Source organism: Caulobacter segnis, assembly GCF_031454995.1.
GTDB classification, from domain to species: domain Bacteria; phylum Pseudomonadota; class Alphaproteobacteria; order Caulobacterales; family Caulobacteraceae; genus Caulobacter; species Caulobacter segnis_E.
Map to the genome: position 1 here is coordinate 1 of NZ_JAVDRV010000007.1, position 55093 is coordinate 55093.

Below are 55093 nucleotides of genomic sequence, written 5' to 3' on the forward strand. Positions count from 1 at the left end.
TCTCCGCCAGCTCCAGCCGTCTGCGCCTGCTCCTGCAAAAACCCGCCAACCTCGACGAACCCGCCCTCGCCAACGCCGGCGCCAGAGGATGTGTCACCCTCCACGGCGGCGTCACGCACCTGATCATCGGAACAGACGCGGAGCGCGTGGCCAAGGTTCTTCGCCGCGCTATCGGCGCGCCGGGCGCCTAGACCCCTAGACGGGCCACGGCCGAACTGGCGTCGAGACGATCACGCCCGAACGTTCGGTCGCGCTGGGCGCTGTCAGTTTTGAAGGGGAGTGGCGGAGAGGGTGGGATTCGAACCCACGGTGCCCTTCCAGGCACGCCGCATTTCGAGTGCGGTACATTCGACCACTCTGCCACCTCTCCACAGGTGTAATTTCGGGAGCTTTTGGGGGTCCCGAGGTCGAGGGCGCGATAACTAGCGGCGTCGTCGTCGGGAAGCAACCCCCTCTCTCCGGCTTTTTTCGCCTCAGACTTTTGGTCGCAAAACCATCTGGGTGCAGCGGAAAAGGGCGATGGTCTTGCCGGTCGTTTCATGGCTCACGACGGCGTCCCAGACCTGGGTGTTGCGGCCGCCATGGACCAGCTTGGCCTCCACCGACACGCCGCCTTCGCGGGCCGTACCGAGGAAGTTCGACTTCAGCTCGATGGTCGTGAAGCTGGTTCCGCCTTCCGGCAGGGAGGTCATGCAACCATAGCCACAGGCCGAGTCCGCCAGGGCGATGACGCTGGCGGCGTGCAGGAAGCCATTGGGCGCCATGTGGCGCTTGTCGACGTCGAACCGGCCCTTCACATGGCCGTGCGTCGCCTCCAGCCATTGAAGGCCCAGAAGGTCGGGCAGGCTGCCCGCCTGGGCGGCGGTCAGGGCGGCGCTGAAATCCTCGGCCATGGGCGAACTCCGCGAAGGTCTCGAAAACCTATGCGGCCGCGGCTGGATTCAAGTCAATTGCGAAAGAAAACTTATGGCTAGAGCTTGGCCAGGTCGACCGGGGCGAAGCGGCCCCCCGAGCCAAGATCTGGTGGAAGGCGCCCCGCCCGGACGGCCACCCGCAAGGCCGGACCCGCCACCGCGGACTCCGGCAGCAGGGCGTCCGCGGTGGTGCGCATGGCGATGAAGTTCAGCCGGTCGACGGTGTCGTTCAGCTGGATGTTCGAGGCCTTTTCCTGGGCCACCGTCGACTCGCAAGGCAGGGCGGCGCAGACGCCCGGCATCACGCGGGTCTGGGGCGGAAGGCTGAGAATCTTGCGGGCGTCGTCGAAGGTCTTGCCGGCGTCGGCGCCGGGCGCGTCGCAACGGCCGGAACCTTCCGAGGGGGCCAGCAGCACATCGCCCGTGAAGATCGCGTCCGCGACGCGGTAGGCGACCGCGCCCGGCAGACGGCTTTCGAGCGCCAGGGCGGTGATCTTGAGGCCGCCCATGGGCAGGGACTCGCCATGCTTGGCCAGCTTGTCGAAGTCCCAGCCCTCGAGGTCGACGCCCTCCTCGCCGAGCGCCGGCGCCAGGCGTTTGAGGCTCTCGACGACGCGCGCGCCGATGCAGATCGAGGCCCCAGTCTCATATTTCACGTGGCCCGCGGCCGACAGGTGGCCGGTATGCACGCTGGTCTCGAGAATCCAGGTCGGGCCGAGGTCGCGCGCCCGGATGTCGGCGATGATCTTGTCGACGAATCCGGTGTCGACCGCTTCGGTTTCGGGATCGAAATCCAGCACGGGATCGACAATGGCGCAGAGGAATGTCGCGGGGTCGATGATGAGGTAGGTCACCGTCCCTGTCGCGGGATGGCGATAAGCGATGATTTCCGGCTGCATTCCGTAAGCCCTAGCCCCGAGGCGGTCACTTTGACCGCCAAGCCGTTAAACATCAGCGAACGGCAACCCTTGAAAAAACGTATCCGAGACGACGGAAGCGCTTCCGAGAACCGATAAATACTGTTCATCGAGATAATAGAACCCAAATTGGGTCTTAGCGCGACGACGCGTCGCAGGGGCGGGCGCCGTCCCGCATGCTCTCGACCCAGAGCGGTTCGACATAGCGGCCGCCGGCGCGGAAACCCGGGGCGCAGCCTTCGGGCGTGTCGTCGGCCTTGCCCGAGCGTCCGGTCATCACCGACAGGGCGATCGACTGTTGCGAGCCGCCATGCAGGCGGCCGTAGCCGTATCCGCCATAGCCGTATCCGCCGTAGCCATAGCCGCCGCCATAATAGGGATCGGCGTAGAAGCCGCCGTGCTTGCCAAAGTCGGTCTTGGAGACGGCGACGCCGACCGTCGTGCTCTCGCCGACCGGGAACAGCCCGGAAGCATAGACGCTGCGATAGCCGCCGGTGCCGACCGAGACGCCCATGGACCCGTGGACCTTGCGCTTGCCGTCCTCGTCGCGGTCGGCGGGCAGCAGACCGCGCGGGCCGTCGTCATAGCGAGGGGCGGGGGTCTCGGCGAGGAAGGCGGCGATCTGTTCCTGGGTCGTCAGCGGGCGCGCGGGCGCGGGCGTGGGGACGGCCGCCGGCGCGGCCTGGGCGGCCGCCTTCAGCGCCTCGGGCGTGGGCTTGGCTTGAGCCGTGGCGATCACCTCGTCGTCGCCGATCGGCGCGGCGAAGGCGGGCGCGGCGGCGGAAAGGCTGACGGCGAGGGCCGCGATAAGACGCCGCATGACGAAGCTCCGGAATGACGCGCTACCACGTTAGAGCGCCAAGCCAGCGCAATTAGGGCGCTTTTGTTGCGGCGACGCAAGCTCGGCCCGGTCCGGGCCTGGAGCGTCAGAGCGCTTCGAGGGCTTTCTGGAGCGCCGCCATTTCCGAGGGGAGCGGTGTTTCGAAGCGCAGGGTCTCTCCGGTGATCGGATGAACGAACCCCAGGACCGCCGCATGTAGCGCCTGGCGCTTCAAGCCCGCCGCTTGGATCGCCTCGCGCACGGCGGTCGCCGGTTGTCCCGCGCCATAGACGGGATCGCCCAGGCACGGGCTGCCCTTGCTGGCCATATGGACGCGGATTTGATGCGTGCGGCCAGTCTCGAGCCGGCAAGCGACGCGGGCGGCCAAGGGCTTGTCCCGAGGTCCGAAGGCGGCTTCGACGCGATAGTGGGTGATCGCTTCTCGCCCCCCCGAGCGCAGCACCGCCATTTTCTTGCGATCGCCGGGCGAGCGGCCCAGCCGCGTGGTGATCGTCCCGGAGGGCGGCGAGGGCGCCCCGCGGGTGAGCGCTATATAGAGCCGGTCGATGTCGTGGGTGGAGAACAGGGCTGACAGTCCCTTGTGCGCCGCGTCGCTCTTGGCGGCGACCATGACGCCGGACGTGTCCTTGTCGAGGCGATGGACGATACCGGGCCGGGCGACGCCGCCGACGCCCGACAGGCTGTCGCCGCAGTGGTGCAGCAGGGCGTTGACCAGGGTGCCCGTCAGGCTTCCAGGCGCGGGGTGGGCCGCCATGCCGGCCGCCTTGTCGACCACGATCAGGTGCTCGTCCTCGTAAAGGACGACGAGCGGGATGGCCTCGGGTTCCGGATCGGCGGGGATCGGGGGCGGCACGAGCAGGGCATAGGTCCCGGCCCTGGCCTTGCGCGACGCGTCGGCGACGGGCTGGCCGTCCATCGACAGGCGCCCTCCGGCGATCAGCGCCTGAAGCCGCGCGCGCGACAGGTCCGGAAGCAGCGCCGCCAGCGCCTTGTCCAATCGCTGGCCGACAAGATCCGGCGGCAGCACGGCCGTGAGGACCTCGCCGCCCTCGTCGGATGCGTCGTCGTCGAGAACGTCGTCGTCCACCCTGTCTTCCGCGCGCGTCACCTGGGTTTCATCGCTCCTTCATATGTCCGTCGCACCAACGACACGCGCCATGCCTACGGGCCAGATCGAGTTTCGCATTCAGGGGGATAGTCGATGAGCGCCTTCCGCACCACCACGCTGTTGACCGCCAGCCTTTTGGCGCTGGTCGCCGCCGCGCCGGCCTTCGCCGCCGACGCGCCCGCGGCCTCGGCGGCCGATGATCAGGACACCCGCCTGGGCGAGGTCGTCATCACCGCTCAGAAGCGCGCCCAGGACCCGGTCGAGGTGCCGGTCGCGGTGACCGCCTATTCCGGCAAGTTCCTCGAGGCCATCGGCGTCAAGGCGTTCGACGAGCTGTCGGCCTTCACCCCGGGCTTCCTGGTTCAGAACCAGTCGAACAACAACTCCGGCTTCGTGATGCGCGGCATCACCTCCGACTCCGGTTCGGCCACCGACGAGACGCGGGTGTCGATCTATCAGGACGGCGTGCCGATCTCGCGCTCGCGAGGCTCGTACGTCGAGCTGTTCGACATGGAGCGGGTCGAGGTCGCCAAGGGCCCGCAATCGACCCTGTTCGGGCGCGGCGCTCTGATCGGCGCGGTGAACCTGGTGCAGAATAAAGCCAACCCCGCCAAGAACGACTGGCTGCTGAGGGCCGAGGGCGGCACCGGCGGCTATTTCGTCGGCGAGGGCATGGTCAACTTCGCGTTCGGTGACGGCAGCGCGCTGCGGATCGCCGCCCGCGCCCGCCAGAACGACGGATATGTCGACGACGCGGCCGGCGGCGACGCCTACAACTCGACAAACACCAAGGCCGTGCGCATGGCCTACCACCTGGAGCCGGGTCCGCTGACGCTGGACCTGATCGGCAACTACCAGGAAGACTCCACGAGCGGGACCTCGTTCAAGAGCCACACCTTCAACCCGACCAATCCGGTTACGGGCCAAGCCTTGGGCGATACCGGCGTCTCGTCGGCCGCCACCCTGGCCCCGGGCGCGGGTTTCGAGGGCGGCGCGCCGCTGGGCTTGGAGCGCAAGGTCTACGGCGTCACGGCGCTGGCCGAGTACAAGATCAGCGACAGCCTGACGCTTTCGTCGATCACCGCCAGCCGCGCCTTCCACTCGGTCGAGGTGTTCGATCCGGACGGTTCGTCCTTGCCCATCCTGACCTTCGCCGAGGACGCGCAAGGCCGTCAGCAGAGCCAGGAGCTGCGCCTGCGCTATGACGCCGGCGGCCGGTTCTCGGGCTTCGTCGGCGCCAACTACTTCCACGAGACCGGCTCGTGGCGGATTCCTGGACAGTATGACGAACGTCTCGTGCTGGCCCTGCTGGCCGGCAACACGCCGCTGGGCATCAGCCGGCCGAACCCGCAGCCGCAGGCCGTGCTGACCAACCCCGCCTATCTGGCGCAGGTGCTGCAGCTGGGGTTTGGCATCCCGTCGTCGATCGCGCCGGGCATCGTCTCGAACCTGAAGCCGATCCATCGCGAGGAATTCGCCAACTACGGCGAGAACACCGCCTATGACGTCTATGCCGACGGCACGTTCAAGCTGACCGACAAGCTCGAGATCACCGCCGGCATTCGCTACACCAGCGAAGACCGTTGGGCGGCCTATCGCTCGAACGTCCAGAACGGCCGCTCGATCCTGGGCATCCTGTTGGCCGCGCCGACGGCGACCAATCTGTTCCTGGCCGCCCAGCCCAACGCGGTGAACAATCCGCTTCTGCCGACCGTGGGGCTGATCGCCCAGCCAACGGCGAACAACGGCGACACCTTCTCCAAGTCGATCGACGACAACGGCCTTACCTGGCGTCTGGTCGGCCGTTACGCCCCGGCCGACAACCTCAGCCTCTACGCGTCCTACGCCCGGGGCCGTCGTCCCGACGTGATCTCGTCGAGCGCGCCGTCGACGCCGCTGGGCGCGGCCCGTTTCAACGTGGTCGACTCCGAGGTGGTCGACAGCTACGAGGCCGGCGCCAAGGGCAAGATCCTGGACGGGCGCCTGTACCTGTCGGGCGCGGTCTTCCGCTACGACTACGACAACTTCGCCACCAGCTTCCGCCAGGGCGCGCAGGTCGTGACCCTGAACGCCGGCAAGGCCAAGGCCTACGGCTTCGAGGGCGAGGCCCGCCTGCAGGCCGGCGACTACTGGACGCTGTTCGGGACCTACGCCTACAACCACGCCCGCCTGGAGAGCGGCCTGCGCGAGGGCAATCGCTTCCGCCTGTCGCCCGACCAGACCTTCTCGGTCGGCGCCGCGTTCAGCCGCGAGGCCCTGGGCGGCAAGGTCACCTTCACCCCGACCTACACCTGGCGTTCGAAGATGTTCTTCGACGACGACAACGACCGTAGCGACCTGCAGTCGTCGGGCCTGTTCCCCGACACCAAGGTTGACGAGTTCCAGAAGGCCTATGGCCTGCTGAACGTCCGCGTGGGCTTCGGCGCGGTCGACGACCGCTGGAAGGTCGAGGCCTTCGTCGAGAACCTGGGCGATGTCAGCTACCTGAAGGACGCGGGCAACACGGGCGACAGCTTCGGCATCCCGACCTTCATCGCCGGCAAGCCGCGCTTCATGGGCGTGGGCGTCACGTTCCGTCACTAGAAAGCGCTATCGCCCCTCTCCGCGGAAGCGGGGAGGGGCGATAGCGGCTGCTCGACAGCATCCTCTTTCCGTTGTCTCGTTCCGTATCTGGGGGAGAGCGCATCATGACCATCGACCGCCGCAAGGTGTTGGGCCTTCTTGGCCTCTCCGGCGCCGCCGCCGGCGAGGCCGCCGCCGCCACCGTCAAGGGCCTGCACGAGGGGCCTGTCCGCTTCGAGCACGGCGTCGCCTCGGGCGATCCGCTCCAGGACCGCGTGATCTTGTGGACGCGGGTGACCGCGCCGGACGCCAAGCTGCCGGTGGGCGTGCGTTGGGACGTGGCGACCGATCCGGATTTCAAGACGATCGTCCGCCAGGGTCACGCCACCACTGACGCCGCCCGCGACCACACGGTCAAGATCGACGTCACGGGGCTGAAGCCGGGGACGGCGTACCACTACCGGTTCCGCGCCAGCCGCGCGGGCGAGGCGGTGGGCGAGGCGGTGGTCGGGCGCACGCGCACCCTGCCGACCGGGGCGGTCAAGGACGTCGTCCTGGCGGTGACCTCGTGCAGCCTCTATCCGAACGGATATTTCAACGCCTACGACGCGATCGCCAAGCTGGCCCGCGTCGACGCGGTCCTGCACCTGGGCGACTACATCTACGAGTACGGCGCCGCTCCGGGCGACTACGGCATGAACTCGCCGACGGCCAAGGGGCGCAGCCCGCTGCCGCCGCACGAGATCGTCACCCTGGCCGACTACCGCCAGCGCCACGCCCAGTACAAGACCGACCCGATGCTACAGGCGGCCCACGCCCGCGCGCCGTGGATCGTCGTCTGGGACGACCACGAGACCGCCAACGACAGCTGGATCGGCGGGGCCGAGAACCATCAGCCCAACGAGGGGGACTGGGCCACGCGCAAGGCCGCGGCGCTCAAGGCCTATTACGAGTGGATGCCGATCCGCGAGGTCGCCTCCGGGGCCCTGCCCGAGGCCGCTTGGCGCGGCTTCCAGTTCGGCGACGTGGCCACGCTGTTGATGACCGAGACCCGACTGACGGGGCGCACGGCGGCGCTGGACTACGGGACCGACATGCCGATCGTCGACGGCAAGCCCGATGTCGCGGCCTTCGTGGCCAAGTGGAAGGATCCGTCGCGCCGGATGATGGGCGTGGATCAGGAGCGGTGGTTGGCCGGTCAGGTCCAGGCCTCGGTCAAGGCGGGCACGGCCTGGCAGGTGCTGGGCAATCAGGTCGTCATGGCCCGCGTCGCCACGCCCAACCTGAAGACCACGATGGGAGACGAGAAGTTCGCCGCCCTGTTCGCCCAGCTGCCCGACTACGCCAAGGAGCCCGTGGCCCGGGCGGTGGCGATGTCGGCCTATGACATCCCGTCGAACCTGGACGCCTGGGACGGCTATCCGGCCGATCGCCAGCGGGTCTACGACATCTTCACCGCCGCCAAGGCCCGGCCGATCGTGCTGGCTGGCGACAGTCACATGTTCTGGGTCAACGAGCTGTGGAACGACGCGGGCGACAAGCGCGTGGCGGCCGAGTTCGGCGCGACCTCGATCACCTCGCCGGGCTATGGCGACATCCTGCCCGGCGCCCCGATCGGCGAGGCCTTCGTCCAGCGCAACAAGGAAGTCCGCTACAGCCACGGCAGCGCCAAGGGTTTCGTTCTGCTGACCCTGGAGCACGGCAAGGCGACCGGCGAGCTGATGACGGTCTCGACGATCCTGGATCCGAAGTACGAGACCAGCGTGCTGAAACGCTTCGTCGTGACCCCGGCGACGGACGGCGGGGTCGAGGCGCTGAAGGAGGGGTAGGGCTTCTTGTTCTTCCTCCCCCATTGGGGGAGGGGGACCGGCGAACGCCGGTGGAGGGGCCCTGTGCGATGGTGACCTCACCACCGCTTCGCGGACCCCCTCCGTCTCGCCGCGTATTCGCGGCGATCCACCTCCCCCTAATGGGGAGGAGAGATGTTCCTCACCGCCGCTCCAGCGCCAGCCTCAGGCCGAACGCCACGAAGACGCAGCCGGTCACCCGGTCGAGCCACCGCACCACGACCGGGACGCGCAGCAGGCCGGCGATCGGCACGGTCGCGGCGATCAGGGCGGCGAACCACAGCAGGCCCTCGGCGACGTGGATCGACGTCAGCAGCAGGCCAAAGCGCGCCGGGTCGACGCCCGGCGGCATGAACTGGGGCAGGAACGAGACGTAGAAGACCCCGACCTTCGGATTGAGCAGGTTGGTCAGCAGGCCCCGGCGCAAGGCGGTGAGCGGGCCGGCGTCGACGGGCCTCATCTCGCCGGGCTCGAACCGGTCGCGGGGTTTCAGGATCATGCGGATCCCGGTCCAGGCCAGATAGGCCGCGCCGATCCATTTCAGCGCGGTGTAGGCCATCTCCGAAGCGGTGAGCAGCGCGCCGACGCCGAAGGACGCCGCCGCGCCCCAGATCAGGCAGCCGAGACCGATCCCGATCGCCGCGCCGGCCGCGCGACGGGGCCCCTCGGCGGCCGCCGTGCGGATGACGAGCGCGGTGTCCAATCCCGGCGTCAGGGTCAGAAGGCCCGCCGCCAGGGCGAAGGCGACGAGGGCCTCAGTCGTGGTCATGCAAGGGCGCGTCCCGCTCGACCAGCTTGCCGTCCTCCAGAACGCGGTAGAAACACGAGCGGAAGCCGACGTGGCAGGCGCCGCCGTCGCCGCGCGGACGCACCTTCAGCAGCACCGCGTCCTGGTCGCAGTCGACCCGAAGCTCGACGACGTCCTGCAGTTGGCCGCTGGTCTCGCCCTTCTTCCAGAGTTCGTTGCGCGACCGGCTGAAATAGTGGGCGATGCGGGTTTCGACCGTCAGCTTCAGCGCCTCGTCGTTCATCCAGGCCAGCATCAGGATCTCGCCGGTGTCGGCATGCTGCGCCACCGCCACGACCAGGCCGTCGGCGTTGAAGCGCGGCGAAAGCTCGGCTCCGCGCTCCAGGGCGTGCTTGTCGGGGGCGGTCGGGAAGAGGGGCGTGCTCATGGGCCGACATATGGCGCAGGAGCCGGGTGCGCGCTAGCGTCCCGGCGCTCGCGGGGAGTCGGATGAACCTGAAGGATCGCATCAAGGGCGGGGTGGCGGCGCTGGACGTCTGGGCCAGGCCCTGGGCGCGGCGTTCGCGCTGGCGCGGCTACGCCTACGAGTTCCTGCTGTTCGGGCTGAAGCAGGCCTGGGCGTGCCTGTTCGGCGGCCTGATGCTGGCCCTGCTGGTCGGGACCAAGCTCTTCTGGCCCGAACACGCGCCACTGGCTCGCTACGACTTTCTGGTCGTCGCCTCGGTCGCCATCCAGGCCCTGCTGCTGGCGCTGAAGCTGGAGCGCTGGGACGAGGCGCTGGTCATCTTCATCTTCCACGTCGTCGGCACGGTCATGGAGCTGTTCAAGACCGCCCATGGCTCGTGGATCTATCCCGAGCCCAGTCTGCTGCGTATCGGCGGCGTGCCGCTGTTCACCGGCTTCATGTACGCCTGCGTGGGCAGCTACATCGCCCGCATCTGGCGGCTTTTCGACGTGACCTTCGTGCGCTACCCGCCGCTTTGGACCACCCACGTCCTGGCGGTGCTGATCTATGCGAACTTCTTCACCCACCACTACGTGACCGACATCCGCCTGGGCCTGTTCGCCCTGTCGGCGCTGCTGTTCGGCAGGACCTGGTTCCTGTTCACGCCCGACGAGACGCCGCGGCGTATGCCGATGCTGATGGGCGCGCTCCTGGTGTCGCTGTTCATCTGGTTCGCCGAGAACCTCGGCACCTTCGCCGGAGCCTGGATCTATCCCAGCCAGGCGGCGGGCTGGCGCATGGTGCCGATCGAGAAGATGGGCGCCTGGTACCTACTGATGCTGATCAGCTTTGTCTTGGTGACCCTGGTCCACCGCCCGGTGGAGGCCCGCGTCGCGGGTATCCGCGAGGGGGCTCGGGCGGCGGCTTAGGGGCTTCAAATCCTCTCCCCGTGGGAGAGGTGTCGGCAAAGCCGACGGAGAGGGAAGCGGCAAGCTCGGCAGAGCTTCCCCCTCCGGTCGCTTCGCGACCACCTCCCCCGCTAGGGGGAGGATTTCCGACGCCTCTACTTCCGCGTCACCAGATCCATGAACCGCTGCTGCAGGACCTTGTCGGTCTTGAACACGCCGCGGAACTGGGTGGTGATGGTCGAGACGTCGTGGTGGTGGACGCCGCGGGTGCTCATGCACTGGTGCTCGGCGTCGATCAGCACGGCCACGCCGGCGGCCGAGAGGTGATCCTCGATGGCGTCGGCGATCTGCATGGTCATGGTCTCCTGGGTCTGGAGACGCTTGGCGAAGATCTCGACCAGGCGCGCCAGCTTGGACAGGCCCACGACCTTGCCGGTCGGCATGTAGGCGACCCAGGCCTTGCCCAGGAACGGCGCCATGTGGTGCTCGCAGTGGCTCTGCACGTCGATGCCGCGCAGCATGACCATGTCGTCATAGCCCTGCACGTCCTCGAAGGTGCGCGACAGCTCCTTGGCCGGATCGCCCTGGTAGCCGGCGAACCATTCCTCGAATGCGTCGACCACGCGCTTGGGCGTATCGATCAGGCCCTCGCGTTCCGGATTGTCGCCGGCCCAGGCCAGGAGGGTCCGGACGGCGGCCATGGCTTCCTCGCGGGAGGGGCGCTCGGCGGGTTCAAGATCAAGATCGCTGCCGATCAGGGTTCGCTCGCGGGCTAGGGCGTCCATGTCAGGAGGGTTCTTTCCACGGGCTGAGTTGCGCCAGGACGCCGGTCGTCCTGGAATGACGCGTGCCACCCGTTTCACAGCTACGGTCGAAGCGTCACGACGGACGTATCGTTGGGCGTGGCCCAATCCGTATCCGAAGGATATATGGAGCCGGCTCCGTCCCGGAGCAACCTCTCCTTACGTCACAGCACTGCGACCCGATGACCCTGAAGATCCACGACACCCTGGCGCGCGAGAAGCGCGACTTCGTCCCCGCCGATCCCAAGCGGGTGACGATGTATGTCTGCGGACCCACGGTCTACAACCACGCCCACATCGGCAACTTCCGGCCGGTGGTGGTGTTCGACGTGCTGTATCGCGTGCTGCGCCACCTCTATGGCGAGGACGCGGTGGTCTACGCCCGCAACGTCACGGACGTGGACGACAAGATCAACAAGAAGGCCGCCGACGAGGGCGTGCCGATCAGCGTGATCACCGAGCGGTACCTCGCGGCCTATCACCAGGACGCCGACGCCTTGGGCGCCCTGCGGCCGGACCTCGAGCCCAAGGCGACCGAACACATCGACGCCATCCTTGAGATGATCGGCCAGCTGGTCGACAACGGCAGCGCCTACGCCGCCGAGGGCCACGTGCTGTTCGACACCCAGAGCTTCGCCGACTACGGCCAGCTGTCGGGCCGGCCGCTGGACGAGATGATCGCCGGCGCCCGCGTCGAGGTCGCCCCCTACAAGCGCCACCCGGCCGACTTCGTGCTGTGGAAGCCTTCCAAGGAAAACGAGCCCGAGTGGGAAAGCCCCTGGGGCGCGGGCCGTCCGGGCTGGCACATCGAATGCTCGGCCATGATCGACAAGGCGCTGGGCAAGACGATCGACATCCACGCCGGCGGTATCGACCTGACCTTTCCGCACCACGAGAACGAGGTCGCCCAGAGCCGCTGCGCCCACAAGACGTCGGTGCTGGCCAACTACTGGATGCACAACGGCTTCCTCGACATGGGCGGGGAGAAGATGTCCAAGAGCCTGGGCAACGTGATCATCCCGCACGAGCTCTTGAAGACGGTTCCGGGCGAGGTGATCCGCTGGGCGCTGCTGTCGGCCCACTACCGCCAGCCGCTGGATTGGACGCCGGAGCTGCTGGAGCAGAGCAAGAAGTCGCTGGACCGCCTGTACGGCGCCCTGCGCCGCGCCAAGGACGTGCCGATGGACCAGGCCATGGAGGCCCCGGCCGAAGTGATCGCAGCCCTGATGGACGACCTGAACACGCCGCTGGCGACCTCGGCCTTCTTCGAGGTGTCGAGCCTGATCGAGAAGGCCGTGACGGCCGGCGACACCGTCGCCATCGCCGCCAACAAGGCCCGTCTGCTGGAGGCCGGCGCGCTGCTGGGCTTCCTCCAGGCCGATCCGGACAGCTGGTTCGAGGGCGACGCCTCCGACGAGCTGAAGGCCAAGGTCGAGGACCTGTTGGCGCAACGCGTCGCCGCGCGGGCCGCCAAGGACTGGACCGCCGCCGACGCGATCCGCGCCGAGCTGGACGCCCTGGGCGTCGTGGTCATGGACGGCCCGTCGGGCGCGACCTGGCGGATGAAGGACTAGGGCTTAGGTATCGGGTCATGCAGCGCGCCGTCGAACACCGCATCGGGGTCCAGGCCCCCGCCGAGATCGTCTGGGAAGTCGTCTCCGAGTTCGAGACCTGGGCCCACTGGAACCCCCTCTATCGCCGCGCCGAGGGGCAGATGAAGATCGGCACCGCCTTGGTGCTGGAGCAGCATCTGCCCGGCGAGGCGCCGCGCGTCATCCAGCCGATCGTCCAGGACTGGGTGCCCTACGAGCAGCTGCACTGGCGCTCGACCCGCGTGGGCGGGCTCGTCACGGCGATTCGCTATCTTGAGATCGAGAACATGGGTCCGGCCAACGCGACCTTCTCGAACGGCGAGCTGTTCATGGGCATGCTGGTGCGCCTGGTCAGCCGCGAGGAGCGCCGCAAGCTGAAAGCCGCCTTCACGACGATGGGCGAAGCCGTCCGCGACCGCGCCGAGGCCCTCTGGTCCGAGCGCGGCGGCGCCCCCATCTAAGCCGTGCGATGATCGACGACCTTTACAGCGCCAAGATCCTGACGCTCGTGGCCAATATGCCGCGCGCCGGGCGCTTGCCCGCGCCCGACGCCAGCAGCGAGAAGATCGCCAAGCTGTGCGGCAGCAAGATCACGGTCGACGTGAAGGTCGAGGACGGCAAGGTCGTCGACTTCGCTCAAGACGTGAGCGCCTGCGCGCTGGGTCAAGCGGCCGCCGCGATCCTGGGCCAGAACGTCATCGGGGCCGATCTTTCGGACATCGAGTTGGCGCGCGACTCGCTTGCGGCTATGCTGAAGGCGAACGGTTCGCCTCCCGCGGGCCGATTTGCGGAGCTCGCCGTGCTAGAGCCGGTCAAGGACTATCCCGCTCGTCACGCCTCGACGCTTTTGGCGTTCGAGGCGACGGTCGAGGCTGTCCGACAGGCCACATCGGGCGCCGAAACGCGAACTAGCACCGCCGGCGCGGCTTGATCGCCCCGACGAGGGGGTTAGTACTCTCTTGGACTAACAGTCGCGCGCCGGCATGACCCTCTACGAACGCACCGTTGATTTGGGCCTTCGGGCTTACAAGTTGACGCTGTCGCCACTCATCGGACGGCAGTGCCGCTTTACGCCGAGTTGTTCGGAGTACACGGCCGCCGCCCTCAAGGATCATGGCCCGCTGAAGGGCTCGTGGTTGGGCTTGCGACGGATTTGCCGATGCAATCCGTTTGGTGGATCGGGCTATGACCCGCCTCCGCCGCGACACCAGCCACGTAAGTGGAAATGTGAAGTATGATCGATCTGGTTTTCCCTGACGGCTCGTCTCGACAGTATCCGGACGGCTCGACGGGGCGCGACGTGGCCGCCGCCATCTCCAAATCGCTGGAAAAGAAGGCCCTGCTGATCAAGCTGGACGGCCAGCTGCTGGACCTCGACCGACCGCTAACGCCCGACCTGCTGGCCGGCGAGCGCAGGTTCGAGATCCTGACGCGCGAGGCGCCCGAGGCGCTCGACACCATCCGCCACGACACGGCCCACGTGCTGGCCGAGGCGGTGCAGGAGCTGTTTCCCGGCACCCAGGTGACGATCGGCCCGAACGTCGAGGACGGCTTCTATTACGACTTCGCCCGCGACGAGCCGTTCAGCCTGGACGATCTGGAAAAGATCGAAAAGCGCATGAAGGAGATCGTCGATCGCGACGAGAAGATCACGCGCGAGGAAGTCGATCGCGAGGCGGCGATCGCCGACTTCGAGGCCATGGGCGAGCAGTACAAGGCCCAGATCATCCGCGACCTGCCGGCCAGCGACACGATCACGGTCTATCACCAAGGCAAGTGGAAGGACCTGTGCCGCGGGCCGCACCTGCCTTCGACCAAGCACGTCGGCAAGGCGTTCAAGCTGACCAAGCTGGCCGGCGCCTACTGGCGCGGCGATCAGAACAACGCTCAGCTGCAGCGCATCTATGGCACGGCCTGGGCCTCGGAGGCCGATCTCGAGGCCTATCTGAAGCGCGTCGAGGAAGCCGAGAAGCGTGATCACCGTAAGCTCGGCAAGACCATGGACCTCTTCCATATCCAGGAAGAGGGCAAGGGCATGGTGTTCTGGCATCCGAAGGGTTGGGCCCTTTATCGCGTGCTGGAAGACTACATGCGCCGTCGCCTCGACGCGGCCGGCTACAAGGAAGTGAAGACGCCGCAGATCCTCGACAAGAGCCTGTGGGAGAAGTCGGGCCACGCCGAGAAGTTCGGCCACGCCATGTTCATGTGCGAGAGCGCGGAGGGCGAGGTCCTGGCGGTCAAGCCGATGAACTGCCCCGGCCACATCCAGATCTTCAACGTCGGCCAGAAATCGTATCGCGAGCTGCCGTTGCGCATGGCCGAGTTCGGCGCCTGCCACCGCTACGAGCCCTCGGGCGCGATGCACGGCATCATGCGGGTGCGCGCCTTCACCCAGGACGACGCCCACATCTTCTGCCGCGAGGAGCAGGTCACCGAGGAGAGCGCCAGGTTCATCGAGCTGTTGCGCTCGGTCTACAACGACCTGGGAATGACGCTGGCGGACACCAAGTTCTCGACGCGTCCCGATCTGCGCGCGGGTTCCGACGATGTCTGGGACAAGGCCGAGTCGGCCCTGGCGGCGGCGGCCGAGGCGGCGGGCGAGACCCTGACGCTGCAGCCCGGCGAGGGCGCGTTCTACGGTCCGAAGCTGGAATTCTCGCTGAAGGACGCCATCGGCCGCGTCTGGCAGTGCGGCACCCTGCAACTTGATTTCGTTTTGCCGGAACGATTGGACGCCGAATACGTTTCGGAAGATGGTTCGAAGAAGCGTCCTGTTATGCTTCACCGTGCGATTCTGGGGTCATTCGAACGTTTCATTGGCATCCTGTTGGAGAACTTCGCGGGCGCTCTGCCTGTGTGGCTGGCGCCGACTCAGGTCGTCGTGGCTACAATCACCTCCGACGCCGACGGCTATGCTCGCGAGGTCGTGGAAAGTTTGACAAAACTAGGTATGCGCGCGGAGCTGGACCTGCGGAATGAAAAGATCAACTATAAGATTCGCGAGCATAGCCTCGCCAAGGTGCCAGTGATCGCGGTGGTCGGACGTAAGGAAGCGGAGACGAGACAGCTGGCCCTGCGCCGCCTGGGCGGCGAGGGGCAGAGCGTGCTCTCGCTTGAAGAGGCCATCGCCGTGCTGACCGCCGACGCCACCCCGCCCGACGTGGCGCGAGCCCGCGCCGCCCGAGCCGTTCCGGAGGCGGTGAACGCCTGATGAATAGCATTCTCCCGTCCGTCTCGACCCTGACCGCCGGCGCCCGTCCGGCTCGCCCGAACGTGTCGGTGATCATGGTCGTGTACCGGACGGGGGAGGCGCTGGCCGAGAGCATCAAGCACGTTCTGGCCGAGCCTCTGGTCGACGAGTTCGTGATCGTGGACAACGGCTCCTCCTCGCCCGAACGCGACCTGCTTCGGTCGTTGGCCCTGACCGAACCCCGCGTGGTCCTCAAGCAGGGCCACGGCAACATCGGCTTCGCCCGCGGCGCGAACCTGGGCGCCCAGAGCTCGGGCGGCGAGCATATCGTTTTCCTCAATCCCGACGCCAATCTGCAGCCCGGCTGCGTGGGCGCTCTGGTCACGGCGTTCAAAGGCCAACCGACCCCGACCATCGTCGGCGCGCGGGTGCTGAACACCGACGGCTCGGAGCAGAGAGGCGGCCGCCGCGGCGATGTCACGCCGATCAGCACCGTGCTCAGCTTTGGCCAGCTGACCCGTCGCTATCCGCGGTTGGCGGCCTTCGAGATACATCGCGAACACGAGCCGCTGCCGTCCGGTCCAGCGCCGATGCCGACCATCTCCGGCGCTTGCTTCGCCATGCGCCGCCGCGACTTCGAGGCCCTGAACGGCTTCGACGAGGCCTATTTCCTGCACGTCGAGGACATCGACCTGTGCTGGCGCGCCCGTCGCGCCGGCGGCCAGGTGCTGTTCCAGCCCAAGGCGCAGGTCGTGCACCTTGGCCACACCAGCCTTGAGCACCCGGTGAAGGTCGAGTTCCACAAAGGCGTGGGTCTGACGCGCTACTTCATCAAGCGCGCCGACAGCCTGCAGCTCTTCGCGGCCGCCGTGCTGCTGGCCCCGGCCATCATGTTGATGTCGGTTTTCCGCCCGCTGCTGTGGAAAATGACCGGCCGACCGATCTAGGCGCGCCGCGCCAGGGCGGAACGTTGTCTCGCGACGCCACCTTGGGTATAGGGAGGCATGGTTCGCATACCGCCGTTCTTCGCGCTTCGCGCCCTAGAGGCGGCCGCCCGACATCGTAGCTACACCCGCGCTGGCGAAGAGCTTTCCGTCACGCATGGGGCGATCAGCCAACAGATCCGCCGGCTTGAAAGCGAACTGGGCGCGCGCCTGTTCGAGCGCCGCGGCGGACAGATGTCGCCCACGCCCGAGGCGCTGCGCCTTGCCCAGGAAATCGGCCGTCATGTCGATGGCTTGACGTCGGCGGTCACCGCCTTCGCGGCCGCCGCCGAGCGCGACCCGCTCGTTGTCAGCATCCATAACCATTTCGCCAGCCGCTGGCTGCCGTCACGTCTGCCGGCGTTGCTCGCCCACCCCGCTGGACTCAATCTGGCCATGCGCGTCGAAAACCGCGTGGCCGATTTCGTGACGGACGGCGTGGACGTCGCCATACGGTACGGCAAAGGCGATTGGCCCGGCCTTGAGCAACGGCTGCTGTTCATGGAGACCTTGGCCCCGGTCTGCAGCCCCACGTTTCTATCGCGGCATCGCATCGACGTCGCGGCGGACCTGCTGAGTGTCCCTCTGATCCACCACACCCATCGACCGTGGTCGTTGTGGTTTCCTCGTCTTGGCCTGTCGGCGCCGCCTCAGACCGGCATGGTGTTCGAAGACTCGATGATGCTGCTCGACGCGGCGGCGCGGGGCCTGGGCGTCGCTTTGGCCCGCGACACGGTCGCGGCCCCTGACCTGATCTCCGGGCGTCTGGTTCGCCCGCTAAACGACCTGGCGCCGTCCGAGCGCGGCTTTTGGGTCGTGTGGCGGCGCGAGACGCGCAAGGCGCGCCGGATCGAAGCCCTCGCCGATTGGCTGGCGCTCCAGGCGGGTCAGAGCGCGCGCGCCTTCGACGGGCCCCGGACGACCCGCCTGGACGCCGCGCCGTCCACTGTTAGGACGGCTCACAGTCGCTGAGAAAATCTATCGTTCGAACTCGACCCTGAGATCGCTTATCAAATCGCTGTCGTTCGCAGGAATTGTGCAGCGTTTACAGATGCTTGAATATATTTTTCGTCCCGCTTCAAGGGTTCGGGGCGACCGATCCCCTACGCTGATCGGGCGCCCTCCGTACGCGCCCGCCGACCCCGCGATCAAACCCCGGCGCGGCTGAAGAGCCGCCCACGGCGGGGAGGACCGCCGCGGTCTCGTCAGGCCGCGCGCCGTTCGCCTTACGCTTTTTCAAAACCAACCCAGCCGTCGCGTCGACGGCGATACAAGCCAATCTGGAGGGCTTCAGGTGCGTCGATATTTGGTCAAATCCGAGAAACCGAACCTGTCCCTGTCGTGGAGGGACATCGGTACGATCATCGCCATCGCGACGATCGCCGGTTTTTTTCTCTTGGCGCTTTTGGGCGGCATAAGCCCCCAAGCGATGGCGGCGACATCGATGAAGCCATCAGGCAACTCCCTCGCTGCGGCGGTTCGCGAAACCAACGCGCGATTTAAAGACGTCTCGGCGGCCGTCGCGGAGGGCTATTCGCCCATCCCCTGCACCAGCGGCGTCGATGGCGGCGCGATGGGGGTCCACTATGTCAACGCCAAGTACCTGGAGGACGAAACGCCCGACATCGCCCGCCCCCAAGCGGTGATGTACGAGCCGACCGCGAACGGGAAGATGGAGCTGGTGGCGGTCGAATACATCAGCTTCAAGGGCCCAGCGTCGCTGAAGGGGCAACTGTTCAGCTTCACCGGGGCGCCGAACCGCTATGGCCTGAAGCCATTCTACGAGCTGCATGTCTGGGCGTGGCGGCCTAATCCGAAAGGGGTCTTCGCCGACATGAACCCCAACGTGACGTGCGAACACGCGCACATGCGTTAGCGGTTCCTGGCCCGGGTGTTTGCTGATCGGCGAGCACCCCGGGTCAGCCGAACCGATTTCAATTGGATCCCGGCCCAGGTCCGGGATGCCGCCCACGGCGTCACATGGGTCCGATGGTCTCGAACCGCATTCCGTCTGGTCCCTCGATCAAGGTCGGGGCCTTCAGGGTCTTGGGCGGCAGCATCGCCCGATAGCGCTCGTAGATCGCCCTCGCGTCGCGGCCGGGCCGGGCGGTCAGGCAGAGATCGTACTCGCCCTCCTTGCCCCAGGGCTTGCGTTCGGCGCGGGCCACGTCGCGATCGGTCTTCACGCTCGCGGCGACCCGGTCCGACAGGTCCCGGTCGATCCCCGCGCCATAGCTGGCGAACTTGATCGTCACGTCGCAGCGCGCCGCGCCCCCGGGGGAGGCTTCGGGCGTCGCGGCCGCCGCGCAAGCGCTCAAGGAGAGGGCGAGCAGGGCGGCTAGGCGTGTCATGCGGGGAACCCTCCGGCGCGGGCGAGGGACGAGGCGGGAGCCTTGCCCAGGCGGTCGCTGATCTCGCGGCCGATGGCGATCAGGGCCGCCAGGTCATAACCGGTCTCGAACCCGGCGCGTTCCAGCATGTAGACGAGGTCCTCGGTCCCGATATTGCCGGTCGCCGCTGGCGCGAACGGACAGCCGCCCAGGCCGCCGACCGAGGCGTCCAGCACGTCGACGCCGGCCTCGACGCTGGCGTAGGCGTTGGCCAGGCCGGTGTTGCGGGTGTCGTGGAAATGCATGCGCAGGCGCGCGTCCGGCGCGGCGGCGCGGACCGCCTCGATCCGCTTGCGCACGGTCCAGGGATCGGCGACGCCGATCGTGTCGGCGATGGCGATCTCGGCCACGCCCAGGGCGGCCGCCTCGCGCGCGATGGCCACGACCTGGTCCTGGCTGACTTCGCCGTCGAACGGGCAGCCGAAGGCGACCGAGATCGTGGCCGTGATCGGAGGCCCGCCATCGGCGGCGCGGCGCTCGACGATGGTCGCCAGGGTGTCGATCTGCTGGGCCACCGTGGCGCCCTGGTTGCGAACCCCGAAGCCGTCCGAGGCGCAGACCACGACATTGGCCTCGTCGCAGCCGGTCGAGACGCAGCGCTCCCAGCCCCGAAGGTTCAGGACAAGGCCGATGCGCGAACGGTTCGGATCCGTGGGCAGCGCGGCCATGATGTCCTCGGCGCCCGCCATCTGCGGCACGCGGGCGGGGTTCACGAACGAGACAACCTCGGTCCGCCGCGCGCCGGCGGCCTCCAGCTTGCCGATCAGGTCCAGCTTCTCGGCGACCGACAGCGAGACCTTCTCGTTCTGCAGGCCGTCGCGCGGCCCGACCTCGACGATTTCGATGAAGCGGCTCATCGCGGAGACTCTCCGGCGGGGGCGGTGGGTTCGACGGCGTCGTCGGCGGGCGCCAGGGGCTCGCCGCGATAGATGGCGAGGCGTTCGCGGTCGCCGTCGGAATAGTTCAGGCCCTCCACCGTCGTGACCGGGCGCGGGGCGAGGCCCAGTTCGGCCATGGCGGCGCGGAAGGGCTTTTCCTCGCGCCCCTCGACGATGGCGGGGCGGCCTTCGGCGATGGCGTTCGCCGCGCCTTCGCCGTCGGTCAGCTGGGTGGTCGTGCCCAGCTGGAAGATCAGGCTGGGCTCGGCGTATCCGGTCACCGCCACCGGGCCGGGCGCGCCGGAGCGCGGCGAGAGCCGGGCCTGGTTCAGGGCCTGGGCGAGGTCGCGCGACAGGAACAGGGGCTCGAGACGCGGGATCAGACCAGCGGTCAGGGCGATGTGGGCGGCGATCCCCAGCGCGCCGGCGACGAACAGCGCTCGCGCCGCGTGCCGACGCGCCACGAACACCGCGCCGGCGGTCCCGGCGGCGATGGCGAACCCCGCCGCCACGAGGGTCCAGCCCAGGTCATGGACGGTTCCGAACTCCTTCTGGCCGTAGACGGCGACCGCGGCGAGCAAGGCGCCCATCAGCACCGACAAGCCCCCGCCAAGCCAGCGGACGATCCGGCCCAGCGGCTCGCGCACCGCCGCGGCCATCAGCATGGCCAGCGCGCCATAGGCGGGGAGAGCGTAATGGACCAGCTTGGTCGGCAGAAGCTCGAACATCAGCCAGGTGGGGACCAGCCAGCAGACCGCGAAACGCACGCCGGGGTCCTTGCGGCGCGTCCAGGCGATGGCGAGGGCGGCGGGCAACAGGACGGTCGCCGGGAACGACAGCAGCGGCGAGAGCAGGGCGTGGTAGCCGAACGGCCCCGCGTGTCCCTCCTGCCCGCCGGCCATCTTGGGCGCCAGGTCGCCGCCGATCGCGGTGCCCCAGAAGGCCCCGTCGGTGGCCACGGTGATCATCATCGCCCACGGCAGGACGATGGCGGCGAACAGGATCGCGCCCCATGTCCAGCCCAGGTCCTTCATCCAGCGCGCCTTGCGGTCCCAGATCGCGAGCGCCGCCAGCGCCAGGAACACCGTCAGCGGCCCGATCGGCCCCTTGATCAGCGCGGCGACGGACAGACCGATCCAGAAGGCGAACTTGGCCAGTTTGCCCGCCGACTCTCCCTTCAGCTGGGCCGCGTAGATGCGGGCCAGCGCGCCCATGGCCAGGGTCGTGGTCCCGCACAGGGCCGCGTCGGTCTTGGCGATGAACGCTTCCGACGAGAGCAGGAAGGTCGCGCCGAGGATCGAGCCGGCGATCAGGCCTGAGCGCGGGTCGAGCAGCGCCGCGGCGCCCCAGGCGCAGGCCGCGGCCGCCAGCATGGCGCCGAGCAGTGACGGGATCCGATAGGCCCAGATCTGGCGGTCCTCGCCGTCGGAGAAGGTCTTGACGGCGACCGCCTGCAGCCAGTGGATGCCGACCGGTTTCTTGAAGCGCGGCTGGTCTTGGAACTTGATGACGACATAGTCGCCGCTTTCCAGCATCTGCGAGGTGGCCTGGGCGAAGCGCGACTCGTCGCGGTCCAGCGGCGGCATGGCGAAGAGGCCGGGCAGGCCCGCGATCAGGGCGACCAATGCGGCGAACAGAGGGCCGCGCCACCCTCGGCTCCAGTCATCCAGGCGAGATTCAAGCGTCATGGGATGTCGTTTAGCACGATCTTTTCCGAAACAACTTTTGCTGTATGAGGAGGCGATGAACGCCACCGTCTCGCCGACGCCCGATTTCTCCGTCGTCGTCCCCGTCTTCGACGAGGGCGAGGCCGCCCCGAAACTGGCGCGCGAGATCGCGGCCGCCTTCGCGGGCGAAAGCTACGAGATGATCTTCGTCGACGACGCCAGCCGCGACGACACCAAGGCGCGGCTGATCGCGCTGAAGGCCGAGATCCCGCAGCTGCGCGTACTGGGCCATCGCCAGAACTCGGGGCAGAGCCGCGCCGTGCGCAGCGGCGTCCTGGCCGCGCGCGGTCCGATCGTCATCACCCTGGACGGCGACGGACAGAATGATCCGGCCGACGCGCCGCGCCTGGCCAAGGCGCTGGCGGCGGGCCCCCAGACGCTGGCCCTGGTTGGCGGCGAGCGGGTGAAGCGCCAGGACAGCAACGCCAAGCGCTTCGCCTCCAAGTTCGGCAATGGCGTGCGCAAGCGGCTCTTGAAGGACACGGCCAACGACACCGGCTGCGGCCTGAAGGCCTTCCGCCGCGAGGCCTTCCTGCGCCTGCCTTACTTCGATCACATCCACCGCTACATCCCGGCGCTGATGCTGCGCGAGGGCTATGAGGTCGCGTTCCAGCCGGTCAATCACCGGCATCGCGAGAGCGGTGTGTCGAAGTACACGAACCTTGGCCGCCTCAAGGCCTCGATCTCGGACCTGTTGGGCGTGATGTGGCTGCAGTCGCGGGCCCGCAATCCCAAGGGCGTCGACGAGGCCTGAAGGTCGAGACCTGAGTCGAAAGGTCGCGCCGGCTTCACCGCGCGGCCAAATCTCGCTAGGCCTTAACCACGGCGACGGTGTTCTGGACCCGCCGAAGGGGGAAGTTCGATGTTCGCCGCGGTTCCGCTGCTGGCCCTGCCGGTCCTGGTCTACAACCTGATCGTCCTGACCCTGCCCGGCGGCTTCAAGGCCGCCGACGCTAGCCTGCGCTTGACGCAGCCGCTGTTCAGCATCCGCATGACCTCCGGCGCGGGCTGGGCCGTCAGCATGGCCGACCTCTTGCTGGCCGCCTCGCTGGTCGTGCTGTTCGTGGAGCTGCTGAAATCGGCCAACAGCAAGCGACTGGCCATCGTCAACCACTCGCTGTCGATGGTGCTGTTCATCGTCTGCCTGGTCGAGTTCCTGCTGCTGCCCGCCTTCGCGACCTCGACCTTCTTCCTGCTGGCGCTGATGGTCCTGCTGGATGTGCTGGCCGGCTTCATCGTCACCATCGTCGCCGCCCGCCGGGACGTCGATTTCGGCGAGTAGGTCCAGGCCTCAGGCGATCCGCAGGCCCATCACCGACAGCCGCCGCTCGACGGGCGAGCCCAGGACGTTGGGCGATCCGTGGTCGCCATGCCACCAGGCGTCGTAGCCCAGGGACTTCAGCAGCGCCAAGGACGCCTCTCCGACGGCGTCGCGCTGGCACTCCATGTAGATCAGCGGCCGGTGAGCCTTGATCGTCTCGGTCGCCCCCCGCAGCACGTCGATCTCCATGCCCTCGACATCGATCTTGATCAGATGGCACGCGGGCAGCTTCAGGCTGTCGAGCGTGATCATCTCGACCTCCTCGCCGGGCTCGTCATCCAGGTAGGTCAGGGTCTTGGCGCGCTGACGGTCCGGCGCCAGGCTCAGCATGCCGAAATTGCTGGGCGCCTCGTAGCTGACGCTCGGCACGCGCATGCTGCCCTTCTCGGCGCCCACCAGCTTCATGTGGCTGTGGACGTTGGTCCAACTGTTCATCGCGACGCTCGCGACCATGGCTTGGTACATGATCCGCTGCGGCTCGAAGGCGTGCACCCGGCCCGTGGGGCCCACGAAGTTGCAGAAGGCCAGGGTGTGCGATCCCATGTTGGCGCCGACGTCCAGAACGGTCTGGCCCGGCGCGACCAACCGCGCCAGCAGATCGGTCTCCTCGGGCGACCAGGCCCCGGTCTCGCGAATGCCGGCGGAAATATAGATGTCGTTGGTGTTCAGCAGCATGGGGCCGAACCGCGAGGGGATGGTTTCGTTGAACGTGGGCCTGGGCGGCGGCCCGTCCGGCGCCGGCGGCTCGGCCTCGAGTGGCGCGATGGCGAGGTCGGCCGCGCCTAGGGCCCGGGCGCCGGGACGCCTGGCCCACGCCCGCCACAAGGCCACGCCGGCGGCCATCGGCGCCGCGGGCCACGGCGAAGGCCCCGCCGCCAGCCGGATGTCGGCCAGGAAACCCTCCGCCCCCTCGCACCGCCGCGCGACGATCAACTCCTGGCCGATCTGGTTCCACAGCAAGCCGTCCTGGACGATCAGCGACACGCCTTGCTCCGGCGTGGGCAGAAGAGGGGCCGGGTCGGCTCGGAACACGGTGCGCGGGTGCGCCAGGATCACGTCGCCGCCCGCCGCCTCGGCGAAGGCCGCCAGGGTGCGAAGACGGATCACGCCGAAGCGCTCGGGCAGGCTGGAAATCCGATCGCTCAGCAGCGTCTCGGTCGACACGCTGACGGACGCGGGACGGGCGCTGGCCATGGCCCGGGCGGTCTCGACCACCGGTGACGAAGCGTTGCACAGGTGTAGGTGGACGTTCCAATCAGGTCCGGAGACCTCCAGCGATGCGGCCAGTCTCAGAGCCGCCTCGGCCTCGCGGTCGCCCAGGGCGACGCTCAGCACGGTCCGAGCGGCCTCTAGCGGGGCGATGTCGAAGGCCTCCGGCGTGGCCAGGCTCGGGTCGGGCGCGGGCTCCGGCCATTCGACGGGGCGGCCCAGCCGTTCCAGCGCGGCCGCCAGGCAAAGCTCGGCCTCGCCATCCGGCGAGGCCTCCAGCCTGATCGCCTCCCGGCAGGCGTGGACGCAGCCTTCGTGGTCGCCGCTTTCCAGGCGGAGGATGGCGATGGCCAGCCAAGAGGGCGCGTGCGTGGGGTCGCGGATCAAGCCGGCCAGGAAGCAGTTTGCGGCGGCGCCCAGGTCACTGCTGAACCTCAGGATCATGACGCCGCAGTTGTAGTGATGCTCGACGACCTCGGGCCACCGGTCGCGAGCCTCTTTCAGCGCTTCGGAAGCCCCGTCCACGTCGCCCAGCATGGCCGATGACAGGCCGAGGTTGGAAAGGGTGATGCCGCGATCGCCCTCGGTTCCGAACGCCTGGCGCGCGACCTCGGCGATCGACGCCATCCGCCGGTAGCGTTGGAAGCGGAAGTCACGCGAGGCCTGCATCAGGCACTGGACATGGACGGGATCGACGGTGTCGGGGAGGTTGAACGGCGGCAGCTGAATCCAGTCCAGCTTCGACCTTAGGTAAGCCACATCCATGCCGACACGCTCAGAATCGATCATGGGTTGATCTTAGGCGAGGTTGACCGTCATGCCAGGGGGCTGGACCTACTCCGGAAACCCGCCGGTCTGCCGAAGCGCCTCGCCCAAGGCCATGGCGGCGGTGGTCGCGAGGTTCATCGAGCGTGTCTCGGGGCGGATCGGGATGACGATGCGGCCCTGGACGGCGGCGTGAACCTCTTCCGGGGCGCCGCGACTCTCGTTGCCGAACAGCAGGGTGTCGCCGGGTTCGAACGAGAACCTGTGAAACGGTGTCGCACCTCGGGTGGTGAACAGCAGCAGCCGCCCGTCAACGCGCTCCGGCGCCTTAAGGAATGTCTCCCAGCTGTCGTGCCGCTGGAGGTGAGCCAGAGGGCCGTAGTCGAGGGCCGCGCGCTTTAAACTCTTGTCGTCCAAAGGGAAACTGCATGGCTCGATCACGTCGAGACCGACGCCGAAGCACGCTGAAAGGCGAATGGCCGCCCCGACGTTTTGGGGAATGCCTGGTTGAAAAAGTGCGAGGCGCATAATAAGCGAACCAACCACAAGGGCAGCAGGGGCTTTGCCACGGATCGAAAGGACTTGCGGACTTCGCCCGCGCGTCCGATACGACGAAAAGACCGCTGCCTTGTGGCGGAGATCCGCTTGCGGGTCGAGCAAGATATGGCGTCGTACGACGCTTCTCCAAGCCTGCCGCGCCGCGGTGGGAGGAAAAAAGGGGTGACTAGGTGGCCGACACCGCCGTGGGCGCAACGACCGAGCCGGAACACGGGAGCGATCCCTCCCGGCGCGACTTCATTCACATCGCCGCGATCGCGGCCGCCGCCGGCGGCGCCGCGACCCTGGTCTGGCCGTTCATCGACCAGATGAACCCGTCCGCCGATACGCGGGCCCTGGCCTCGACCGAGTTCGACCTGACCAAGGTCGCCGAGGGTCAGCAGGTCACGATCAAGTGGCGCGGCAAGCCGCTCTTCGTGCGCAACCGCACCAAGGCCGAGATCGCCAAGGCCGTCGCCGACGATGGCGCGGCGATGAAGGATCCCGCCACCGACGCCTCGCGCGTGAAGCCGGGCAAGTCCCAGTGGCTGATCGTCGGTGGCAACTGCACCCACCTCGGCTGCGTGCCGACCTTCGGCGGCGGCGAGTACGGCGGCTGGTTCTGCCCGTGCCACGGCTCGGTCTACGACACCTCGGGTCGTATCCGTAAGGGCCCCGCGCCCACGAACCTGGTGGTTCCGGAGTACGCCTTCCTCACCGACACCAAGGTCAAGATCGGCTAAGCGAGATGAGCGGACATTCGACCTATCAACCCAAGACCGGTTTCGAGCGCTGGCTCGACGCCCGTCTGCCGATCGTGCGTCTGGGCTACGACTCGTTCGTCGACTATCCCACGCCGCGCAACCTGAACTACTGGTGGACCTTCGGCGGCATCCTGTCGCTGTGCCTGGCCTCCCAGTTGATCACCGGCATCATCCTGGTGATGCACTACACGCCCAGCGCCGCCGGCGCCTTCGCGTCGGTCGAGCACATCATGCGCGATGTGAACTACGGCTGGCTGATCCGCTACATGCACGCCAACGGCGCGTCGATGTTCTTCATCGCCGTCTACATCCACATGCTGCGCGGCCTGTACTACGGCTCCTACAAGGCGCCTCGCGAAGTGCTGTGGCTGCTGGGCTGCGTGATCTACCTGCTGATGATGGCCACGGCCTTCATGGGCTACGTCCTGCCCTGGGGTCAGATGTCGTTCCACGGCGCCGTCGTGATCACCAACCTGTTCGGCGCCCTGCCGCTGGTCGGCGAAAGCATCACCACCTGGCTGTGGGGCGGCTTCGCGGTCGACAACCCGACCCTGAACCGCTTCTTCTCGCTGCACTACCTGCTGCCCTTCATGATCGCGGGCGTCGTGATCCTGCACATCTGGGCGCTGCACGTGGTCGGCCAGAACAACCCGACCGGCGTCGAGCCGAAGTCGAAGGCCGACACCGTTCCCTTCACGCCGTACGCGACGGTGAAGGACGGCTTCGCGATGAGCGTCTTCCTGATCCTCTTCGCCTTCTTCGTCTTCTACATGCCCAACGCCCTGGGCCACGCCGACAACTACGTCGAGGCCAACCCGCTGGTGACGCCGTCGCACATCGTTCCGGAATGGTACTTCCTGCCGTTCTACGCGATCCTGCGCGCCGTGCCGGACAAGCTGATGGGCGTGCTGGCCATGTTCGGCGCCATCGCCTGCCTGTTCGCCCTGCCGTGGCTGGACACCTCGAAGGTGCGCTCGATGCGCTACCGCCCGACCGCGAAGATCTACTTCGTGTTCTTCCTGGTGGCCTGCTGCATCCTGGGCGTCTGCGGCGCCAAGCTGCCCGACGATCCGGTGATCCCGCACCTGACCACGTTCCAGCTGATGGGTTCGGACCTGAACAGCTTCGTGTGGCTCAGCCGCGTCGCCTCGCTCTACTACTTCGCTTTCTTCCTGGTCGTGCTGCCGGTCCTGGGTCTGGTCGAGAAGACCCTGCCCGTTCCGGACTCGATCGCCTCGCCGGCCCTGTCGGCCGACGCCAAGAAGGGTTGATCCCGATGCTCCGCAAACTCTCGGTTATCGCGGCGGCGGCGGGTCTCCTGGTCGCCGGCGCGGCCAGCCCGGCCCTCGCCAGCGGCGGCGCCCAGCACGCCAAGGACGTCCAATGGTCGTTCGAAGGCCCGTTCGGCAAGTTCGACCAGGCCCAGCTGCAGCGCGGCTTCAAGGTCTATCGCGAGGTCTGCTCGGCTTGCCACTCGCTGAAGCTGGTGGCGTTCCGCAACCTCGGCGACAAGGGCGGGCCCTTCTATAACGAGAAGTACCCGAACTCGAACGACAACCCGTGGGTCAAGGCGGTCGCCAAGGACTACGAGGTCGCCGACATCGACAGCGAGACCGGCGACGCCATCAAGCGTCCGGCCACCAGCGCCGACCGCTTCCCGTCGCCGTTCGCCAACGAAGCCGCGGCTCGCGCCAGCAACGGCGGCGCCCTGCCGCCGGACATGTCGCTGCTGGCCAAGGCGCGGGAGGCGGGTCCGGACTACATCTACTCGCTGGTCACCGGCTACGTGGATCCGCCGAAGGGCCTGACGGTCCCCACCGGCGGTCACTACAACCCGTACTTCCCGGGCGACCTGACCTCGGCCTGGCACGGCGATCACAAGTCCGTCCCGAAGGGCGGCTTCATCGCCATGGCCCCGCCGCTGAAGGCCGATCTGGTGACCTTCGACGACGGCACCAAGTCGACCCTGGACCAACAGGCCAAGGACGTCTCGGCCTTCCTGATGTGGGCCGCCGAGCCCAAGCTGGAAGAGCGCAAGCAGACCGGCTTCGCGGTGCTGATCTACCTCGTCCTGCTGAGCGGCCTGCTGTACGCCAGCTACAAGGCCGTGTGGCGCAACGAGTCGCACTAAGCGGCTGCGCGCACCTGAATATGGAAAGGCCCGGCCGAGACGCCGGGCCTTTTTCTTTTGGGGCTCGCGGATCTACGGCGCGACCGACAGGGTCCGCGCCTCGGCGTCGAGCCTGAGCCGATGACGAGCCCATAGGCCCGTTCCCAGGGTTCCGCTGATACCCTCGGGAAGATCGTCGGCCAGCGTGGCGGGGACATTCTCGGCCAGCACGCCGCCGATCGACAGCGCGCGCAGCTTGGCCGGCGCCTGGTGGCGCGCGGCCGGGTTCAGCTTACCTGTGGCGTTGGCGTCGCGGGTCGAGAGCCGGGTCATGGCCCTCGAGGCGGTGTCGATCGCGAAGGCGCCGTAGAAGGCGCGCGGGCCGTCGCTGACGCCGGCCGCCACCGTCGGCAGGCCTTCGATCATCGAGACCGGAAACACCACTTGCCGCCTCGGGCGCCAGGGCCGGTCGATGCGAAGCCAACAGCGGGCGAAGTCGATCTCGACGCTGTGGCCGGCCAGGACGTCCATGCCGATCACTCCGGCGACTGGGGTCACGAAGCCTGCGCCTCGGGCGTCCAGGTCGGCGACCTTCACCGACACCGCCGGCGCCTTCAGCCCAGCCACCTGGACCGAGGTGGTGATCTCGGGCTCTAGGATCCCCTCCATCTCCGCCTTGGTGTTGTGCAACAGGGTGCGCGGCGCCGAGAGGTCGATGACGTAATCCCCGGCCATGACCCCGATCACCGCCGGCGCCACCACCGCGCCGTTCTCGAACCAGCAGGATGTTTCGCCCGCCCGAGCTTGCCCCGCGCAGGCGAGGACCACGGCGAGCGCGACGGGCGGGATCACGGCTGGGGGGCGACGAGGCATGGCGCCAGCTTAGCTCAGGCATGACCTCCGCGCGATGGACTCGACATTCTTGGAGAACGCCGTTCATTCTTGGCCCGGGTAGGAGGGCGAGCATGGCCGGCGACGAGGCTTCTGATCGTGAAGCGGGCAAGCGGCTGGACGCGTTCGTCGACGCCGCCTTCGCTTTCGCGGTGTCGCTGCTCATCATCGCTAGCGCGGATCGGACGACCAGCATCGCCGCCCTGTGGGATGCTCTGGGCCGTATTCCGGCCTCGCTGGGCGCCTTCGCCCTGATCGTCATGTTCTGGCTGGCCTATCGCCAGTTCGGACGGCTCGTACCGCGTCGCGACACGCTGACGACCCTGAACGCCCTGGCGATCGTGTTCACTGTGCTGGTCTATGTCTTCCCGCTTCGCATGCTGGTCGAGTCCGGTTTCGTCTGGGCGTCGCGCGGCTGGCTGTCGGGCGCCGAGATGATCCGCACCCTGAGCGACCTCAGAGACCTTTTCCGGATCTACGGGGTCGGTTTCGCGGTCCTGGCGGGGCTGTTCGCTTCGCTCTACCTGCGGGCTCTGCGCCACCCCGATCGCCTGGGCGTCGCGCCCGCCGATCGGGCGGACGTCCGCGCAAGCTTCGAGATCTGGAGCCTTTCGGGCGGCGCGGGGCTGCTGTCCGCGGCCTTGACCTTCGGACCGATGGCCAAGGCGCCCTGGCTGCCAGGCATGGCCTATTGGCTGATCCCGCTGGCGATCGCCGTGCGCGAGCCGATAGGCCGTTGGCTCGCCCGCGAACCCGCGCCTGGAGGGGCCGCGTCATGATGTCGAAGTCATCGATCGCCTGCGCCGTGGTCTTTTGGGCCGGCGTCGCCAGCGCCCAGGTCCCGCCGGACGCCACCACCCGCCTGGCGGCTCAGGCCGAGGCCATGAAGAAGCTTTCTCGTCTGGACGGAGTCTGGCGCGGCCCGGCCTGGACGATCACGCCCGGCGGGCGTCGCGAGGTGATCCAGACCGAACGGATCGGGCCGATGCAGGACGGCGCGATCAAGGTGCTGGAAGGGCGCGGCTACAACCCCGACGGAACGCTCGGCTTCAACGCCTTTGGGGTGATTTCCTTCGAGCCCGATACGGGGGTCTACACGATGCGCTCGCACGCCATGGGCCGCGCCGGCGATTTCAAGCTGACCCCGACCCCCGACGGCTACGACTGGGAAATCCCATCGGGTCCGGCGACCATCCGCTACAGCGTGGTGATCCGAGACGGCGTCTGGCGCGAGGTCGGCGAGCGGGTGGTCGAGGGCCGCCCGCCGTTCAGGTTCTTCGAAATGACCCTCAACCGCGTTGGCGACAGCGCCTGGCCGGCGGCGGGCGCGATCCCGCCGAAATAGGGTAGGGCGCCAGACAGGCTCTAGGCCTCCCCCTTGCCGCCTCCAGACCGCTGGAACAGCTGGAAGGTCCGTAGGAGCGCCAGGTGCGCGCTGTCGGGGTGGTGGCCGTTGGGGGCGACGAAGGCGTGGCCGGCTTCGTAGAGATAGATCGGCAGGTCCGGATGAGTCTCGCGGATGGCCTCGACGTCGGCCAATGGGATCATCGAGTCGGTCTTGCCGAAGTGCAGGATGGTCGGCGTCTTGGGCGTCTCGTCCTTGTAGGCGGCGATGTCCCCGCCATAGAAGGCCGACACGGCGCTGAGGCCCTCGCAGCGGCAGGCGGCTAGCCAGGCCGTCGTGCCGCCATAGCAGAAGCCCATGGCGAACACGGGCCCCTCCAGGGCCTCGATCGCCGTTTGCACCCGCGGCAGGGCCGAGACGCCCCACCCGGTCAACCGGCCCATCTCCATGCGCGCGTCCAGGATCTCCGGCTGGGTGTCATGGTCGGGGAAGTCGGCGTCGGCCGCGTCGATCAGCGAAGGGGCGATCACCTCGTAGCCCTGCTCGGCCAGCCGACCCGACAGCTCGCGGATATGCGGGGTGACGCCCCAGATGGCGTGCAGCATGACGACGCCGCCGCGCCGAGCCTCCCGGGCCGGCTCATGCCAGGCGGAGAACGGCGCGCCGTCGCGGGTGGCCAGGGCGATGCGCTGTCCCATCACGCCGCTCCGTGTTCCGCGAAGAACTCGACCGTGCGCTGGCGGGCGAGTTCGGCGTCGGCCAGATCGGAGTCGGGCCGGCCGTCGTTGTTGAAGCCGTGGCCGCTGGCCGCGTAGACGTGGACCGGAACCTCCGGGTGCGCCGTCCAGATGGCGGCCTTCACCTCCTCGGCGGGAATGTGGGGGTCGGTGGCGCCCAGGTGGACGATCACAGGCGCCTTCAGGTCGAACTTGGCCATCCCCGCGACGCCGCCGCCATAGTAGCTGGCGGCCGCGGATAGACCCTCGCAGCGCGCCGCCGCCAGCCAGGCCATGGTCCCGCCGTAGCAGTAGCCGACCAGGAACACCGGGCCGCGATCCTTCAGAAAGTCGATGCAGGCCTGGATGTCGCCCATGGCGTTGTCGGGGCCGTTGGCCAGCGCCAGCTCCTTGCCACGCGCGAAACCGGCTTCGTCATGCAGGGCCGTGAAGCCTTTTTCGCCCCGGTCGAACATCGACGGCGCCAGCACCTCGAAGCCGCGCGCTGACCAGCGGGCGACGTCCTCGTGAACGTACTGGTCGAGGCCGAAGATCTCCTGGATCACGATCACCCCGCCCCTCCTGCTTTCTTGAGGGCGCGGGCCTTCCGGCTCGGCGTGCAGGGCGCTGAAGCCAAAGCCGTCGTGGGCGGCGGTCAGGGTGATGATCTTGGCCATACGCCTACTCCCGAATGAGAAACGGCCGGGGCGTCTCCGCTCCGGCCGCTGACATCTTGAACGCCTAGACGTTGAAGCGGAAGTGCATCACGTCGCCATCCTTGACGACGTACTCCTTGCCCTCGGCCCGCATCTTGCCGGCCTCCTTGGCGCCCGCCTCGCCGCCCAGCTTGATGAAGTCGTCGAAGGCGATGGTTTCGGCGCGGATGTAGCCCTTCTCGAAGTCGGTGTGGATGACGCCGGCCGCCTGCGGGCCGGTGTCGCCGACGTGGATGGTCCAGGCGCGGGCTTCCTTGGGACCGACGGTGAAGTAGGTCTGCAGGCCCAGCAGCGTGTAGGCCTCGCGGATCAGGCGGTTCAGGCCCGGCTCGGAGAGGCCCAGGGTCTCGAGGAACTCGGTGCGCTCCTCGGCGTCCAGCAGGGCGATCTCGCTCTCGATCTGGGCCGAGATGACCACGGCCTTGGCGTTGTCGCGGGCGGCGCGCTCGGCCACCAGGTCGCTGTACTTGTTGCCCTTGTCGGCGCTGGCTTCCTCGACGTTGCAGACATAGAGGGCCGGCAGCGAGGTCAGCAGCTGCAGCATGTGCCAGGCCTTCTCGTCCTCCTTGTCCACGGTCGCGGCGCGGGCGGGGCGGCCCTCGCGCAGCTGGGCCAGGGCCAGGTTGATCAGGCGCAGGGTGTTGGCGGCTTCCTTGTCGCCGCCCGTCTTGGCCTTCTTCTCGATGGCCGGCAGGCGCTTCTCCAGGCTTTCCAAGTCGGCCAGCATCAGCTCCATCTCGATGATCTCGAGATCGCTGAGCGGGTCGATGCGGCCTTCGACGTGGGTGATGTCGTCGTCCTCGAAGCAGCGGGCCACGAAGGCGATGGCGTCGCAGTCACGGATGTTGGCCAGGAACTGGTTGCCCAGGCCCTCGCCCTTGGACGCGCCGCGCACCAGGCCGGCGATGTCGACGAAGGTGATCCGGGCCGGGATGATCTCCTTGGAGCCCGAGATCTTGGCCAGAGCCTCCAGGCGCGGTTCGGGCACGGCCACGTCGCCGGTGTTGGGCTCGATGGTGCAGAACGGGTAGTTGGCCGCCTGGGCCGCCGCCGTCTGGGTCAGGGCGTTGAACAGGGTGGACTTGCCGACGTTGGGCAGGCCGACGATGGCGACTTTCAGGGCCATGGAACTCTCATGAATTTCGTTGGCGCGCGCTTAGCACGGATGGCCGCGAAAGGCGAACCGACGCGCCCCCCTTGCGCTAACCGCAACAAGATCTGATATCGATCGCCGAGTAAGGAGCCCGCCATGAGCGTTAGACCTGTCCTGAAGATCGTCAAAGGCCTGCCCGCCTCGGACGGCGCCGGCGTGCGCCTGACCCGCATGCTGGGCACCCCGGAAGCCCAGATGTTCGACCCGTTCCTGATGCTGGACTGTTTCGACAACGACCAGGCGTCGGACTACATGGGCGGCTTCCCCGACCACCCGCATCGCGGCTTCGAGACCGTGACCTACATGCTGGAAGGCCGGATGCGCCACAAGGACAACACCGGCCGCGAGGGCGTGATCGGGCCGGGCGGTATCCAGTGGATGCGGGCGGGCAAGGGCATCGTCCACTCCGAGATGCCCGAACAGGCCGAGGGCCGGATGCGCGGCTTCCAGCTGTGGGTGAACCTGCCCGCCAAGCTGAAGATGAGCGCGCCCGGCTACCAGGAGTTCGAGGCCGACAGCATCCCGGTCGAGGCTCGCGACGGCGGGGTCACGGTCAAGGTGATCTCCGGCGCGACCGACTCTGGCACGGCGGGCCCGATCGGCGGCGGCGCGGTCGACGCGCTGTACTTCGACGTCGTGTTGCCCGCGGGGACGGTGTTCGAGGAGCCGGTCGGCGACGACCGCAACGCCATGCTCGCCGTCTACGAGGGCCAGGTCCGCGTCGCCCATGACACGGTGGACGCGCTGTCGGGCGTGTTCCTCGGGCGGGGCGACACGGTCCGTGTCGAGGCGGTCACCGACTCTCGAGTGCTGCTGCTGGCCGGACGTCCGATCGGCGAGCCGGTCTTCTGGCACGGCCCGTTCGTGATGGACACGCGCGAGGGGCTCATGCGGGCGTTCGACGACTTCCAGCGCGGCCGCTTCTAGGTCCCGGCGGGCGGGGCGTCCTTCAGCACCTTCTGGACCACCGAGCCAAGCTGGCCTTCCGAGACAGGCTTGAACAACACCGCCGCGGGATGGTGGTTCTCGATCCGCTCCAGCGTCGCCGGCTCTCGCGAGCCGGTGATGAAGATGACCTTCGAGCCCACCTGCTGGCTGATGTCCTCCGAGGCCTGGATGCCGTCGCGTTCGCCCTGCAGCCGCACGTCCATCAGCACGATGTAGGGCTGGTGGGCGTGCGCCATCTCCAGCGCGCTGTCGGCGGTCGCGGCCGTGCCGCAGACCTCCAGGCCCATGTCCTCGACATAGATGCGCAGCGTCTCGGTGATGATGAACTCGTCGTCGACGATCAGGACGCGATTGGGGTGCAACATTATGCGGTTCTCGGCGCGGGAAGACGGGCTTCCCAGCAGACGCCCTTAGTCTGAATCGCTTCGATGCGCCCGCCGAGTTGTCGGACGAGCCCATCGACGATGGAAAGTCCGGATGTCCTCTGCTTCTGGAAGTCCTCGGGCAAGCCGACCCCGTTGTCGGCGACGCGCAGCAAGACCTCGCCATCTTCCGTCGCGCTCAAGCTCACGCTGATTTCGCCCGATTTCCCCGGAAAGGCGTGCTTCAGAGCGTTGGTGGCGAGTTCCGTCACCAGCAGGCCCAGCGGCGCGGCGAAGTCGAGATCGACGGCCAGCGGCGCCACGTCGAGGGCCAGGCCGACGTTCTCGGGCGCGTCGGCTCGCAGATGCGCGATCAGCTCCTTGAGGAAGGCCCCGACATCGAAGGTCTTGAGGTCCTTCGAGCCCATCAATTGGTGATGCACCAGTCCCAGGGCGAAGACCCGTTTGCGTATCTCTTCCATCGCGGCCTTGGCGGCGGGGTCGCCCAACTGGCGCGCGCGCATGAACAGAAGCCCGTCGACGACCTGGAGGTTGTTCTTCACCCGGTGATAGACCTCGCGCAGCAGCAGGTCCCGCTGCCCGAGCGCGGCGGTGCGTTCGGCCACCAACTGTTCGAGCCGCTCGTTGGCTTCCCTCAAGGCGCGCTTGGCCAGGCTCTGCTCGTTGATCTTCTCGACCACGGCCTGACGGGCGGCGATCAGCTCAAGCTCGTAGGCGCGGCGCTCGGGGGCCGAGAACAGCGCGCCATGGCGTCGATCCGGATTGTCCTGGTCGGGCGCCACGGTCAGCAGCACCGCGCGCGACCTGCCGTCGGCATGATCGAGTTCGAGGAAGATCTCCTCGGCCACGCCGTCCGTCAGCAAGGCGTGCTCGACCTTCAGCGCGTAGACGAACTGCGACGAGCGGGTGAGCAGGGTCCGCAGGGGGCGGCCGACGAGATCCTCGCGAGACAGGCCGACCATCTTGGCCATTCGCGCGTTCGCCGCCCGGATGATCATGTCGCCGTCGGTTTCGAAGAGGCCCACGGGGGCGGTCTCGGCCAGCCCCCTGTCGCCGCCGGTGTTCAAGAGGGCGTCTCCGCCAGGAAACGCTCGATCGCGTCGACCACCACGTCCGGGGCGCTGAGTTGGGGATAGTGCCCCCGCACGTTCATGATCTCGAGGCGGGCGCGGGGAATGTGATCGGCCAGGAAGCGCGCCGCGGCCAGCGGTACGACCACGTCGGCCTTGGCCTGGAGGATGGCCGCCGGGACCGTGCATTCGGAGAGTTCGGCGCGGTGATCGGACATGAACGTCGCCTCCGCGAAACGGCGCGTCAGCTCGGCGTTTTCCCGGCTGAAACTGAAGACCAGCTCCTGGGTCAGGGCGGGATTATCGGGCTGGTCCATCACCCTGGGCGCCAGCGCCCTGGCCCACCCCTGGAAATCCAGTTCCATCAGCCCCAGGAAGTCCTCCACGTCCTTGGGCTCGAAGCCGCCCTCGTACGCTCCGTCGTTCAGGTAGCGCGGCGAGGCGCCGATCATGATCAGCCTGCCGATCCGGTCGGTGCGCAGACTGGCCAGCAGGGAGATCATCCCCGAGACCGAATGGCCCGCCACGCTGACGTCCCGCAGGTCCAGCGCCTCCAGGATCTCCACCAGGTCGTCGGCGTAGCCCTCCAGACCTCGATAACGGTCCGGATCGTAGTGGGCGAAGTCCGAGGCGCCGGAGCCCATGTGGTCATAGAGGATCACGCGCCGCTTGGCGGAGAGTTCCGGGGCCATTTTCCCCCAGATCGTCTGGTCGGTGCCAAAGCCGTGCAGAAGGACGAGCGGCGGCTCGCCGGCGCCCATCTCGCTGAAGGCATGCGCCTTGAGCTTGGCCTCTTCGCGTTCGGAGGAGGCGTGACCTCGCCTGACGACTTCGTGCGACAAAGCGATCGACCTCCTCTCAAGTCGGCGCGAGAGCTTTCCCGTGCACTTTTTGGGCGAACAACAAGGGAAGTCAACGCGCGCGCCGACGCGATCGGTCGGCTGGCCAGCGCGGTCCGGCCTGGTTTGCTAGCCGCCCACCGCGCTCGCGGCGAAGTCCCGCCAGCGCTTGGCTTCCTTGCGGAAATGGGCGTGGGTCTTGGCCAGGCGCTTGTCGATCTCGACGAGCTGCGCGCGGGCCTCGTCCTTGCGGCCCTGGCGGGCCAGGAACACGGTGTAGCGGGCGACGCCCTCGAAGCCCGGATAGTGATCGGCGGCCCACCGCAGGGCGGTCTCGGCCTGCTCGTCGCGGGCCAGGGCCTGATAGACGCGGCCCAGGGCCAGCATGATGTGAGGTGTCCGGCCGGCGTTCGGCGTTTCGCCCAGCTTTTCCAGGAGCGGCAGGGCTTCGGCCGGGCGGTTCAGCTCGATCAGGGCGTTGGCGCGCCCCAGCAGAAGCTGCGGATCATCGGCGTACATCCCCGTCAGGCTGTCGGCGTAGAGCCGCTCGGCCTCGGCGTGCTTGCCCAGTTCCGTGGCGGCCACGGCCAGGCGGACGCGATTGGCGACGGTTGGCGCGTCGTCCACGGCCTTGGCGGCCTCGCGGTACTCGCGCTGCGGGTCCAGCGCCTGGCGGGCGGCGGCGCCGACCGTGCGAGCGGCCTTGCCGCCCATCAGTTCGGGCAGGATCACGGCGGCCAGATAGACGACCCCGCCGACCGGCTGGAACAGGAGGATGATCCATAGCCAGTACATCTCGCGGTGCGTCCGCACGACGTGGACGCACAGGGCGATCGAGAACAGCAGCGACAGGCCGAGCAGCGGCAGCGGAAGCGAGAACATCCTCGCGTCTTCTCTCGCCCCGCCGGCGGCGTCAATCTTCGGTTTTCGACGGCTTGCGCGGATCGGCCTTGGGCGCGGGGGCCAGGCGCATGACCTCGGCCTGGTAGCGTTCATCGTCGCCCACGGCGGCGAAGGGCAGGGCGTCGGCGATGGCGTCCAGCATCGGATCCAGCCACTGGTGCTCGACCTTGTGGAAGTCGCCCAGCACGTAGTGCATGACCGCGTCCTTGTGGCCGGGATGGCCCACGCCGATGCGGCCCCGGCGGAAGGCGTCGCCGACCTGGCTGGTCACCGAGCGGATGCCGTTGTTGCCCGCCGCGCCGCCGCCAGCCTTCATTCGGAAGCGGCCGGGCGCCATGTCGATCTCGTCGTGGAAGACGATCACGTCGGCGGGTTTCAGCTTGAAGAACTTCATGGCCTCGCCCACCGCGCGGCCGCTCTCGTTGTAATAGGTCTTGGGCTTGAGCAGCAGCAGCTTCACCGGGCCGTCGGGCGTATTGACCAGACCTTCGCAGGCGAGGCCCTGGAAGCGCGCGCGCCACGGGGCCGTGCCCCACTTCCGCGCCAAGGCGTCGACGGCCATGAAGCCGACGTTGTGGCGGTTCTTCTCGTACTTGGGCTCGGGATTGCCCAGGCCGGCGAGGATCAGCATCGCTCAGGGTCTCTGGAGATCAAACGAAAACGGGCGGACCCGAAGGTCCGCCCGTCTCTTAAATCGGTTCGGTCGGAAGACCGAGCGGATTAGGCTTCGGTCGTGGTGTCGCCGGCGTCCGACTGGGCGGCCGACGAGGCCTTGACGTTGGCGATCACGAAGTCACGGTCCATGGCGGGCTTCACGCCGGCCGGCAGCTTGACTTCCGAGATGCGGATGACGTCGCCCAGGTCGTGTTCGGCCAGGTCGATGATCAGCTCTTCCGGGATCTGGTCGGCCGGGCAGGCCAGCTCGACGCTGTGACGGATGACTTCCAGCGTGCCGCCCTTCTTCAGGCCGACCGAGATGTCGTGGTTCTTGAAGTGCACCGGCACTTCGATCTTGATCAGCTGGTGCTCGTCGACGCGGTACAGGTCGAAGTGGACCGGCTCGTCGGTGACGGGGTGGAACTGGACGGCCTTGGCGATGACCGATTGCTTTTCGTCGCCGTGCTGCAGCGTGACCAGGTGGCCGAGCAGCTTGCCGGTGTACAGCGACTTGCGGAATTCGTTGGCGCGCACGGCGACGTTCACCGGGGCCTTGCCGCCGCCGTACAGGACGCCGGGGATCTTGCCTTCGCGGCGGGTGGCGCGGGCGGCGCCGGTGCCGGAGCCGTCGCGGACTTCAACGTTCAGAATGATCTCGGCCATGAGGCTGTCTTTCTCGAGAACCGGATGTTCTCGTCTGTGACCCAGCGCCTATGGCCGTATCGCCACGCTCGCCCGGTCGTTTTGGGGTCGCGCTACATACACAAAAGGGCCGGGCGACGCAACGCCCGGCCCTTTCGACGTCGGGGCGTGAAAAATCAGCTTTTTTTGGCGGCCGGTTTCTTGGCGCTGGTCTTGGCCTTGCGTGAGTTGGCGCCGGCGCCCTTCACGGCGATCGATTCCTTGACCGGCAGCACGCGCGGCGGTTCGGGCGGCAGGGCCGCGCCGGCGCCCTTGGCGATGCAGGCGCCGGTGTCCATCAGGATGTGCTGGCCAAGGCAGAAGATGTCCTCGTAGTGCGGCTTGGAGACCGCCAGGCACTGATAGAGGTTCAGCTTGGCCATGTTCACGCAGTTGGCCGTCGCCCAATCGGCGCTGAGGGCGTCGATCGAAGCCAGGTTGTTGTCGCCGGCCGCGCCCAGGGCGGCCAGGGCGGCGACGGCCAGGCCCCGGATCACGATGGGCTGGTAGGGCGCGGGGGCGGCGCGCGGGGTCAGGCCCAGGGTCTGACCGCCGAGGGAGGCCTGCTGCAGAACCGCGATGTCGGCGCTTTCGGCCAGGGCTGGGGTGGCCGACAGGGTCTTGGCCGAGGCCAGGCGCGCGTCGCGGTCGGAGACGGCGCTCTTGGACCAGGACGAGCGTTGCACGTCGTAGGCGGCCTGCTTCACCGCCTTGCCGGCTCCGTAGACCTTCAGGCCGTCACCGCCGACCTGGTCGATGATCAGGCCCGCGGCGCTGTCGGCGCCCTTGAACACGGCCGCGTAGGACGGGTTGGAGAAGATGTTCTTGATCATCTCCTGGCGCTGGGCGGGATAGGCCGCGACCTCGCGCACCGAAGCGACGAAGGTGGGATCCTGCAGGGCCAGGACGGCGGCGTAGGCCACCGCGCCGTTCATGAACGACTTGGGCTCATAGGCCGCGCCGACCTTCAGAGACGCCTGAATCTGGTCGCCGTTCTGGAAGGTCGGCGACACGGTGGCGGCGCGGGCCATGTAGCCGCGGAACGCGCTGGCGCGCTCGATCACCTGAGCCGACAGGGTGATCGGCGGCGGCGGAGGCGGGGCCTGGACGACAGGAGGCGGCGGCGGCGGCGGGGAGCTGCAGGCGGCGACGATCGCCGTCAACGCCACGGCGGTCGTCGCCAGAACGACGCGCGCACGCGAAAAGGAACGCATTCTCGAACTTCCCCATCAGGTCTTGGCGGAGCCCATAACAGCCAGGGCGGGCGACATTGTGACTGTCGCTCCGTTAACCAAGCTTTTACAAGCGTGGCCGTGGGTTTGGGGCGCTTTGACGCGCGCCGGTTAACCACGAATGACGCAGGGGGCGCCCCTAGTCGAACAGCTTCGACACCGACTCTTCGTTGGCGATGCGGCGGATGGCTTCGCCGATCAGCGGGGCGCACGAGACGTAGCGGATCTTGGGGCAGGCCTTGGCCGGGTCCGAGGCCTCGATCGAGTCGGTGACCACCAGCTCGGTCAGGACGGAGTTGGCGACGCGGTCGGCGGCCGCGCCCGACAGTACGCCGTGGGTGATGTAGGCGCTGACCGACTTGGCGCCGTGATTGATCAGGGCCTGGGCCGCGTTGCACAGCGTGCCCGCCGAGTCGGCGATGTCGTCGAACAGGATGCAGCGGCGGTCCTTGACGTCGCCGATGATGTTCATGACTTCCGATTGGCCCGGACCCGAGCGGCGCTTGTCGACGATGGCGAGGTCGGCGTCGTCCAGGCGCTTGGCCAGGGCGCGGGCGCGCACCACGCCGCCGACGTCGGGCGAGACGACCATCAGGTCATCGCCCATCGGATAATGCTTGCGGATGTCGTCGGCCATCAGGCGCGAGGGCAGCAGGTTATCGGTCGGAATGTCGAAGAAGCCTTGGATCTGGCCGGCGTGCAGGTCCATCGTCAGCACGCGGTCGGCGCCCGAGCGCGTGATCAGATTGGCGACCAGCTTGGCCGAGATCGGCGTGCGGCCGCCGGTCTTCCGATCCTGGCGGGCGTAGCCGAAATAGGGCAGCACCGCGGTGATCCGCTTGCCCGACGCGCGCTTCAGGGCGTCGATGCAGATCAGGAGCTCCATCAGGTTGTCGTTGGCCGGATAGCTGGTCGACTGGATGACGAAGACGTCCTCGCCCCGCACGTTCTCGTCGATGGTGACGAACACCTCGAGGTCGGCGAACCGGCGCACCTGGGCGCGGGTCAGCGGCATGTCGAGATATTCCGCGATCGCCTGGGACAGCGGGCGGTTGGAGTTGCCGGACAGCAGCTTCATGGGGATATCTCGGGGGTGGGGGTCGCCGTTGCCGGGGCTTCTAGCAGGCGAAGCTCTGGAAACAAGTGTTAACGGCCAGACTTTTTCGATTCCGTGATCGGACGATCGCGGACGTGGCCCGGGCGCCTCACGCCTCCAGCATGATCGCCGACAGCAGGCGGCCGTAGTCGCCCTCGTTGTTCAGGAAGGCGCGGCGGTTGGAGAAGAACCAGTCTTCCTCCGCCCGCGTGTCGCGGCCGACCCATTCGCGGCGCTCGACGCCGGCGGTTTCCAGGCGATCCAGCACGAAGGCGGGCAGGTCGAAGAAGCGCTTGTCCTGCGAGACGCCTGGCTTGAAGAATCGGCCCGAGCCTGGGCAATCGGCCTCGAACTTGTGAAGAAAGTCGACACCCACCTCGTAGGACTTGGGGCCGATGCAGGGGCCGACGACGCCGGTGATGTTGGCCGGGTTCGCGCCCAGTTCGACCATGCGGTCGACGGCGGCCTGGACGACGCCGTCCAGCGCCCCGCGCCAGCCGGCGTGGGCGGCGGCCACGACCCGGGCGTCGGGATCGACCAGCAGCACCGGCGCGCAGTCGGCCGCCATGGCGCCGCAGATCACGCCGGGGGTCTTGCTGACCACCGCGTCGCCCTGGGGGCGGGCGTCGCCCCACGAGCCGTCGGCCGTGATCGCGATGGTCGAGTGGATCTGATAGCAGACGTTCAAGTCCTCGGGGCCGCCGCCGAACCAATGCGCGATGCGGGCGCGGTTCTCCTCGACGTCGGCCGGCTCGTCCTGACTGCCGCGTCCCACGTTCAGGCTGGCGTAGATCCCTTTCGAGACCCCGCCCTGGCGCGTGAAGAAGGCGTGCTTGACGCCCGGCAGGCTGGACAGCAGCGGCGACTGGACGGTGGGCAGGTCGTGAGCGTGGGTCATGTCGCGTCCTCGAAGAGGGGGGGCGAAAGGTCGGGCGCGCACAGGCACGCCACCTTGAACAGCGTTCCCATCTGCGCCTCGCCGACCAGACGATCAAGCTGTCTTCCGATCTGGTCGGTCTTCTCGGGCCGGCGGGCCGCGAGCGCCTCGGCGCGGTCGAGGATCCCCAGCGCCACCAGGAACTGGCCTTGCGTCAGGATCGGCCCAGCCTTGGCCCCGGTGTCGCGCGCGGCGGCGACCACCGACGGGAAGTCGGCCCAGACGGTCAGGTCCGCCAGGCCCGCGGTCTTCAGCGGGTCGACCTTCTGGTGGTTCTGAACCGCCTGCAGCGTGTCGCCGGCCTCGGGCTGGGCCCGGCCATAGTCGATCAGCAGCGCCGCGCCGCCGTCGGTCACGAGGCGGTGGGCGATGTCCGAGGCCAGGGCGGCTTGAGCGGGGGAGGTCTCGACGACCGCGCCGACGGGAAAATCCTCCCCCTCGGGGGGGAGGTGACGCGAAGCGTCGGAGGGGGAAGGGGCAAGAGCAGCAGGACTTCCCCCTCCGGTCGCTCCGCGACCGCCTCCCCCTCTGGGGGGAGGATTGAGGGGGCGCAGCCCAAACGCCAACTCGCCATCCTCGCCCAGCCCGATCACCCGCTCTGACCAGCCGTCCTTCGTCCGGACGAACTGGCGAGCGGGCAGGCAGTCCAGCAGCTCGTTGGCGACCAGGATCATCGGCGCGCCGGCGGGAACCTCGTCGAGGCGCGAGGCCCAGCGGGGACGCTCGCCCAGTCGCTCGGCCTGCTTGGCCTTTAGGGGTTCGGAGACCTCGACCAGCCAGACGTCGGCGGCCTCCAGAAAGTCCGGCGCCACGCGCGCGGCGCGCAGCAGGTCGCCCATCAGCGTGCCGTCGCCGGGCCCCATCTCCACGAGGCGGAACGGGGCGGGGCGGCCCATGCGGGTCCAGGTCTCGATCGCCCAGAGGCTGATCAGCTCGCCGAACATCTGGCTGACCAGGGGGGCGGTCACGAAGTCTCCGCCCGCGCCCAGGCCCGGACGCGTGGCGTAGTAGCCGTCGCGCGGATCGTGCAGGCAGCGGGTGAAGAACTCGGGCCCGCCGATCGGCCCGTCCTGGGCGATCTGGGCCTTGAGGCGGTCCAGCAGGCTCATGACGTCAGGCGGTGGTCTCGGCGGGCGCGCGCAGCGACCGCCACAGCAGCCAGCCGCCAACCAGGATCATCGGCGCCGACAGCATCATCCCCATGGTCAGGCCGAAGGGGAAGTCGGGCATGCCGATGTCGGGATTGCGCACGTTCTCCAGCGACAGGCGGAACAGGCCATAGGCCAGAAGGAAGGTCGCGACGATCGCGCCGCGTCGTTGCAGCCACTTCAGCCGATAGATGGCGAAGGCCAGGATCGCGAACAGCAGCAGGCCCTCCAGCCCCGCCTCGTAGAGCTGGCTGGGATGACGCGGCAGCTCGCCCGCGGGGCAGATCCCTTGCGGATGGGCGGCGCGGATCGTGTCGTTGCAGAAGACGATCCCGAGGGGGCTCTCGGTGACCCGGCCCCACAGCTCGCCATTGATGAAGTTGGCGACGCGGCCGAAGAAGATGCCGATCGGGGCGACGGGCGCCACCAGGTCGCCCAGCTTCAGCATGTCGATCTTCTGCTGGCGGGCGAACAGGGCGATCGCGGCGCAGACGCCCAGGAAGCCGCCGTGGAAGGACATGCCGCCTTCCCAAATCTTGAGCACGTCCAGGGGATTGGCCATCAGCCAGGTTCGCTGGGCCGCGTTGGGCAGCATGTAGAAGAGGATGTAGCCCAGGCGCCCGCCCAGGATGATGCCCAGGGTGATCCAGAGCACCAGGTCGTCGATCTGCGGCGGCGTGGCGGTCGGCGTCCGACCGCCCCACAGGCTGGGGGTCCTTACCAGCCGCACCGCGTAGCGCCAGCCCAGCAGGATGCCCGCCACATAGGCCAAGGCGTACCAGCGCAGGGCCAGCGGGCCCCACTGCAGGGCCCAAGGGCCGATATGAACCACCGGATCAATGTCGGGGAAGATCACGCGCTCGGGCTCCGCTCGGGACAGATCGTCGCACCGTATAAAGCGCGTCAGGCGAAAGTGTGAGCGGTTTCGCCGCTTAGGCGTCGCGCCTGGCGCGACGCCTAAGGAGTCGTTGGCTCTTCGCTTTCATCCCTTGTTTCCCATATAAGTAGGGCTCGCCCATCCGCGGGCGCGTGGAAAGCCGATGCACAGCCAGAACCCGATCCTCGACGAATTCGCCAAGCTGACCCAGGCGGCCATGGGCATCGCCCAGACGGCGGGCGAGGAAGCCAAGTCCGCGATGCGGGCCCAGGCTGACAGGCTGGCGGCTGAGTTCGACCTGATCCGCCGGGACGATTTCGAAGCGCTGAAGGCCGAGGTCGCCGCGCTGCGCGAAGAGATCGCCGGCCTGAAGGCGGCCAAGAAAGCCCCGGCCAAGAAGAGCGCGGCGACGGGCGAATAGGCCGTTTGTCGCTCGCCCACGGCGTGAAGCGAGTTGAGACGAACGCCGCGAAGCAGATTAGTGTCGTCGGTACGTGAGCGAATCAAGGCGGGGCTCACCCCCGCCCGCGCTGGCGGGGACGCAGGATTCTCATGGACACCCAACCGGAAGAAGACGACGTCCTGATGGCTCTCGATCCCCTCGAGGTGATCGAGCATGTGCTGTCGGCCGAAAACCTCACCTTTGACCGCACCGAAGACGGCGACCTGGCCTTCGCGCTGAAAGGCGACTGGAAGGACTACGAGCTGTGGTTCGCCTGGCGGCCCGAGGCCGACTGCCTGCAGCTGTGCCTGTCCCTGGATCTGCGCGCGACCAAGTCCAAGCGGACCAACGCCTACGAATTGCTGGCCCTGATCAACCAGCGCGTCTGGCTGGGCCACTTCGAGGTCTGGACCGAGGACGGCGAGGTCGTGTTCCGCCACGCCCTGGCCCTGCCGGCCGGCGAGCGCCCGACCATGGCTCAGGCCGCCTCGATGATCGACGCGGCGGTGGAGGCGGCCGACCGCTTCTATCCGGCTTTCGACTTCCTGCTGCACGGCGCCAAGACCCCGGACCAGGCGATGGCCGCCTGCATGTTCGAGACGGTCGGCCAAGCTTAGGGCTTTAAATCCTTCTCCCCTTGCGAGAGAAGGTAGCCCGGCAAGCAGGTCGGATGAGGGGTTTCCGCGTCCGCGAGGGAGACCCGTCATGACCCCCATCCTCCTCACCCCCATCCTTCTTCTGGGCGCTGGACGCATGGGCGGCGCGCTGATCCAGGGCTGGCGCGAGGCCGGCGCCTTCACGGCCGTCGATCTGATCGTGCGTGACCCGCACATCGAGGCCGCCGCCGTCCGGGGGGCGATCGTCAATCCGCCGCTGGAGGCGCTCGGCGCGGCCAAGACCGTCTTGCTGGCGGTGAAGCCGCAGGTCTGGCGCGAGGCGGTCAAGGACGTGGTCCCGCACTTGGCGCCCGACGCCGTGATCGTCTCGATCGCCGCCGGCGTCCGCGCCGCCGACATCTCCGAAGCCTTCGACGGCCGGCGCGTGGCGCGGGTCATGCCGACCACCGCCGTCGCCATCGGCCGCGGCGCGGCCAGCCTCTACGCCGAGGACGCCGAGGCCCTGGCCCGCGCCAAGGCCCTGTTCGATCCGGTCGCCGCCGTCTCGGTGTTGCCGAACGAAGACCTGATGCACGCGGCCACCGCCGTCTCCGGCTCGGCCCCGGCCTATCTCTACGCCTTCGTGGAGGCGCTGGAGGCCGCCGGCGCCGCCCAGGGCCTGGATCCCGTCGAAAGCGCCCGCCTCGCCCGCGCCACCATCATCGGCGCCGCCGCCCTGATGGAGCAGAGCGGCGAGGAGCCGGCGGAACTTCGCAAGCAGGTCACGTCCCCCGGCGGCACCACCGCCGCGGCGCTTGACGTGCTGATGGGCGAGGGCGGGTTTGGCGACCTGCTGCCCAAGGCGCTGGCCGCGGCGGTGGCGCGGTCGAAGGAGCTGGGGGGCTAGAGAAACCCTCTCCCAGAGGGAGAGGGCGGGGCCCGCGCCGCAGGCGTGGGAGGGTGAGGGGATACGCTCTCGCCGCAAAAACCCCTCACCTCCCGCCGCTACGCGGCGGGTCCCTCCTCTCCCTCGGGGAGAGGGGTTGTTTCAGGGCGATCTTCGGCTCATCTGAGTCGGCATGACCGACGACATCCTCGACCGCGCCGCCGACGCCGCCCTGGCCCTCGCCGCCGATCAGCCCTGGCCCACCGTCTCGCTGCGCGACATCGCGGTGAAGGCGGAGGTGCCGTTCCCGGAGCTCTACGCCAAGGCCAATAGCCGCCTCGCCGTGCTCGCTCGCGTGTCCGAGCGTTTCGACCGCGCGGCGCTGGCGATCGACTATCCGCAAGGCTCCAACGCCCAGGACCGTCTGTTCGACGCGGTCATGGCGCGGCTGGAAGCGATGGAGCCGCATCGCACGGCGCTGCTCGGCATCGCCAAGGCTCAAGGGCCCGTGATCGCCGCGGCGCGCTTCCCGCTGATCGCCCGCGCCCTGCTGGAAGCCGCCGGCGTCCCCGCCACCCCGCCGCGCCTGCTGGCCATGGCCGTCGTCTGGGGGCGCGTGGTCCAGGTCTGGCGCGAGGACGACGCCGCGCTGAACCGCACCATGGCCGAGCTCGACAAGCGCCTGAAGCAGATGGCCCAGCGGCTCGGCATGATCGGGGCGGGGTTTTAGGGACAGTATAAATCCTCCCCCTAGCGGGGGAGGTGGTCCGAAGGACCGGAGGGGGAAGTGTGGCTGACCTTGCCTCTTCCCCCTCCGTCGTCTCTTCGAGTCGACACCTCCCCCGCGAGGGGGAGGATTTGGAGCCCAGCTACCCCGGTAGCCGGATCAGCGCCCGCAGTCCCCCCATCGCCGAGCGCGACAGCACCAAGTCCCCGCCCAGGCCGCGCGCCATGTCGCGGGCGATGGCGAGGCCCAGGCCGACGCCCTTCTCGTTCTGGTTCCGGCTCTCGTCGAGGCGCGAGAAGGGCTTGAACGCCTCCTCGTAGCGGTCCTCGGGAATGCCGGGGCCGTCGTCGTCGACGGCGATCTCGACCCCGCCGGTGTGGCGCGCCGTGGCGGTGACCTTGACGTGGTCGGCGTGGGCGACGCCGTTGTCGACCAGGTTGGCCAGCGCGCGGCGGAAGGCCAGCGGTCGCACCCGCGCCTCCAGTCCCGGCGTGATCTCGGTCTCGACGGCCGCCCCGCCGCGCCCCGCGTCGGCGACCACGCCCTCGATCAGGTCCGACAGATCAACCACCCGCGCGTCCTCGCCGCCCTCGCCGCGGGCGAAGGCCAGGTACTCGTCGATCATGTGCTCCATCTCGGCCAGGTCGCCCTTCATCGCCTCCAGCTGCTCGCAGGGCTCGGCCATGGCCATCTCAAGCTTCAGGCGCGTCAGCGGCGTGCGCAGGTCGTGGCTGACGCTGGCCAAGAGGGCCGTGCGCTGCTCGATGTGGCGGACGATGCGGGCCTTCATGGCCAGGAAGGCGCGGGCGGCCTTGCGCACCTCGCGCGCGCCGTGCGGCTTGAAGTCGTGCTCCTCGCCCCGGCCGAAGGCGTCGGCGGCGTCGGCCAAGCGCTCGATGGCCCGCACCTGGTTACGGATGAACAGGATGGCGATCGCCGTCAGCAGCATGGTCGCCACCACCATCCACAGGATGAAGATGTGGCCTTGCGTGGCGTAGGCCCTATCGCGCAGGGCGTAGATCTGCAGGACGCCGTCCTTCACCTGCACGCGGATGTCGATATAGGCCGTGTAGCGGGTGGTATCGAACCAGAACGGGTTGTCGAGCCGGTCGTCCAGGGCCTGCTGCAGCGAGCGGTCCAGCGCCGCGAACAGCGATGGCCGGCGGCTGGTCGGCAGCTTGCGGCCTTTCTGGAAGGCGATCGACAGGGACATGGAGTCCTCGGCCCGCTTGGCCAGCTTCTCGACGGCGGTGGGGCTGGGGTCGTCCTCGTAGGACTGCACGGCCCAGGCGATGTCGCCGGCCAACCCCTCGGACAGCTTGCTGGTCACTGACTGCCAGTGGGCGTCGAAGAACGCCCAGGTCACGGCGATCTGCATCACCGCCACCGGCAGGATGATGATCAGCAGGCTGCGCCCGAACAGCGAGGTCGGCAGCAGGCGTTTCAGCGCGGGCGGGATGTGGAGGCGGGTGGAAAGAGGCACCGCGGGATCAATCCGGCGCCAGCCGATACCCGATCCCGCGCACGGTCTGCAGATAGCGCGGGTTTTTCGGATCGGGCTCGATCTTGCGGCGCAGGCGGGTGACCTGGACGTCGACGGCCCGGCCGGTGGCGTCGGCGGTGTCGCGCGCCAGCTCCAGCCGGTCCACCGGCTCGTGGGCCGAGCGGGCCAGGCGGCGCATCAGCGTCACCTCCGCCTCGGTCAGGCGGATCACCTCGCCGTCGCAAACGAGCTCGCCCCGCTCTGGCTCGAACGTGCAGCGTCCCAGGTTCAGGGCGGCGCTCCGCGTTCCCACCGGCCGCGCCGACGAGCGGCGCAGGATGGCCTCGATGCGCAGCAACAGCTCCTGCGGCTCGAACGGCTTGCCCAGATAGTCGTCGACGCCGTTGGACAGGCCCTCGATCCTGTCGGCGGTCTGGTCGCGGGCGGTCAGCATCAGGATGGGCGTGCGACCGGCCTCGCCGCCCTTGGCGCGTAGCCGCTTGGTGAAGGCCATGCCGTCCTCGCCTGGCATCATCACGTCCAGCACCATCAGGTCGAAGTCCAGCGCCTCGAACAGCTTGTCGGCGCCCGCCGCGCTGGAGGCGGCGGTCACGCGGAAGCCGGCGCGGCCCAGGAATTCCTTGATCAGCTTGCGCAGGCGGTCGTCGTCGTCGACGACCAGCAGGTGGCGCTCGCGGCGCTCGTCCGGGGTCATGGCGCTGGCCTCACACGTTCTGGCGCCGAGGCGCGCCCACACCCTGGCGGGGTCCGGCCAGCGCCGCCAGGATCCGCCGGGCGCCGGCCACGCCATCCAGGCCGCCCGTGCGGTAGGCCCGCGCGAGCAGGGCGCGCAGGCGCTCGGCCGTGCGCTGTTCGAACGCCACGCCTTCGGGCGTCAGGGTGGCGGGCCGCCGGCGGCCGTCCAGCTCGCCCGCGCCGCGCTCGACCAGGCCCGCTTTCTGGAGGTCCGAGAGGGTGCGGCTGGCGGCCTGTTTCGATAGGCTGGTCAGCTTGGAAAGGTCTTGCACCCCGATCCCCGGCCGGCGGCGCAGCAGGAAGGCCGCGCGCCAGTGCGAACGGCCCAGGCCCACGCTCTCGCTCTCCAGCGCGGCGTCCACGGCGGCCCACAGCGAGGCCTCGGCCAGCAGGATCAATTCCAGCCCGCCGTCCAGCTCCTCCTCGCGAAGGATCAGACGGGGATCGTCCGAACTGGGCTGCAGCGGGGCTATCATCGCGCGGAGTCCATTTTATTTGACGCGTCCACCCTCGGGGCGTCTAAGGGCCGGGTTTTCCATAAGGAGGTCTTGGGCCGATGTCTCTGGTTCCCTTCGACGATCGTGATGGTTGGATCTGGCTGGACGGCCAGTTCGTACCCTGGCGGGACGCGAAGGTGCACGTCCTGACCCACGGCCTGCACTACGCCTCGTCCGTCTTCGAGGGCGAGCGGATGTACGGCGGCGAGATTTTCAAGCTGACCGAGCATACCGAGCGCCTCTTCAAGTCGGCCGAGATCCTCGACTTCAAGATCCCCTACACGGTGGCCGAGATCGACGAGGCCTGCAAGGCGACGGCCGCGAAGAATGGCCTCAAGGACTGCTATGTCCGTCCGATCGCCTGGCGCGGCAGCGAGATGATCGGCGTTTCGGCCCAACAGACCAAGATCCACGTGGCCATCGCCGTCTGGGAATGGCCCTCGTATTTCGACCCCGCCACCAAGGCCAAGGGCATCCGCCTGACCTGGGCCAAGTACCAGCGCCCGGACCCGAAGACCGCCCCGGTCGCGGCCAAGGCCGCCGGCCTCTACATGATCTGCACCATCTCCAAGCACGCCGCCGAGAAGGACGGCTACGCCGACGCGATGATGCTGGACTATCGCGGCTATGTCGCCGAGGCGACCGGCGCCAACGTCTTCTTCGTCAAGGACGGCGTGCTGCACACCCCCAAGCCCGACTGCTTCCTGGACGGCATCACCCGTCGCACGGTGATCGCCATCGCCAAGGACAAGGGGATCGAGGTGGTCGAGCGCCACATCCAGAAGGAAGAGCTCGCCGGCTTCACCGAGTGCTTCATCGTCGGCACCGCCGCCGAGGTGACCCCGGTCTCGGAAGTGGGCGAGTTCAAGTTCACGCCGGGCAAGCTGTCCCTGGACCTGATGGACACCTACGCCGCCCTGGTGCGCGGCCAGGCGATGGCCGAGGCGTAAGGTCTCGTCTCTTCGCTAAAAGACATGACGCCGCCCGGAGCGATCCGGGCGGCGTTTTTCATGCACACATCCGTGTCATCCCGGCCGGAGCGCATCGCGCGTAGAGCCGGGACCCAGGGGGGATTGAACGCCGTGCGCGCCGCCCCTGGGTCCCGGATAGCCTCTGCGAGGCTTCCGGGATGACACGTGTTTTGGGCCTCTATTGTCACCCCCAGAAATCCGGGGGTGACTCCCAGCCAACTTCGCCTTACCTTTCCTTCGATGACCCTCGCCGCCAGCCACACGCTGTTTTGGTATTTTAGCTATCCGACGCCTCTGGCGCCGGGAGGGTTTCGTTCGGCCTGAGATCAGGGCCACCTAAGAACACCTTCACCAGCCGCCAGGGGATCCCCGGGCGGCTTTTTTGATGGCCGCCGGACCTCCCAGACATCTTCCGGAGCCATCCATGCCGTCCTCCACCGCCCATATCGTCTCGCTGCCCGTCCCGACCGACGACCTGCGGATCGAGAAACTCCAGACCCTCAGCCCGCCCGCCCAGGTGATCGGTGAGGCGCCCGCCACCTCGTCGGTGGCCGAGGTCGTCGGCGCCGGTCGCCGCGCGGTCCACGAGATCCTTCAAGGGCGCGACGACCGCCTGGCGGTGGTGATCGGGCCGTGCTCGATCCACGACCCCAAGGCCGCCCTCGAATACGCCCAGCGCCTGGCCGCCGAGCGCGAGCGTCATGCCGGCGAGCTGGAGATCATCATGCGGGTCTATTTCGAAAAGCCGCGCACCACGGTCGGCTGGAAGGGCCTGATCAACGACCCGGACCTGGATGGCGGCTTCCGCATCAACGAGGGCCTGCGCCTGGCGCGCCGCGTGCTGCTGGACGTTAGCGCCCAGGGCCTGCCGGCCGCCTGCGAGTTCCTGGACGTGACCACCCCGCAGTACATCGCCGACCTCGTGGCCTGGGGCGCGATCGGCGCGCGCACGACCGAGAGCCAGATCCACCGCGAGATGGCCTCGGGCCTCTCCTGCCCGGTCGGCTTCAAGAACGGCACCAACGGCGATGTGAAGGTCGCGGTCGACGCCGTCATGGCCGCCAGCCAGCCGCACCATTTCCTGGCCGTGACCAAGGAAGGCCGCGCCGCCATCGCCACGACGACCGGCAACGGCGACTGCCATCTGGTGCTGCGCGGCGGCAAGACGCCGAACTACGACGCCGCCAGCGTCGCGGCCGCCGCCGAGGTCCTCAAGAAAGCCGGCCTGCCCGAGCGGATCATGGTCGATGTCAGCCACGCCAACAGCGGCAAGAACCACGAGAACCAGCCGGCGGTGGTCGCCGACGTTTGCGCCCAGGTGGCGACGGGCGCCTCGCCGATCATGGGCGTGATGATCGAGAGCCATCTGGTCGCCGGCCGCCAGGACATCGTCCCAGGCCAGCCCCTGACCTACGGCCAGTCGGTCACCGACGCCTGCGTCGATTGGGAGACCTCGGTCCGGATGCTCGACGACCTGGCGGCGGCGGTGAAGGCCGGACGCGCGGCGCGGGGGTAGTAGGGTAAGATCAAGGAGGCGGGAGTTAGGGCCATAAGCCGCGAATAGCCCCCGCCTTCCTAGGCCTTGTGCCTAGGACCCAAGGCGGTGCCAGGCGAGGCCTTGCCAAAGAGGCTCCACCTGTGTGGTCGCGCATCGACGAGTTCAGCGATTCCGGAACGCTGGGTCCTAGGCACAAGGCCTAGGAAGGCGGGGATGTTGACGAAAAGTGGGGTATAGGCGGCGCCGGTCCCTACTTCCCCTGGCTCGCCATCACCGCCGCGACCTCGGCGCGGGCCATGGCGATGTCGCGCAGGAAGGTCTCGGAGCGGTGCTGGGCGGCGTAGATCACCTCGCCCGACTGGAGGCCGGCCTCGGTGGCGCTGAGCGTGTGGCTGCCGCAGATCCAGCGGCTGTCGGCGTAGTCGCGGCCGCGCGCATAGAGGGCGTCGGCGCGCGAAGGGACGACCTCGGCCAGGATCATCGCCACGTGACCGCCGAAGGCCGAGTGGCCGGACGGATAGTCGGGATTGGCGGTAAGGTCGGGGCGCTTGGGCTCGCAGACGGGCGCGGCGTCCTTGCCGACATAGGGCCGCTTGGTCCCCCAGAAGGACTTGGCGACACTGACCGGCGAGCGGTCGTCGCCGGCGCGCTCCAGCAGGGCCGACAGGATCGGGGCGTTCTGGGGCGTCAGCTTGACGCCCAGGGCCTTCTCGAAGTGTTCGAAGGCGGTTCCCTTGACGTCCGCCGTGGCCTCGGCCCAGCGCGCCGGGTCCTTGTCCTTGATCGCGCGGCTCTGGTCGAAGATGGCGGCGTCGGCGATGGCGCGGGGCGAGCCGGGCTGGGGCGGGGCGGCCAGGATCTTGGTCAGGTCCGGACGCGCCTCGGGCGCCATGTAGCCGCGCATCGGCGCGCCGGGCAGGGCCTCGATGGCGAGGTTGTCGCAGGCCTTGGGCTGGCGCACGGGATTGCAGACCGCGACGTCGCCGCCGGTCAGCCGGGCGGTGTAGCCGCCGGGGAAGCGCGGGTCGGGCCACATGTAGTCGGTCGAGACGTACTGGGCGCCGCTGGTGAAGGCGGCGGTGCGGCGCGAGGCGTCGTCGCGGCGCGCCTCCTGGGTGTCGGCGTCGGCGCGGGTGCGGACGATGAAGCCGGCCTTCACGGCCGCCGCGATGCGGTCCTTCTCGGCGATCGGATCGTTAAGCGTCAGATAGGCGGCGGCCGGTGAGGCCTCGTCGGTGTTGACGAACATCGCCCGGCCTTCCAGCGAGGCCCGCTTGCCGCGATAGATCGCGACCTTGGCGGGGTCTTCATCCAAGGCGAAGAAGACCTTGCCGCGGGCCTGGCCGATCTTGGGCCAGCCTCCCCCCGCCTTGGCGCCCGCCAGCACGCCCTCGCGCAGGGTCTTGGCCTTGCCCTGGACCTGGTCGGGCGTGATCAGGCGATCGTCGCCGAACACCGAGCGGATTTCGGCGTCCAGCGCGTCGAACAACGGCTCGGTGAAGGCCAGCGGCTTGACGCCGCCCGGCACGGTGGCCTCGCCTTCCTTGGCGTTCAGCATGATCAGGATCGGCGCGTGGTCGCGGTGGGCGTCCGACCAGGCGCGGACCTCCTTCAGGCACGCGACGAAGGTCACGCACGACACGCGAAAATCGATGTCGGGCATGTGGATGGTCTTGAAGCCCGGCTTGGCCAGGGCGGCCGTCGCCTCGGGGCTCAGGACCGTTCCGCGTCCGAAGACCGTCAGGGGCTTGGCGTAGCGGCCGCCCTCGGGATCGGCCACGACATCCAACTCCAACTGGCGCGCGCCGGCGTTCAGCTGCTCGGCCAGGGGGCGATGGCTGTAGTCGATGCCCAGCGCCTGAGGACGCGCGGCGACCAGAACGGCCATCTCCTCGGGGGGAATGGCCAGCTTGTAGGAGTTGTGCGTGCCCACGGCCATCAGGTCGTTCATCGACAGGGCGTCCATCCGCTGGCGCACGCACGGAGGGCTCTCGTCGGCGGCGGGGCAGGGGGCGGCGACGACGGCCAGGGCGGCGAGCAGGGGCAACATGAGAGAACTCCGAAATAGAGCGTCGCCATACCGCTAGCAGATGACGGTTTGACGTCGCGCTCGGCTAGAAATCGCGGGGCCGTCATCAAGCTTTAAAAAAACCGAGACGCTCCCGTCATCGAGACCACCTAACGCCGCGATTAGCCGTCGGCGCCCAAATCGTGGCGGCCCTCTCCCGGCGGAAAAAGTTTGGGGATCTTACCAATGTCTCGCACCAAGATCGCGCTCCTGGCGGGCGCGGCTCAGCTCGTCATGGCCGCGTTCGCGCCGGCCGCCTTCGCCCGGGTCGAAGACCCCGCGCCCGCCGCCGAGCCGGCCGACTCGGTCGACGCCGTCGTCGTCACCGGCTTCCGCAAGTCGCTGGGCGCCGCTCGCGAAGCCAAGCGCTCCAGCGCCATCGTCACCGACGTGATCGTCGCCGAGGACATGGCCAAGTTCCCGGACCTGAACCTGGCCGAGTCGCTGCAGCGCCTGCCAGGCGTGGCCATCAACCGCGAAGGCGGCGAAGGCCGTCGCGTCAGCCTGCGGGGCCTTGGCCCCGACTTCACCCGCGTCCAGCTGAACGGCATGGAAGTGCTAGGCAACGTCGACTCGCCGATGGACAGCCGCGGCCAGACCTCGCGCGACCGGGCGTTCGACTTCAACATCTTCGCCTCGGACCTGTTCTCGAAGGTCGATGTGCGCAAGTCGTTCTCGGCCGAGCAGGACGAAGGCGGCATGGCCGGCACCGTCGGCCTCTACACCGCCAAGCCGTTCGACTATTCCGGGACCAAGGCGGCTCTGTCGATGCAGGGCGGCACCAACAGCGCCACCAAGGACTTCCAGCCGCGTGGCGCGGCGATGATCAGCAAGAACTGGGACGACAAGTTCGGCGCCCTCTTCTCGGTCGCCTACTCCAAGCGCAAGACCGAGGAGCAGGGCTACAACACCTATGGCGCGGGCACCCAGAAGGCCGTCGCGGCCAACGTGGTCAAGCTGAGCCCCGCCGACGCGGCCAAGGCCACGAATGGCGAGCTGATCTTCCAGCGCGGCAACC

General features: G+C 68.3%; 57 protein-coding genes, 1 tRNA gene and 2 pseudogenes (1 of these 60 cut by a window edge). 28 read left to right on the top strand and 32 right to left on the bottom strand.

The features are described from left to right. Positions 1-191: pseudogene (locus tag J2728_RS18805) on the top strand (hypothetical protein); the annotation flags it as partial. 89 nt (positions 192-280) lie between these two features. On the opposite strand, the gene J2728_RS18810 reads toward J2728_RS18805, so the two are convergent. From J2728_RS18810 to J2728_RS18830, 5 genes are all read right to left on the bottom strand, one after another. Next, positions 281-370: transfer RNA gene (locus tag J2728_RS18810), tRNA-Ser, on the bottom strand. A gap of 103 nt (positions 371-473) precedes the next feature. Further along, entirely contained in the window at positions 474-893 is a 420-nt protein-coding gene (locus tag J2728_RS18815; RefSeq protein ID WP_310001613.1) for a PaaI family thioesterase, read from the bottom strand. A gap of 77 nt (positions 894-970) precedes the next feature. Continuing rightward, positions 971-1813: an MBL fold metallo-hydrolase gene (locus J2728_RS18820; RefSeq protein ID WP_310001615.1), complete on the bottom strand. Its 843-nt coding sequence runs from the start codon at positions 1811-1813 to the stop codon at positions 971-973. 154 nt (positions 1814-1967) lie between these two features. After that, entirely contained in the window at positions 1968-2651 is a 684-nt protein-coding gene (locus J2728_RS18825; RefSeq protein ID WP_310001617.1) for a hypothetical protein, read from the bottom strand. A 106-nt stretch (positions 2652-2757) separates the two neighbouring features. Beyond that, positions 2758-3780 carry an RluA family pseudouridine synthase gene (locus tag J2728_RS18830; RefSeq protein ID WP_310001619.1) on the bottom strand — a complete coding sequence of 341 codons (1023 nt, stop codon included), beginning with the start codon at positions 3778-3780 and terminating at the stop codon, positions 2758-2760. A 93-nt stretch (positions 3781-3873) separates the two neighbouring features. Between J2728_RS18830 and J2728_RS18835 the strand changes: the two genes are divergently transcribed. Both J2728_RS18835 and J2728_RS18840 read left to right on the top strand, forming a co-directional pair. Further along, the gene (locus tag J2728_RS18835; RefSeq protein ID WP_310001620.1) at positions 3874-6363 is read left to right on the top strand and encodes a TonB-dependent receptor; all 2490 of its coding nucleotides are present in this window, start codon (positions 3874-3876) and stop codon (positions 6361-6363) included. A gap of 104 nt (positions 6364-6467) precedes the next feature. Then, on the top strand, positions 6468-8171 hold the full coding sequence (locus J2728_RS18840; protein WP_310001621.1) for an alkaline phosphatase D family protein: 1704 nt from the start codon (positions 6468-6470) through the stop codon (positions 8169-8171). A 160-nt stretch (positions 8172-8331) separates the two neighbouring features. Here J2728_RS18840 and J2728_RS18845 read toward each other — a convergent pair whose 3' ends face one another. Continuing rightward, the gene (locus tag J2728_RS18845; RefSeq protein WP_310001623.1) at positions 8332-8958 is read right to left on the bottom strand and encodes a LysE family translocator; all 627 of its coding nucleotides are present in this window, start codon (positions 8956-8958) and stop codon (positions 8332-8334) included. Further along, positions 8945-9364 carry a phosphoribosyl-AMP cyclohydrolase gene (hisI, locus tag J2728_RS18850; RefSeq protein WP_310001625.1) on the bottom strand — a complete coding sequence of 140 codons (420 nt, stop codon included), beginning with the start codon at positions 9362-9364 and terminating at the stop codon, positions 8945-8947. The genes J2728_RS18845 and hisI overlap by 14 nt, the downstream gene beginning before the upstream one ends. 62 nt (positions 9365-9426) lie before the next feature. On the opposite strand from hisI, the gene J2728_RS18855 reads away from it, so the two are divergent. Then, positions 9427-10311, top strand: coding sequence for a DUF817 domain-containing protein (locus J2728_RS18855; protein ID WP_310001627.1), 885 nt, complete (start codon positions 9427-9429; stop codon positions 10309-10311). Between the two features lie 134 nt (positions 10312-10445). Here J2728_RS18855 and folE read toward each other — a convergent pair whose 3' ends face one another. Continuing rightward, the gene (gene folE / locus J2728_RS18860; protein WP_310001630.1) at positions 10446-11075 is read right to left on the bottom strand and encodes a GTP cyclohydrolase I FolE; all 630 of its coding nucleotides are present in this window, start codon (positions 11073-11075) and stop codon (positions 10446-10448) included. Positions 11076-11275: 200 nt separating this feature from the next. Between folE and cysS the strand changes: the two genes are divergently transcribed. From cysS to J2728_RS18900, 8 genes are all read left to right on the top strand, one after another. Continuing rightward, positions 11276-12667 (top strand): cysteine--tRNA ligase, encoded by a 1392-nt coding sequence (gene cysS / locus J2728_RS18865; protein ID WP_310001632.1) that lies wholly within the window; start codon positions 11276-11278, stop codon positions 12665-12667. A gap of 17 nt (positions 12668-12684) precedes the next feature. Further along, positions 12685-13146, top strand: a complete 462-nt coding sequence (locus tag J2728_RS18870) for an SRPBCC family protein (RefSeq protein WP_310001634.1) — start codon at positions 12685-12687, stop codon at positions 13144-13146. Between the two features lie 8 nt (positions 13147-13154). Further along, entirely contained in the window at positions 13155-13616 is a 462-nt protein-coding gene (locus tag J2728_RS18875) for an iron-sulfur cluster assembly scaffold protein (protein WP_310001636.1), read from the top strand. A gap of 52 nt (positions 13617-13668) precedes the next feature. Further along, the gene (gene yidD / locus J2728_RS18880) at positions 13669-13923 is read left to right on the top strand and encodes a membrane protein insertion efficiency factor YidD (RefSeq protein WP_310001638.1); all 255 of its coding nucleotides are present in this window, start codon (positions 13669-13671) and stop codon (positions 13921-13923) included. Next, a complete protein-coding gene (gene thrS / locus J2728_RS18885; RefSeq protein WP_310001640.1) occupies positions 13920-15896 on the top strand; it encodes a threonine--tRNA ligase in 1977 nt (658 codons plus the stop codon). The genes yidD and thrS overlap by 4 nt, the downstream gene beginning before the upstream one ends. Beyond that, on the top strand, positions 15896-16822 hold the full coding sequence (locus J2728_RS18890) for a glycosyltransferase family 2 protein (protein ID WP_310001641.1): 927 nt from the start codon (positions 15896-15898) through the stop codon (positions 16820-16822). The genes thrS and J2728_RS18890 overlap by 1 nt, the downstream gene beginning before the upstream one ends. A gap of 57 nt (positions 16823-16879) precedes the next feature. Then, positions 16880-17830, top strand: a complete 951-nt coding sequence (locus tag J2728_RS18895; protein ID WP_310001643.1) for a LysR substrate-binding domain-containing protein — start codon at positions 16880-16882, stop codon at positions 17828-17830. Positions 17831-18302: 472 nt separating this feature from the next. Continuing rightward, positions 18303-18734 carry a hypothetical protein gene (locus J2728_RS18900; RefSeq protein WP_310001644.1) on the top strand — a complete coding sequence of 144 codons (432 nt, stop codon included), beginning with the start codon at positions 18303-18305 and terminating at the stop codon, positions 18732-18734. Between the two features lie 100 nt (positions 18735-18834). On the opposite strand, the gene J2728_RS18905 is transcribed toward J2728_RS18900, so the two are convergent. From J2728_RS18905 to J2728_RS18915, 3 genes are read right to left on the bottom strand one after another with little or no spacing between them, the layout of a single operon-like run. Then, positions 18835-19209, bottom strand: coding sequence for a hypothetical protein (locus J2728_RS18905; protein WP_310001646.1), 375 nt, complete (start codon positions 19207-19209; stop codon positions 18835-18837). Then, the gene (locus tag J2728_RS18910) at positions 19206-20105 is read right to left on the bottom strand and encodes a hydroxymethylglutaryl-CoA lyase (protein WP_310001648.1); all 900 of its coding nucleotides are present in this window, start codon (positions 20103-20105) and stop codon (positions 19206-19208) included. Before J2728_RS18910 ends, J2728_RS18905 begins: the two co-directional genes overlap by 4 nt. Continuing rightward, positions 20102-21814 carry an ArnT family glycosyltransferase gene (locus J2728_RS18915; RefSeq protein WP_310001649.1) on the bottom strand — a complete coding sequence of 571 codons (1713 nt, stop codon included), beginning with the start codon at positions 21812-21814 and terminating at the stop codon, positions 20102-20104. The genes J2728_RS18910 and J2728_RS18915 overlap by 4 nt, the downstream gene beginning before the upstream one ends. Positions 21815-21869: 55 nt before the next feature. On the opposite strand from J2728_RS18915, the gene J2728_RS18920 reads away from it, so the two are divergent. Continuing rightward, positions 21870-22607, top strand: coding sequence for a glycosyltransferase family 2 protein (locus J2728_RS18920; protein WP_310001650.1), 738 nt, complete (start codon positions 21870-21872; stop codon positions 22605-22607). Between the two features lie 108 nt (positions 22608-22715). Next, positions 22716-23135 (top strand): hypothetical protein, encoded by a 420-nt coding sequence (locus tag J2728_RS18925; RefSeq protein ID WP_310001651.1) that lies wholly within the window; start codon positions 22716-22718, stop codon positions 23133-23135. Between the two features lie 9 nt (positions 23136-23144). On the opposite strand, the gene J2728_RS18930 is transcribed toward J2728_RS18925, so the two are convergent. After that, on the bottom strand, positions 23145-25172 hold the full coding sequence (locus tag J2728_RS18930; protein WP_310001653.1) for a protein arginine N-methyltransferase: 2028 nt from the start codon (positions 25170-25172) through the stop codon (positions 23145-23147). A gap of 45 nt (positions 25173-25217) precedes the next feature. Then, positions 25218-25676 carry a tRNA (cytidine(34)-2'-O)-methyltransferase gene (locus J2728_RS18935; protein ID WP_310001914.1) on the bottom strand — a complete coding sequence of 153 codons (459 nt, stop codon included), beginning with the start codon at positions 25674-25676 and terminating at the stop codon, positions 25218-25220. Between the two features lie 200 nt (positions 25677-25876). Here J2728_RS18935 and petA point away from each other — a divergent pair, with 200 nt between their 5' ends. Genes petA through J2728_RS18950 form a run of 3 tightly spaced genes read left to right on the top strand, consistent with a single transcriptional unit; the run spans position 25877 to position 28580 of the window. Continuing rightward, positions 25877-26428 (top strand): ubiquinol-cytochrome c reductase iron-sulfur subunit, encoded by a 552-nt coding sequence (petA, locus tag J2728_RS18940; protein ID WP_310001655.1) that lies wholly within the window; start codon positions 25877-25879, stop codon positions 26426-26428. Between the two features lie 5 nt (positions 26429-26433). Beyond that, positions 26434-27720 (top strand): cytochrome b, encoded by a 1287-nt coding sequence (locus J2728_RS18945; RefSeq protein ID WP_310001658.1) that lies wholly within the window; start codon positions 26434-26436, stop codon positions 27718-27720. Positions 27721-27725: 5 nt separating this feature from the next. Beyond that, the gene (locus J2728_RS18950; protein ID WP_310001660.1) at positions 27726-28580 is read left to right on the top strand and encodes a cytochrome c1; all 855 of its coding nucleotides are present in this window, start codon (positions 27726-27728) and stop codon (positions 28578-28580) included. Between the two features lie 72 nt (positions 28581-28652). Here the strand turns inward: J2728_RS18950 and J2728_RS18955 are convergent, their stop codons facing one another. Then, positions 28653-29432 (bottom strand): hypothetical protein, encoded by a 780-nt coding sequence (locus J2728_RS18955; RefSeq protein WP_310001662.1) that lies wholly within the window; start codon positions 29430-29432, stop codon positions 28653-28655. A 92-nt stretch (positions 29433-29524) separates the two neighbouring features. Here J2728_RS18955 and J2728_RS18960 point away from each other — a divergent pair, with 92 nt between their 5' ends. Further along, positions 29525-30229, top strand: coding sequence for a TMEM175 family protein (locus J2728_RS18960; RefSeq protein ID WP_310001665.1), 705 nt, complete (start codon positions 29525-29527; stop codon positions 30227-30229). Beyond that, complete coding sequence (locus J2728_RS18965) at positions 30226-30795, top strand: DUF1579 domain-containing protein (RefSeq protein ID WP_310001667.1); 570 nt, start codon at positions 30226-30228, stop codon at positions 30793-30795. The genes J2728_RS18960 and J2728_RS18965 overlap by 4 nt, the downstream gene beginning before the upstream one ends. Positions 30796-30815: 20 nt before the next feature. Here J2728_RS18965 and J2728_RS18970 read toward each other — a convergent pair whose 3' ends face one another. The 3 genes from J2728_RS18970 to ychF all read right to left on the bottom strand — a co-directional run bounded on the left by J2728_RS18970 (position 30816) and on the right by ychF (position 33353). After that, positions 30816-31493, bottom strand: coding sequence for a dienelactone hydrolase family protein (locus tag J2728_RS18970; RefSeq protein WP_310001669.1), 678 nt, complete (start codon positions 31491-31493; stop codon positions 30816-30818). Continuing rightward, positions 31493-32188 carry a dienelactone hydrolase family protein gene (locus tag J2728_RS18975; protein ID WP_310001671.1) on the bottom strand — a complete coding sequence of 232 codons (696 nt, stop codon included), beginning with the start codon at positions 32186-32188 and terminating at the stop codon, positions 31493-31495. The genes J2728_RS18970 and J2728_RS18975 overlap by 1 nt, the downstream gene beginning before the upstream one ends. A gap of 64 nt (positions 32189-32252) precedes the next feature. Then, positions 32253-33353, bottom strand: coding sequence for a redox-regulated ATPase YchF (gene ychF, locus J2728_RS18980; protein WP_310001673.1), 1101 nt, complete (start codon positions 33351-33353; stop codon positions 32253-32255). Between the two features lie 123 nt (positions 33354-33476). On the opposite strand from ychF, the gene J2728_RS18985 reads away from it, so the two are divergent. Next, positions 33477-34307 (top strand): pirin family protein, encoded by an 831-nt coding sequence (locus tag J2728_RS18985; RefSeq protein WP_310001674.1) that lies wholly within the window; start codon positions 33477-33479, stop codon positions 34305-34307. Here J2728_RS18985 and J2728_RS18990 read toward each other — a convergent pair. The 11 genes from J2728_RS18990 to lgt form a co-directional block, all read right to left on the bottom strand. Continuing rightward, positions 34304-34693 carry a response regulator gene (locus tag J2728_RS18990; RefSeq protein ID WP_310001675.1) on the bottom strand — a complete coding sequence of 130 codons (390 nt, stop codon included), beginning with the start codon at positions 34691-34693 and terminating at the stop codon, positions 34304-34306. The genes J2728_RS18985 and J2728_RS18990 overlap by 4 nt on opposite strands. Then, positions 34693-35778, bottom strand: coding sequence for a sensor histidine kinase (locus tag J2728_RS18995; protein ID WP_310001676.1), 1086 nt, complete (start codon positions 35776-35778; stop codon positions 34693-34695). Before J2728_RS18995 ends, J2728_RS18990 begins: the two co-directional genes overlap by 1 nt. After that, positions 35775-36623 (bottom strand): alpha/beta fold hydrolase, encoded by an 849-nt coding sequence (locus tag J2728_RS19000; RefSeq protein ID WP_310001677.1) that lies wholly within the window; start codon positions 36621-36623, stop codon positions 35775-35777. Before J2728_RS19000 ends, J2728_RS18995 begins: the two co-directional genes overlap by 4 nt. Positions 36624-36749: 126 nt before the next feature. Further along, the gene (locus tag J2728_RS19005; protein WP_310001678.1) at positions 36750-37502 is read right to left on the bottom strand and encodes a hypothetical protein; all 753 of its coding nucleotides are present in this window, start codon (positions 37500-37502) and stop codon (positions 36750-36752) included. A 31-nt stretch (positions 37503-37533) separates the two neighbouring features. Further along, positions 37534-38154, bottom strand: a complete 621-nt coding sequence (gene pth / locus J2728_RS19010) for an aminoacyl-tRNA hydrolase (RefSeq protein ID WP_310001680.1) — start codon at positions 38152-38154, stop codon at positions 37534-37536. A gap of 89 nt (positions 38155-38243) precedes the next feature. Then, on the bottom strand, positions 38244-38843 hold the full coding sequence (locus tag J2728_RS19015) for a 50S ribosomal protein L25/general stress protein Ctc (RefSeq protein WP_310001681.1): 600 nt from the start codon (positions 38841-38843) through the stop codon (positions 38244-38246). A 155-nt stretch (positions 38844-38998) separates the two neighbouring features. After that, positions 38999-40075: a hypothetical protein gene (locus tag J2728_RS19020; RefSeq protein ID WP_310001682.1), complete on the bottom strand. Its 1077-nt coding sequence runs from the start codon at positions 40073-40075 to the stop codon at positions 38999-39001. Positions 40076-40232: 157 nt separating this feature from the next. Then, entirely contained in the window at positions 40233-41171 is a 939-nt protein-coding gene (locus tag J2728_RS19025; RefSeq protein WP_066686546.1) for a ribose-phosphate pyrophosphokinase, read from the bottom strand. Between the two features lie 127 nt (positions 41172-41298). Further along, positions 41299-42087: a peptidoglycan editing factor PgeF gene (gene pgeF / locus J2728_RS19030; RefSeq protein WP_310001683.1), complete on the bottom strand. Its 789-nt coding sequence runs from the start codon at positions 42085-42087 to the stop codon at positions 41299-41301. Beyond that, a complete protein-coding gene (locus tag J2728_RS19035; protein WP_310001685.1) occupies positions 42084-43235 on the bottom strand; it encodes a class I SAM-dependent methyltransferase in 1152 nt (383 codons plus the stop codon). Before J2728_RS19035 ends, pgeF begins: the two co-directional genes overlap by 4 nt. Positions 43236-43239: 4 nt before the next feature. Next, a complete protein-coding gene (gene lgt, locus J2728_RS19040; protein ID WP_310001687.1) occupies positions 43240-44130 on the bottom strand; it encodes a prolipoprotein diacylglyceryl transferase in 891 nt (296 codons plus the stop codon). Positions 44131-44314: 184 nt separating this feature from the next. Here lgt and J2728_RS19045 point away from each other — a divergent pair, with 184 nt between their 5' ends. From J2728_RS19045 to J2728_RS19060, 4 genes are all read left to right on the top strand, one after another. Beyond that, positions 44315-44572: an accessory factor UbiK family protein gene (locus J2728_RS19045; RefSeq protein ID WP_310001688.1), complete on the top strand. Its 258-nt coding sequence runs from the start codon at positions 44315-44317 to the stop codon at positions 44570-44572. 131 nt (positions 44573-44703) lie between these two features. Beyond that, on the top strand, positions 44704-45210 hold the full coding sequence (locus tag J2728_RS19050) for a type III secretion system chaperone family protein (protein ID WP_310001690.1): 507 nt from the start codon (positions 44704-44706) through the stop codon (positions 45208-45210). Between the two features lie 88 nt (positions 45211-45298). After that, on the top strand, positions 45299-46096 hold the full coding sequence (gene proC / locus J2728_RS19055; protein WP_310001691.1) for a pyrroline-5-carboxylate reductase: 798 nt from the start codon (positions 45299-45301) through the stop codon (positions 46094-46096). 172 nt (positions 46097-46268) lie between these two features. Next, complete coding sequence (locus J2728_RS19060; RefSeq protein ID WP_310001694.1) at positions 46269-46805, top strand: TetR family transcriptional regulator; 537 nt, start codon at positions 46269-46271, stop codon at positions 46803-46805. Positions 46806-46944: 139 nt separating this feature from the next. Here the strand turns inward: J2728_RS19060 and J2728_RS19065 are convergent, their stop codons facing one another. From J2728_RS19065 to J2728_RS19075, 3 genes are read right to left on the bottom strand one after another with little or no spacing between them, the layout of a single operon-like run. After that, positions 46945-48285 (bottom strand): ATP-binding protein, encoded by a 1341-nt coding sequence (locus J2728_RS19065; protein WP_310001695.1) that lies wholly within the window; start codon positions 48283-48285, stop codon positions 46945-46947. 7 nt (positions 48286-48292) lie between these two features. Then, entirely contained in the window at positions 48293-49000 is a 708-nt protein-coding gene (locus J2728_RS19070) for a response regulator (RefSeq protein ID WP_310001696.1), read from the bottom strand. Positions 49001-49010: 10 nt separating this feature from the next. Continuing rightward, a complete protein-coding gene (locus J2728_RS19075; RefSeq protein ID WP_310001698.1) occupies positions 49011-49517 on the bottom strand; it encodes a MarR family winged helix-turn-helix transcriptional regulator in 507 nt (168 codons plus the stop codon). 80 nt (positions 49518-49597) lie between these two features. Between J2728_RS19075 and J2728_RS19080 the strand changes: the two genes are divergently transcribed. The 3 genes from J2728_RS19080 (at position 49598) to J2728_RS19085 (ending at position 52025) form a co-directional block, all read left to right on the top strand. Beyond that, positions 49598-50488: a branched-chain amino acid aminotransferase gene (locus J2728_RS19080; protein ID WP_310001699.1), complete on the top strand. Its 891-nt coding sequence runs from the start codon at positions 49598-49600 to the stop codon at positions 50486-50488. A gap of 261 nt (positions 50489-50749) precedes the next feature. After that, the gene (locus tag J2728_RS22365; protein ID WP_106907040.1) at positions 50750-50833 is read left to right on the top strand and encodes a hypothetical protein; all 84 of its coding nucleotides are present in this window, start codon (positions 50750-50752) and stop codon (positions 50831-50833) included. Between the two features lie 100 nt (positions 50834-50933). Next, positions 50934-52025, top strand: coding sequence for a 3-deoxy-7-phosphoheptulonate synthase (locus J2728_RS19085; protein ID WP_310001700.1), 1092 nt, complete (start codon positions 50934-50936; stop codon positions 52023-52025). Positions 52026-52929: 904 nt separating this feature from the next. Here the strand turns inward: J2728_RS19085 and J2728_RS19090 are convergent. After that, positions 52930-54057, bottom strand: a pseudogene (locus J2728_RS19090) (phosphatidylinositol-specific phospholipase C1-like protein); the annotation flags it as partial. Between the two features lie 204 nt (positions 54058-54261). Between J2728_RS19090 and J2728_RS19095 the strand changes: the two are divergent. After that, positions 54262-55093, top strand: partial view of a TonB-dependent receptor gene (locus tag J2728_RS19095; protein WP_404979804.1) — the start only. 1889 nt of this gene lie beyond the right edge of the window; the window shows 832 of its 2721 coding nt (coding positions 1-832); its start codon is at positions 54262-54264; its stop codon lies beyond the right edge, outside the window.

Coding starts and splice junctions, on each gene's coding strand:
- J2728_RS18815 (WP_310001613.1), bottom strand. CDS start 893: ATGGCCGAGGATTTCAGCGCCGCCCTGACCGCCGCCCAGGCGGGCAGC.
- J2728_RS18820 (WP_310001615.1), bottom strand. CDS start 1,813: ATGCAGCCGGAAATCATCGCTTATCGCCATCCCGCGACAGGGACGGTG.
- J2728_RS18825 (WP_310001617.1), bottom strand. CDS start 2,651: ATGCGGCGTCTTATCGCGGCCCTCGCCGTCAGCCTTTCCGCCGCCGCG.
- J2728_RS18835 (WP_310001620.1), top strand. CDS start 3,874: ATGAGCGCCTTCCGCACCACCACGCTGTTGACCGCCAGCCTTTTGGCG.
- J2728_RS18840 (WP_310001621.1), top strand. CDS start 6,468: ATGACCATCGACCGCCGCAAGGTGTTGGGCCTTCTTGGCCTCTCCGGC.
- J2728_RS18845 (WP_310001623.1), bottom strand. CDS start 8,958: ATGACCACGACTGAGGCCCTCGTCGCCTTCGCCCTGGCGGCGGGCCTT.
- hisI (WP_310001625.1), bottom strand. CDS start 9,364: ATGAGCACGCCCCTCTTCCCGACCGCCCCCGACAAGCACGCCCTGGAG.
- J2728_RS18855 (WP_310001627.1), top strand. CDS start 9,427: ATGAACCTGAAGGATCGCATCAAGGGCGGGGTGGCGGCGCTGGACGTC.
- folE (WP_310001630.1), bottom strand. CDS start 11,075: ATGGACGCCCTAGCCCGCGAGCGAACCCTGATCGGCAGCGATCTTGAT.
- cysS (WP_310001632.1), top strand. CDS start 11,276: ATGACCCTGAAGATCCACGACACCCTGGCGCGCGAGAAGCGCGACTTC.
- J2728_RS18870 (WP_310001634.1), top strand. CDS start 12,685: ATGCAGCGCGCCGTCGAACACCGCATCGGGGTCCAGGCCCCCGCCGAG.
- J2728_RS18875 (WP_310001636.1), top strand. CDS start 13,155: ATGATCGACGACCTTTACAGCGCCAAGATCCTGACGCTCGTGGCCAAT.
- yidD (WP_310001638.1), top strand. CDS start 13,669: ATGACCCTCTACGAACGCACCGTTGATTTGGGCCTTCGGGCTTACAAG.
- thrS (WP_310001640.1), top strand. CDS start 13,920: ATGATCGATCTGGTTTTCCCTGACGGCTCGTCTCGACAGTATCCGGAC.
- J2728_RS18890 (WP_310001641.1), top strand. CDS start 15,896: ATGAATAGCATTCTCCCGTCCGTCTCGACCCTGACCGCCGGCGCCCGT.
- J2728_RS18895 (WP_310001643.1), top strand. CDS start 16,880: ATGGTTCGCATACCGCCGTTCTTCGCGCTTCGCGCCCTAGAGGCGGCC.
- J2728_RS18900 (WP_310001644.1), top strand. CDS start 18,303: ATGAAGCCATCAGGCAACTCCCTCGCTGCGGCGGTTCGCGAAACCAAC.
- J2728_RS18905 (WP_310001646.1), bottom strand. CDS start 19,209: ATGACACGCCTAGCCGCCCTGCTCGCCCTCTCCTTGAGCGCTTGCGCG.
- J2728_RS18910 (WP_310001648.1), bottom strand. CDS start 20,105: ATGAGCCGCTTCATCGAAATCGTCGAGGTCGGGCCGCGCGACGGCCTG.
- J2728_RS18915 (WP_310001649.1), bottom strand. CDS start 21,814: ATGACGCTTGAATCTCGCCTGGATGACTGGAGCCGAGGGTGGCGCGGC.
- J2728_RS18920 (WP_310001650.1), top strand. CDS start 21,870: ATGAACGCCACCGTCTCGCCGACGCCCGATTTCTCCGTCGTCGTCCCC.
- J2728_RS18925 (WP_310001651.1), top strand. CDS start 22,716: ATGTTCGCCGCGGTTCCGCTGCTGGCCCTGCCGGTCCTGGTCTACAAC.
- J2728_RS18930 (WP_310001653.1), bottom strand. CDS start 25,172: ATGATCGATTCTGAGCGTGTCGGCATGGATGTGGCTTACCTAAGGTCG.
- J2728_RS18935 (WP_310001914.1), bottom strand. CDS start 25,676: ATGCGCCTCGCACTTTTTCAACCAGGCATTCCCCAAAACGTCGGGGCG.
- J2728_RS18945 (WP_310001658.1), top strand. CDS start 26,434: ATGAGCGGACATTCGACCTATCAACCCAAGACCGGTTTCGAGCGCTGG.
- J2728_RS18950 (WP_310001660.1), top strand. CDS start 27,726: ATGCTCCGCAAACTCTCGGTTATCGCGGCGGCGGCGGGTCTCCTGGTC.
- J2728_RS18955 (WP_310001662.1), bottom strand. CDS start 29,432: ATGCCTCGTCGCCCCCCAGCCGTGATCCCGCCCGTCGCGCTCGCCGTG.
- J2728_RS18960 (WP_310001665.1), top strand. CDS start 29,525: ATGGCCGGCGACGAGGCTTCTGATCGTGAAGCGGGCAAGCGGCTGGAC.
- J2728_RS18965 (WP_310001667.1), top strand. CDS start 30,226: ATGATGTCGAAGTCATCGATCGCCTGCGCCGTGGTCTTTTGGGCCGGC.
- J2728_RS18970 (WP_310001669.1), bottom strand. CDS start 31,493: ATGGGACAGCGCATCGCCCTGGCCACCCGCGACGGCGCGCCGTTCTCC.
- J2728_RS18975 (WP_310001671.1), bottom strand. CDS start 32,188: ATGGCCAAGATCATCACCCTGACCGCCGCCCACGACGGCTTTGGCTTC.
- ychF (WP_310001673.1), bottom strand. CDS start 33,353: ATGGCCCTGAAAGTCGCCATCGTCGGCCTGCCCAACGTCGGCAAGTCC.
- J2728_RS18985 (WP_310001674.1), top strand. CDS start 33,477: ATGAGCGTTAGACCTGTCCTGAAGATCGTCAAAGGCCTGCCCGCCTCG.
- J2728_RS18990 (WP_310001675.1), bottom strand. CDS start 34,693: ATGTTGCACCCCAATCGCGTCCTGATCGTCGACGACGAGTTCATCATC.
- J2728_RS19005 (WP_310001678.1), bottom strand. CDS start 37,502: ATGTTCTCGCTTCCGCTGCCGCTGCTCGGCCTGTCGCTGCTGTTCTCG.
- pth (WP_310001680.1), bottom strand. CDS start 38,154: ATGCTGATCCTCGCCGGCCTGGGCAATCCCGAGCCCAAGTACGAGAAG.
- J2728_RS19015 (WP_310001681.1), bottom strand. CDS start 38,843: ATGGCCGAGATCATTCTGAACGTTGAAGTCCGCGACGGCTCCGGCACC.
- J2728_RS19020 (WP_310001682.1), bottom strand. CDS start 40,075: ATGCGTTCCTTTTCGCGTGCGCGCGTCGTTCTGGCGACGACCGCCGTG.
- J2728_RS19025 (WP_066686546.1), bottom strand. CDS start 41,171: ATGAAGCTGCTGTCCGGCAACTCCAACCGCCCGCTGTCCCAGGCGATC.
- pgeF (WP_310001683.1), bottom strand. CDS start 42,087: ATGACCCACGCTCACGACCTGCCCACCGTCCAGTCGCCGCTGCTGTCC.
- J2728_RS19035 (WP_310001685.1), bottom strand. CDS start 43,235: ATGAGCCTGCTGGACCGCCTCAAGGCCCAGATCGCCCAGGACGGGCCG.
- J2728_RS19045 (WP_310001688.1), top strand. CDS start 44,315: ATGCACAGCCAGAACCCGATCCTCGACGAATTCGCCAAGCTGACCCAG.
- J2728_RS19050 (WP_310001690.1), top strand. CDS start 44,704: ATGGACACCCAACCGGAAGAAGACGACGTCCTGATGGCTCTCGATCCC.
- proC (WP_310001691.1), top strand. CDS start 45,299: ATGACCCCCATCCTCCTCACCCCCATCCTTCTTCTGGGCGCTGGACGC.
- J2728_RS19060 (WP_310001694.1), top strand. CDS start 46,269: ATGACCGACGACATCCTCGACCGCGCCGCCGACGCCGCCCTGGCCCTC.
- J2728_RS19070 (WP_310001696.1), bottom strand. CDS start 49,000: ATGACCCCGGACGAGCGCCGCGAGCGCCACCTGCTGGTCGTCGACGAC.
- J2728_RS19075 (WP_310001698.1), bottom strand. CDS start 49,517: ATGATAGCCCCGCTGCAGCCCAGTTCGGACGATCCCCGTCTGATCCTT.
- J2728_RS19080 (WP_310001699.1), top strand. CDS start 49,598: ATGTCTCTGGTTCCCTTCGACGATCGTGATGGTTGGATCTGGCTGGAC.
- J2728_RS22365 (WP_106907040.1), top strand. CDS start 50,750: ATGACCCTCGCCGCCAGCCACACGCTGTTTTGGTATTTTAGCTATCCG.
- J2728_RS19085 (WP_310001700.1), top strand. CDS start 50,934: ATGCCGTCCTCCACCGCCCATATCGTCTCGCTGCCCGTCCCGACCGAC.